Here is a 57,671-nt window from a genome sequence, read left to right as displayed (position 1 = left end):
GCATTAGCCAATGAGGGATATGTCGTGGCAAATATAAACTATGCGATTGCACCAGGACAAAAATATCCCGGTCCAATTCTGCAAGCCAACCAAGCCCTCAATTTTTTACAGGAGAATATCGCAAAATACGGTGGTGATATGAATAAACTATTTATCGGGGGGGACTCAGCTGGTGCGCAAATCGCTAGTCAAACCGTTGCGTTAATAACGAATGAAGCACTCGCAAGGTCAATGGATATTCAACCTTCAATTGATAAAGAACAGTTAAAAGGTGCACTTTTATATTGTGGGATTTATAACATGGACGAAATGGGTACTCAGTCTTCGCCGGTGATAAAGAAGGGGATCGACTCGGTGTTTTGGGCATATACAGGGAAAAAGGATTATAAAGCTTTCTCTAGACTGAATGAGATGTCTACAGTTAAACATATAACACCATATTACCCTCCTACCTTTTTGACAGTTGGAGATGCGGATCCACTAGCACCACAATCAGCAGAACTTATAGACGTTCTTGAAAAACAAGGAGTGGAAATAGAAAGTGTTCTATTTGATGGAACAAATACGGACTTAGGTCATGAATACCAATTTGATTTTACCATCCCGCATGCTGAACAAACTTTTGAGCAAACCATTCAATTCTTAAAGGAACATAGTGAATGATTTTTTTGCAATATGATATTCAATTCGGTGTATTTCAGCATTATCAGTCTAATATGTTTGTGTAACTGATTATACCCTATACATTTAGGGGGTATTGTCCGATAATCCTTATGCCACCTAAAAAACGAAATCCCCTGTTTCACTAATGGAGGGGATTTCGTTTTTTTTATAAACAAGCGAGGTTATGAAAGCAATCAGCAATAGAAAGATGGGGAGAACATTGCTTATAAACTGAAAATATTTGATTCCTTTACAACTGTTAGAGTAGGTTGATACGTCTTCGATAGATGCAGTTGCATATTTAGAGCATTAGCTCTCACGCTTATCAACTCTATTTTAAGCTTAACATGGGGGATGAGATTCAAGTAAGATATCGTAATTTATCGATAATCATCCGCTATGTCGATCGATTTAGGATTATTTAAAATCAATCTACCCTGTTTAGGAACACAGGAGTACATTAAGCTAAATGATAATCATCGCGACTATTGTAGTGACTACTAAACCAATTGTTACCGGCAGCAGGTTCCGGCGTGCAAGTTCAAAAGGACTGACGTTACAAATTGCAGCGGCTGGGATTAATGCCCATGGAATCAGGGTACCTCCGCCAACCCAAATCGCGGTTATTTGCCCAAGGGCGGTCAATGTGGCGGTTCCGCTTCCGATTGCCGTTCCAAATAGTTTGGCAACCGATCCCGCTAAAGAAATGCCTGAGAAGCCCGATCCATCCAAGCCAGTGATGGCACCAATTCCCGTTAAGGTGACGGCGGCTATTTCTTTCGTTAAAGGAACGGAAGCCGCTAAGGCGGCACCGAGATCATTGACGATGCCGAGAGAAGTTTTTGGTAGATAGGCACCGATGATCTGATTGAAGCCAGAATCACCTAAATAGAAGAATGCAGCGATTGGAATGACGGGTCCGAATACTTTGAAGCCAAATTGAAAACCCTGAATCAAATAGGCCGTTGATTTTTCAAGTCCTTGTTGTTTATGAGCGACAAGGGATAAAATCAGCAAAATGAAAACGGCTGTACCGCCAACCAACGCCGTGGCATCCCCGCCTTGCAGTTTCAAAATCGACAATGCCACAACATCTAACAGAAATGCGATTGGAATGAAGACGGCAAAAAACTTCTTTTGTGCCAGTGTGAGCAGATCCTCACTGAATGTTTGATCTTGGACGCCCCCTTCATTATCTGCCGCCTTGATTCTGCCAAGTTTCATATCCCGCTTTAAAAGGATAAAGGCGGAGAGGGTGGTGACGACCCCCATTGTAATGACAAGGGGAATGCTCGCAGCGATGACATCACCGACTGGGATGGAAGCGGCATCCGCCGTTAGTTTAGGTGCAGCTTGAATGATGAAATCCCCTGATAATGCAATTCCATGACCAAAAAGGTTCATCGCCATCGCCACGCCTAACGCAGGTAAACCAGCACGTAATGCAACGGGAAGCAGGACCGCCCCAAGTAAGGCAACGGCCGGTGATGGCCAGAAAAACCAGGATATGATCATCATGACGATCCCGATAATCCAAAAGGCAAGTGTAGGATTTTTAATGAAATTCGCAAATGGTGCGATCATGACATCGTTAATGCCGGAATTCGTTAAAACCGTGCTCATGGCGACTATGATTGAAATGATTAATATCGTGGGCATTAGTTCCGTGATTGCAAAAATGAAGCTGTTGAATATCCCGCTTATGGATGAGGCTAAACTGCCTGTAGCCACTAAAGCCAAAATAAAAATTCCAATTATGCAGATGAGGGTAGTATCACGACGTTTTACCATAAACCCGATTATCAATGCAATAAATACAACATAAATCCAATGGAGTGCCGTTAATTCCAACTCCATGATCCGTCCCCCCCTCATAATATGCCTAGTTACAGATTATGAGGGAGGTATGGGGGGGTGAGTTGTTTCATAAATTTAAAGGCTTATTTACTTTATTTTCAAAGTGCCTAGTTCAGGAAGCAACAACCTGATTATTTGGCCAGAGTATTTTTTCTTGTGTAATCTGATTATAAAGAGGATACCAAACCTTCGAACAGGGAAATGAAAAAGTCAGGTCCACCTCAAAAAACGTAAAAATCGTTATAAATAATGTCTTGTTACGAATGGGTTTTATGGTATTGAAACAAAATCAGTACTTATTAAAGCTCTAAAAAAGAACTTAATAAGGAGTCCAAAAAAAAACCTTGATATGTGTATGGAAAATGGGGCTAAGACTAAGGCTGCAATTGTCACTGTCAAAAAAGGTCCAATAGGCAATCTCACTTGGATTCTACAGGAACTATATTCGAAGGATATAATCCGGGTCGGGATGATATAAATTCAAGAAGTCTAAAAAGACTAATTTGTTTGCTGCATAAAAAAGAGGATGAATTATAAATGGATTTGATTGGCGACACATATATTATTGTTCTCCCACAAAAGTGGTAACCCTCCCCATTGTAAAAGTCTTCTCTTAATTGAGAGGCCTTTTTTTATTTGTAATGCAATTATACTGAAATAGTGAATTGGTATTAGCCTTCGATAAGGTTTTTAAATCTTTATGGATATTTACCACATGTATTGAACAATTTAATAAAGGGCCTTTTTTTAAAGGTTAATTTTCAATGCGGAGGGATTTCTTATGGATAATAATACTAAAAAAAAGATTGAATCAGAAGTTAAAAAAACGGTGGATGTTGAAATTGCTCAAGAGTTAAGTGATTTTAGAACTCAATTGAATCATCTTCAAAATTCACTATCAAATAGCGGGCAAAATTCAGGGCAACAAAATCAACAGCAAAATCAACAACAAAATCAATTAATGGAACAAATCCAGCAATTTGCTAGCCAAGCACAAAACCAACTGCAACAAACTGATCAACAATTACAACAGTCCATTCAACAAGCAATCCAATCTTTAAACCAATGTCTTCAATATGCACAAACAACTCAAGCGCTTAACCAGATCAATCAAGTAGTAGGTCAAGCACAACAGCAATTTAACCAATTGGGTCAACAGCAAGGTCAACAGCAAATGAGCAATCAGCAATATGGCCAAATGGGACAACAACAAAACCATTTACAATAATTTTACCTAATTCAATCTATTTGAGAATCCAGTACTATATTGGATTCTCTTTATTTATGTATTTAATTTTAAACCGGGTATTCCTTGTCTTATACCCTAATATCAATGCAATAAATACAACATAAATCCAATGGAGTGCCGGTAATTTCATCCCCATGATCCGTCCCCCCTTATAAATAAGTCTAGTTACAGAGGGAGGTATGGGGTGGTGAGTTGATTCATAAATTTAAGGCTTATCTTCTTTATTTTCAACAATACTTCAAGTATCCTTAATTTGAATAGCAACTATTGTAAATGAGGGATAAGCCGTGAAGCAAATATATAGTGATGTCATACAATTTCGGGGTACACATTATGGGTTTGGGTACATGCAAGGGAAGGAATTAAAAGATTCACTTACGGTGAAAAATCGTGAAGATCAGTGGAAGATTAGGCAGCCGCGGTTTACGGTTGAGGAAGAAGAGGTCAAGACAGCAATTACACAATTCGCCCCTGGAGTTTGGGAAGAATTACTGGGGTTGCAAGAAGCGTTGAAATGGCCAATTGACCGCGTGCTGCAAGAGTTCGGTGGATATCGGTTGGATTATGTCCGGTCGGGCTGCTCCATCATGACTGGCGATGATTATCTGATTCGCAATTATGATTACCACCCAAAGACATATGAAGGACGCTATGTTTTATTCCAGCCAACCGATCAAGGGTATTCAAGCATCGGCCCGAGTCAGCGAGGGACTGGCCGAATGGATGGAATGAATGAAAAAGGTTTGGTGATAGGCTATAATTTCATGAATCGCAAGAACCCTGGTGATGGATTCATTTGCTGCATGATTGGCAGACTGATTGTTGAATCGTGTGCGAACGTACAGGAAGCGGTCGAGATGTTGAAGGAAATCCCGCATCGTCATTCCTTCACTTACGTCGTCTATGATAAAAGCGGAAGTACCTATATCGTGGAAACCTCTCCAAGAAATGTAGAGGTGCGCACGTCAAATGCCTGTACCAATCACTTTGAAATCATGAAAAATGAGAACCGTAACCATCTTATCGATTCGAAACGCCGATTGGAGATCATCCAAGATCATGAAGGGAGACTTTCATCTGCCTACGATGCTTACAGGTTGTTTAATGATACCAATCGAGGCGTCTTCTCGGATTTATATAGCAGCTGGGCTGGAACGATTCATACATCCGCTTATTTACCTAAGGAGATGAAAGCTTGGATTGCCTTGGGAGGGGACCAGGAGCCGACTTCAATAGATTTTGCGAAATGGCTTGAAGGGGAAGATGTTGAGTTAGAACGAATCAAAGGTGTAATTGATACGGATATCCCCTTCGTGCATATGGATGAGGGAGCGAATTGGTTTCGGAATTGAACGTTCTTGAACCCTTTAAGTAAATTTCAATTACGTTGAATAAGTAAATTATTTAAAAGGCCCAATCCTTGGATTGGGCTTTTGCTGTTCTATTTTTAGGCAAACGGATCCTGGAACTTTTTATTAGGGGATCTGCCAGTAATATAATATGATAGAGGAACATATTTTGGATGGGGCACAAGTTGCTGGAAGTCTGTTTGTGACTTGTACAATGAATAAGGGGATGTGCGAATGTTTTCTACAGCTATTGGATGGTTTCGGTTTATTACAATAATTGAGGGAATCTCATATGTTCTATTGCTTGCTATTGGTATGCCCATTAAGTACTTATTGGATATTGGGGAAGCAACACTCATTTTAGGAAGCATCCATGGTTTCTTATTTGTCGTGTTTGGGCTATTACTGCTCTATGTGAGCATCAAATCAAAATGGTCCTTTTTTAAAATGGCGATGATCTTCATCGTTTCATTCATCCCATTTGGGAATTTCGTAATCGACCGCAGGATATTGAAGCAAAGTTAAATGATAAAGAACCTGATTTCGTATTTACTCAGTACTTTTACTTTTGACAAATCCATAAAAAAACGTCTTCCTATTTAATTGGAAGGCGTTTTTTTTTATAGATTTAAGCTTGCTGTAAGGTTGGCATAATTATGCTGTAAGGATGAGCATGTAAAGTATAAGTATCAACAATATTGAAGAGGTGAAATACATGGAACCATTATTAAAAGTAGAAAATATAAAAAAAACTTATGGTAAATCAAGCGCTTCCTACACAGCGTTAGAAAATATATCTTTTGACATTCATGAAGGAGAGTTTGTAGGTATCATGGGACCTTCTGGAGCGGGGAAATCAACTTTGCTTAATATGTTAGCAACTATTGACTCGCCAACAGAAGGGAAAATATATATGAATGATACGAGCATTCACGATATGTCGGGAGCCGAATTAACGGATTTCAGGCGTGATAACCTTGGTTTTATCTTCCAAGACTACAATTTGCTCGATTCATTGACTGTGAAGGAAAATATATTATTACCACTGGCGATTGCGAAAATTCCAGCGAAAGAAATTACTATCTTAGTGAATCGGATTGCTAAAGTATTTGGAATTGAAGGTTTACTAGCTAAATATCCATACCAAATCTCCGGTGGTCAAAAGCAAAGAACAGCTGCAGCCAGGGCGCTTGTGACAGAGCCAGCATTGATCCTTGCAGATGAGCCAACGGGTGCGCTTGACTCAAAATCGGCGACAGGCCTGCTGGAAAGCTTAAGTGAATTGAATGAAAATAATAATTCCACCATCATGTTGGTGACACATGATGCATATGCCGCAAGCTTCTGCCGGCGGATTATTTTCATCAAGGATGGTACGCTTTCAACAGAAATTTATCGTCGTGGCCGAACACGTAAAGCTTTCTTCCAAGAGATTTTGGATGTCCTTGCAACAATTGGAGGTGAGGTAGATGACGTTATTTAGTCTAGCGAGAAAAAATATTGCACGAAACCTCTCCCAATATTTTTTATATATCGCATCCATGGTTTTTAGCATTATCATATACTTCACATTTGTAACATTAAAATATAGCGACACGATTGCAGAACAAACGGCTTCATCACAAAAATTAGGTTCATTGATGAGTGGTGCGGCAGTCATCCTGATTTTCTTCGTTGCCATTTTTATTGCCTATTCAAATTCATTCTTTATGAAAAAACGTAAAAAAGAAGTGGCATTATATGCATTGCTTGGCGTACGTAATCGTCAAATAGGGTTTATGCTCTTCTTTGAAAATTTATTACTAGGTTTGGTTTCATTAGTTGTGGGGATTTTACTTGGATTCCTTTGTTCAAAAGGATTCATGACGATTTTGATTTATTTAATGGGTTATGATGTCATAGCACCATTTACATTTTCGGGATCTGCAGCTTGGAACACCTCTATCGTATTTCTTATTATTTTCTTGGTGACATCATTCCAGGGCTATCGTTTAATATATCAATTTAAACTAATTGATCTCTTCCATGCATCTAAAAAAGGGGAAGCGGCTCCGAAGCCATCAATGATTGTAGCCATTTTGGGAGTTTCCCTGATGGTCATTGGTTATTGGTTGGCGATGCAAGACCTTTTTACTTCTAAAGTGTGGGAAAAAGCCGGCTTTTTAATGACGGCACTCACTATTTTGACAACAGTAATTGCCGGTACATTTTTATTGTTTCATAGCGTGACAGGCTTTGTGTTGGCCATGATTAAGAAAAATGAAAAATGGCTATGGAAAGGCCTTCATTTAATGACGATTTCGCAACTGCTATATCGGATTCGGGGCAATGCACGTACATTGACCGTAATTGCAGTGTTAAGTGCTACAACGGTAACGGCTGGCGGTGCGGTTTATGGTCTTTATTACAACGCAAATGACCAAGTTATGACCGCTGATCCGAATACCTTCATGTATCAGCAAACGGATGAAAAAATCGATCAACAAGTCAGCGCTGTATTGCCAGATACCTTGTACGATAAAAATATCGTAGCACTATCTGTCCCATTTAATACGAAAGAATTAAACACGGCATCAGCATTCGATAGCTCGGAAAAAAGAATTTATACAGTTATCGACGAAAAAACATATAACGAATTAGCAGAAGTACAAGGCAAGGAAGCACTGCTTGTGAATGATGACAATGCAGTTATTCTAGATATTGGATATGACAAAAGATTCTCACCAAAATACAAGGACAAGACCATTAAGACAGAAAACAGCAAGGCAATCACATTCCAAAGCTATAAAACACAAACAGTTTTAAATGCCGGAACAGCAGGCATTACAGTGGTTGTATCAAATGATCAATTTAAAGCATTGCAAACAGAAGGCGAACACCTAAATTATCGTGTTATTGGAATGGATCAAGCTTCCACGGATTTATCTGAAAAAATTGCAAAACAAATACCTGAAGAAGCGCTATTTTCTAGTGCACCTAAAGATTTCCAAACAAGCATCGAAGGTGTAGGCTCATTGCTCTTTATCGGAAGTTTTCTGGGTTTGGTTTTTTTAGCTGCTACAGGCAGTATCATTTACTTTAAAGTTCTAACTGAAGCTGAGGAAGATAAATCACAATATAATATGCTTCATAAAATGGGCGTTAACGCAAAAGAAATGAGGAAATCCATTGCCTCACAAGTTTTCGTAATCTTTTTCGTTCCACTGGCAGTGGGGTTATTACACAGCGCAATCGCTTTAAAAGCCTTCTCGGGCTTATTGATGATGGACCTAGCAAAACCTGTGTTGATCTGGATGATTGCTTATACGGTTATCTACGGGCTGTATTATATCTTAACGGTAGCTTCCTATAATCGTATTATCACACAAAATAATAAAACAGAAGGATGATCGGAATGAAGAAATTTTTTATGGTAATTGGTATTTTGTTAATATTGGGAGCGGCGGGAGTCTTCGCGCTTACTAAAATAGACTTTAACCGCATGAATGCCGACAATTATTATTTGCAGGTTACAGAGGATGGAGTACAGCATGAAACCAAACTGGATGATGGTTCAGTCATGACTTATTATTCTTATAAACTGGACGCCAAAAATGCAGATGGTGAAACGATACCACTTGAATTCACGGCAACAAAAAATCTTCGAAAAGATGCTTACTTAAAGATGTACGTGAAAAATGGTGATGAAGTTTCGTCATATGATGAAGTGAAATTTGAGGAAATTCCAAAAAAGGCACAAACAAAATAAAATATGAAAGAAGGGCTGTCTGTAAGTGAAGGACAGCCCTTTCTCCGTAAGAAAAATAATTATAAAAGTATAGTAATGGTGGTTCCTTCATTTTCAACGCTAGTCAAATTAAGTTTCCCATTATGAGCAAGAATAATATCTCTTGCAATAGCCATTCCTAAACCAGTCCCATGTGCACTGGCTGTATTCGTACCTCGATAGTATCGTTCAAAAACCTGTTCTATATCTTTAGGGGGAATACCCCGGCCATTATCGGCAATGGTAATTTGGGTATGAAGTTCTGATCGTAGATGAATATCATCAATTTGTATTTTAACAACGACATTTTCTTCGTTATGCACGAGTGCATTGTAGATAAAGTTAAATATAGCCCGTTTCAGTAATTTTTTATCCACTTGATGTGTTGCCTTATCCACATTTGCCTCGAATTCAACCTGGCGATCACCAAATTGTGAATCATTTAAAAGCTCGATCGTCATTTCTCGTATAAACCCAACGATATCTACATCTTCAAATTGAAAAGGGAGTCGTTGATTGCGTAAACGCATCGTTAAATTTAGGTCATCCAACAAATCTTTCATATAAATGGACTGTCTATTAATAATGGATGTATACTCATACAGTTCCTGTGATGTTAAATCAGTGGCGTTATCCTTCATCAATTCTGTATAACCATGGATTGAAGCGAGTGGTGTCTTCATGTCATGAGAAACATTGCTAATCCATTCCTCACGCATTTGGTCGAGTTGATCACGTTCTTTCTCATATTGATCTAACTTTACCGATAGTTCATTCATATTGCGAAACACATCTTCATAAACACCTTTTGGTATGCTCATCCTTTTAAAGCGCTTCTCCCGGAGCTGCTGAATTCCCTCTATTAATATGTTAAGCGGATTCGTTAACCTTTTACCAAATAAGAATCCAATGACTATTGCAATAATGATATCCACAATTAAAAACAGTAAAAGGAAGACTTTAAAGTTTTTAAAAACTTTTTCATAATCATAGGTCAGGACATAGCGACCTATTTTCTGATCCTTAACGCCTACAAAATAGCTGAAATCATGGGCCGTACCTGCAAAAACAGTCGTCTCTGCATCAACTTCTTTATACTTATACATTTGGACGATTTCAACAGGTGAATACATGGTTTGCAATTTTGGAGGAGTATAAAAGGCAGCCACTTGCTCACCCTTATTATTCAAAAATTGTATCCAGGCGTTATTCTCCTGCAGTTTTTCTAGTCCTTCTTCATTTACAATTGGTTTGTTATCTTTTAGTTCTACATATTGTGAAAATGTTCTGCTAAAGTTTTCTGCAGATGCTTCTTCAGTCCCGAAATCATGCATGGCCCGATAAAAGAGTAAGCTTAAAAGTAAAATTGTATTTACAATCCCTACGATTACAACTATTGCCACAACGGATACTAAAAAGCGCCGTGTCAATTTCCACTTCATCTTGTTTCACCCCTTGGTTTGTAATTTATAACCAAGCCCTTTAACGGTTATTAAAAACGAAGGTTTTGAAGGATCTGCCTCGATTTTTTCGCGTAAACGGCGAATATGTACCATCACTGTATTATCAGAGCCAAAGAAATCATCGCCCCACACATGTTCAAATAAAGTTTCCTTGCTTAAGATCTGATTCGGGTGATGCATAAAACAGCTCATCAGACCGATTTCTTTGGCTGTGAGCTCAATCGTATTGCCATCCTTTTTCACTTCATTTTCATTTGCACTAAGCTCAAAAGGACCAACTTGCAAATTTTTCGGAACAGCTTTTGCATCCGAAAAGCCAGCACGCCTCAAATGTGCCTTTATTCGATAAGCAACCTCTTTCGGACTGAATGGTTTGGTGATATAATCATCCCCGCCAATTGCCAACCCTAAAAGCTTATCAATTTCCTCATCCTTTGCTGACAAAAATAAAACGGGAACATTCGACACTTCACGAATTTGCTTGCATAAATCATAGCCTTCACCATCTGGCAGCATAATATCTAGCAGCACAAGTGCAGGATTGATCTCCTGAAACTTTGACCAGCCATCCGCAACCGTTCCAGCCGTAACAATATTCGGGATACCTTCTTTATGTAAAACCGTCTCCATGAGACGTGCCAAATCATCTTCATCGTCAATAATTAAAATCCACTGATCATTAGACATTCTTCTACCTCCCATACTTCAATCATACCCTACAGTATAGTGTACCCCATAGGAAAAAATAAGGGGGAAGGGATAGATATTTCTCGAATAATTGGTGACATTGGCAACCGTCATAATTTTTTCAAAACGCTATGGATAAGAGCACGTAAGTTTCGCTAAAAAATGAAAATGTACTTTCAAGATCAGGACTCGTATGCCTGATTTTTAGGGGGTTTCCTTTCATTTGGGGAGAAAGAAGATCGTGCTTCATACTGATTTGGTAAAGGTTGTGTGATAAACTGTTTAAAGTATTGCTAGGAAGATTATGCTAAGTAATATGATTCGCTGCTGTTCTTTTGACCCAAATCATTCTATAAAAGTTATTAGCGAATGTGGAAGAATAAAAGGAGAAAAAATAATGGAAACAAAAAAGGTGTTACCCGTTCTTTTTTTAGTGATGTTTTTAGTCATGGTCGGATTTGGGATCATCATTCCCGTCATTCCGTTCCTTGCTGAAAAGGTTGGCGGCAGTCCTACTGAGCTTGGTCTTTTAATGGCTGTTTATTCATTAATGCAATTATTTTTTGCTCCGATGTGGGGACGTATATCTGACCGGATAGGACGTAAGCCTGTCATGATAATCGGGATTGCTGGATTGGCCCTTTCGTTTTTCATCACGGCTTCGGCAGATTCCTTATCGGTATTATTTGTAGCCAGGATCATTGGCGGGATTTTGTCTTCGGCAAACATGCCAACCGCAATGGCGTATGTGGCTGATATCACGACGCCGGAAGATCGAGGAAAAGGGATGGGAATCATCGGTGCGGCTACAGGGCTTGGATTCATCTTTGGTCCGGCGATTGGCGGGGTATTCTCCAAATCAAGTTTGAATTTACCGTTTTACATTGCTGGAATTTCTTCTTTGATTACTTTATTTTTAGTAATTGCGATTCTGAAGGAATCACATCCAGTTGAAAAGAGGGCCCAACAGTCTAAAAATGAAGAGTCCATGTGGAAAGCCTTTAAAGGGCCTCTTACAACCATGTTCTTTCTGCAATTGATCGTCACCCTTTCAATGGCAGGACTCGAAACGACTTTTGCCTATTTTGCAGCCAAAAAGGCTGATATAAGTCTTGTCCAATTAGGCTATATCTTCATGATCATGGGGTTTGGCAGTGCAATCGTTCAAGGTGGATTAGTAGGTAGGTTGACAAAGAAATATGGGGAAGGCGCGGTCATACGAATGGGAATCATCGTATCGGCAGTTGGTTTCATTCTGATCCTGTTTTCTTCAGGTTTTTGGACATCGGCGGTTTTCCTGACAATTTTCGGAGTGGGTAATGGGTTCATCCGGCCGGCAATTTCGGCACTGCTGACTAAAAGTTCCATGACGGGCCATGGCAGTGTCACTGGACTGCTATCTTCCTTCGACTCGTTCGGCAGGATTGCAGGTCCTCCGATAGGCGGTTGGTTATTTTCGATTTCGATAGATTTACCATTTATATCGGGCGCGATCCTTTCCGTTTTTGCTTTAATTCTTTTTCAGGTATATCATGCAAGGACACAGACTAAACAGGTCCAAGTATCTCATTAATTTGATGATGGGCAAAAACCCCCCATTTCTAAAAATGGGGGGTGGCTGCGAGCGGTGCTTGAAAAAGCACCGTTTTTTATTGAATCATATTAAGGAATTTACGTGTACGCGCTTCTTTAGGGTTTGTGAAAATCTGTTCGGGTGTTCCCCGTTCCATTATTTTTCCTTCATCCATGAAAATGACCTCGTCGGCGACCTCACGGGCAAAACGCATTTCATGGGTTACAACGATCATTGTCATGCCTTCTTCTTTTGCCAGGTCTTTCATGACCTGTAACACGTCTCCAACTAGTTCGGGGTCAAGAGCGGAGGTGGGTTCATCGAATAGCATGACCTTCGGCTCCATGGCCAGGGCCCTTGCAATTCCGACTCGTTGCTGCTGTCCGCCGGACAATTGAAAAGGATAAAAATCGATTTTTTCACCTAAGCCCACTTTTGTAAGCAGGGCAGCAGCCGTTTCTTTCGCTTGATGTTTGGCTATGTTTTTTACAATGATGGGGCCTTCCATAACATTTTCCACTGCTGTTTTGTGGGGGAAGAGGTTATAACTTTGGAAAACCATCCCAGTCAAACTTCGAAAAGATGTAATCGATTTTTTTCTAACGGTTTTTTTGAAGTCCATTACGCTTTGATCGATTTCAATCGTCCCGTCCGTTGGCACCTCAAGGAGATTCAAACACCGAAGAAAGGTTGTTTTACCTGAACCCGAAGGACCGATCAATACAATGACTTTACCCTGCTCCACTTCCAAATCAATGCCCTTTAATACTTCAAGGTCACCAAACGATTTATGAAGATTCTTAATGTTGATCATTTTAAAATCTCCTTTAACTACTGCGGTTCTTATTTTGCTACATAACGATTAAGTCTGTCCTCTAAACTTCCTTGAATGAAAGATAAAATAGTACACAAAATCCAATATAAAGCAGCTGCTTCCATGTATAATAGTAAAAATTCATAGTTTTTTGCAGCAATTTCTTGAGCTTTACGGAATAATTCCGTTACAAGAATGAGTGATGCGAGCGATGTATCTTTTAAAAGGCTAATGAACGTGTTGGATAATGGGGGAATGGATACACGTGCTGCTTGCGGCAAAATGATGCGCTTTAAAGCTTGGGTATATGTCATCCCGATTGAATAGCCTGCTTCCCATTGTCCTTTTGGTATGGATAAAATGGCTGCTCGTATAATTTCCGAAGCGTATGCTCCCACATTTAAAGAGAATCCTATAATAGCCGATATGAAAGGATTAATTGTTACACCTAAATTTGGAAGTCCATAGAAAATGATAAATAATTGCACAAGTAAAGGTGTCCCGCGGATGATTGACACATATACACGCGCAATTATTTGAAAGATTTTAATGGAAGATAGTCTAGCCAATGCTGTGAGTACAGCGAGAATAAGTCCGAGAACGAATGTGATCAATGTTAGTGGAATCGTATATTTAATAGCTCCCTCTATCATCGGATAGAGGGAGGTTTGAGCGATGGAAACAAGCTGGTTCATACGCTCAGGGTCACTGAAAATATTACTTAGGAGAAACATCTTCACCAAACCATTTATCTGAGATTTTTGCGTACGTGCCGTCGTCTTTCATGGCTTTAAGTGCTTTGTTTACTTCTTCCACTAATTTGTCGCTGTCTTTTCTGAACATTAAACCACTGGCAACTCCGCTTTTTTCCTCATCAGCCACTTTGATAGGTGCATCCGGGTGTTGCTTTTTATAATCAAGGTACGACAATTTGTCATTGATCGTTGCATCTACACGTTTAGAACCGATAAGCTGTACAGACTGGGAAAATCCTTCTATACCGGTAACCTTTGCACCATGTGATTCGGCTATTTTATTGTAGTTACTCGTTAAAGATTGAGCAGAAGTCTTACCTTTCAAGTCATCGAATGATTTAATATCCGAATTATCTTTGTGAACAAGTAAAACGGCTCCTGATTGAATATATGGGTCAGAGAAATCATATTTCTTTTGACGGTCTTTATCGATGCCCACTTGGTTTGCGATCATATCAAAACGTTTGGCATCCAATCCTGCAAACATGCCGTCCCATTGTGTTTCCTTGAAATCAGCTTTCACTCCAAGGCGTTTTGCGACTTCTTTAGAGATTTCAACATCAAACCCCGTTAATTTGCCTGAATCATCGTGGAATGTGAAAGGAGGGTATGTACCTTCTGTTCCGACGGTTAATACGCCATCTTTTTTGACTTTATCATATAGACTTTCTTGTGAAGAAGACTTATTGCCGTTATCGTTCGCCTCATTTTTTGTATTTGAACCACATGCAGTAAGTACAAAAGTGAAAGCTAACAATAGCGATAAAAGCGGAACCATTTTTTTCATTTCGGTAAACCTCCTAGTAATCTGATAGGGATTGATACAATGTGATACTAAACAAGAAAAGGAAAAAAGTCAATGAAAATAACTTATATGATTAGTGTTAATGAATCTTGGTGAATTATACGGATTTTGATGGATCGGAGTGAAATAATACTAAAAGAAAGAAGTATAATTACCGCTTAATTAATTCGAGGAAGGAACTTAAAGGAAATGAACGGTTCGTTAAGATTTCATATCCTTTCTGTGGGGCCAAAAAGACCCTCATCCACGTCTATTATTAGCTAAGTGGAAGAGGGCCTTTTTGGACTGTCCGGAACTATTTAATGGATCTTTTTAACTTAGTGCTTATCATCATGCTTTCTTTCCTCTACGCTGATGAAAATTGGGTTCGAATAGAACCAAAGGTCTTTATAGTTACGTTTGTTGATTTCTGAAAAACGTGTTTCGTTATCCTCGTTCTCCGTCTTCGTATCGATTAGCGGTTCACCGTCAATCGTTTCTCCAGAGACATTTGCCCCTAGATTCGTGCCTCGCAAACGGAAATATTGATTCTTATTTGCTTTGACCTTGTAAGTGATGGTATGAAAACCGTCGCCATCGGTTTTCCAGTCTTTACTTGTAGAGCGTTTAGCCACTTTTGCCGTATCATTGGTAGCTTTATTATAAGCAGGTGTTCCAGGCACTGCTTTCCCGGTTACTTCCCCCGAAATTAGGTCTACGTGATCCACCTTAACGGGGTCCCCGTTGTTGTTCTTTTCGGGGCTCTTAAATCGGATGGTGATCTTGACCATCTGTCCTTCCTTCACTTTAAGTTCCCCGCCCATATCCACCTTGTTGTTTCCGTTTTTAGCTTGGAAATCAAGGGCATCGATCAAGTCACCGAAAACGGAGAAGGATTTCCCTGATCGCATGCCGTCAAGGACGGATTGCATCGTTGAACCTTTCACCCAAGTATAATTCTTGGAATATTCGCCAGGCCAGTAGCCGCTGGAGTAAAGTCGGTTTTGACTGATTTCGAAATGAGAGTCCGAATTGGAAAAGGTCCAGAACTGACGACCTTCACCAAGCAGCGCATCCCATGTACCACCTACCTTAGCAAGCATGTAATCGGAACCGCCATAGGTCCTGTTTTCGGGCGTTGTCAGGTTTAAGCCACCTCTGTCTGGCTCCATCTGGTTACCAGGCATCCCTTCAAATCCAAACATGACATCCGGCGCGATATTGTTAAAGTCGCGGAAATCAGATATGTTGTACACCTTTTTTCTTGATGGATGGTTCAAAATGGCATAACTTGTATGCTTATAATTCTTCTCAAGCCATGCCAAGGCTGTTCGAGCATCCTTGGGTGTCTTATTGGCCCTTTGATCTTGGGCTTTCCAGACGGCTACATCCTTAGAATCAAACATCTTTTCATCCTGGTTGGTGAAGAGATATTCGAACTGATTGCCAGCTTTCAGACTTATAGGTGATCCCGGCTGGTCTCCCAAAATTCCGATGCCGACATGCTCGTAAGTGGGCATGTCCCATTCGAAGCCTGAAAACATGACTTTATTTTTATATTTGCCCTCTTTTTGCAGTTGTTCCATTTTCGGGGCTTGATATTGAATGATCCCTTGGGATAGCGGTATCGGCCCGCCGGGAATCAAATGTCCCTCATCATCCCTTGAAGACATCCTCAAGTGGTCGGAAGTTCCCATCCAATCCATGCCATACTTATCAAATGCGTCATTCAGCAAGCTTTCAAGGCTCTGTGATCCCTCGGTATCATCGGACTGAGTGGTATGGGCATGATATTCACCTTTCATCCATCTGCCTCCAAGCTGATTGTCTTCTGCATCTTTTGCAGCAACCGCGACCGGAAGACCTTGAGAAAGAATGGCTATGCTTAGAACCGGTACTGTGAATGCCCTTAACTTATTAATCATCTTACCGACACCCTCCATATATGGAAATAATGTTGAACAAGCTAATTTTATTTTATATATATTAAGAACTCGTTTGGGGGGAGTATGGTTTTTGTAAATAGAATGATCGGTGCTGATTCCATTCTGTATTTTGGACGGTAACAGTGGATTGGAAGAGGAAAGTGAAGGAAGGGGCTTGAAACTAAAAAGGCTGAAGAGAAAATATTCTTTCTCTTCAGCCTGCAATGATTGCCGTAGATATTATTTAGTTTCGAGTAAATTGATATGGTCTACAGTTTGATCTTCACCGACAATGAATTGTAGTTCATAATTTCCTGTCCTGTAAATGTAGTTGGTTTCATTCGTACTGGAAATATGGCGTATTTCATCAGCACTGCCGAGTTGTTTTCCTAACACTTTAGGTGTGATGCTTCCTAGATTATGGTCCCGTTCTACATTTGTCCCAAAATATCGGATTTGTGAGATGGTCTTGTCATGGTTATAGGCAAATGCAAATCCTGGGTGACCCATTTCTGCATGGTAATAGTCAAAATTTTTATCGGTTTTACCTGGTTCAGGGGGGGAACCAAATGTCTCATATACTTCTTTTTGGGTGTTTTCACTAATTTTCAAACCCTTGGCAGTATAAGGCATTTCTCCTGAAAAAGCTTTGTTGTAGATTTCATCTAAGGTGGTAAGAGCATGTTCCTTAGCTATGCCAGAAGTAGAACCCATTGTGGATGCAGCCCCAACCGGTTCTGTTGAAAACGATGCACCTGCCCCTAAAAGAGTACTTGTTAGAATAACTGCGCTAACCATTCTGGCCGCAGGTTTTTTAGATAACATTTCTTATCCCTCCTATATCAGTACTTTTCCACAATTTTCTTACATGAAACATTTTCTTGATGATTAATTTTTCCGTTTACATAGGTTACAGAATAATTTTTGAGATGAATTGTTTTTTTACAAAGATTATTACAGAAGTCCGTCGAACAAAGCCCTTTCCTCTCTTGGTTGTAAGTAAAAGTATTTATTGACGAATTTAACTAGTTTAAGTGAGTTTACAAATAAATCATACAAAACCTGTCAGAATAATTTTCTTTAAATTCGTTTGCCGATGTCGCATCAGTAATACATAGTGGCAGGGATTGTGAAAATACAAAAAAATGGGGGGTGGAGTATGAAAAGGGGAATCAGCAGTCTTATTCTCTTGATTGGTTTGCTGTTGCGTTTATCAGCATGTGCGATAAACAGTTCAGGGGATGGTGGATCGAAGGAAAGCGGGAGCGGATCATATTAAATGGCGACATTCCGAGTCCGGTGAACCCGCCATCGGGATGTAAGTTCAGGACTCGCTGTCCGATGGCAACGGAGCTTTGCGCCGAAAAGGTTCCGGAGTTCCGGGATATGGGGAATGGACATTTCACAGCCTGTCATCATGTGTGAAAATTATTGAACTGTGAGACTTATACATTTAAAGAATATTTTACGATGATTATAGATTTGATTAGGATAATCATTATTTTTCACTAATGGGTGGCTAGAATAGAGCGGAGTTATCTTGAAGTCAGGTTATAGATATCTTAAGGGTTTTTCATGCCGTATATGACACGCCTGCAAAATAAAAAGGGTGTTCACCATGATGAATCACCCTTTGAAAGCGATGCAGTTAATCCCAAACGCTAATTCTAGGAACTCCGGCAGTTCTTAAGTAGTCCAATAATTGACCAGTATGTACTGACTCATGATAAGCGATTCTAAGTAACATGTCTCCTAAATCTCTAATATATCCTATATTAGAGCGATCAATTTTAATATTTGATAAGTCGTTTTCGTTGAAGGATTTTATTGTTTCCAAAAAATCACGCCTGTAGGGTTCGGCAAAGTTTAATTCTGCTTCGACAGAGATAAGTGGCTGTTTTTCGAATGGTGATTCATAAACTGATAAGCTACCTTGATTTTTAATAGATAAATGATAGTAATGCTCACTATCAAGGACATGTCTAACCATTTCTAAACAACTCATTGCCTTGTCATCTGGTTTCCAATGGAGAGTGTCATTAGGTATTGAAATCCATAGTTTAATGTTTCTTCTTCTGACCTCTTCCAGATTTAAGATGATTAGTTCAATTGATTTCATAATTTCCTCCTCATTAAGCAGTGTATATCATTACTATACACGGTTTGATGCATGATTTATTGAATTATTTTGAAAATAAGGAAAAATTAATGATTGTTCGAAGTTGTATATTAATGCGTATTCCTTCTAATATATATTGTACCGTTCCTGTTTAATTCAATTAGGATATCATATAAGGTTAACCGGTTTCTACTTGTTGGCCTTTTTAAAGGAATCTCTAATACGATGCCAAGGGAGGACATATGGGCGGAGGTTTTCGTTCAATTAGATTGTCCGTGATTAAATGTAGAACAGATTATAAAGAGGCAACCTAGAGAGGAATTAGATCATGTTTAGGCTTAATAAAAGGTTGAATAGACTACAGGGAAAATGCCTATGAATCCATGTAGAATTTACAGGCGATTTCATTTTCCTTGTTGTTCATTGCATGGAAACACAAGATTCATATATCCGAGTAATCCTAATATTCCTTATTGAGAGTCCAATTAATGAAGGATAAAACAGAATGTATTTTAATCGATTTCTTCGTATTTATGGTGATAGGGGGCAGGAGGGCCCTTTTAAATCAGTGATTGAATTAGAATGTCATCATGATAAATTAAAATCGGTTTAAATCCAAATTCTTTAAATTTTTGCAATGCTTCAGGGTTATATTTGTTCACAAAACCGGATACTACAAGGATCCCTTTTTTTCTTGCATAAGCTACTAATCCTGGTAAAAGGGATTGCAGATTTCCCTTTCCTCTATACTTCTTCTCAAGCACTATATAATTAATATGAGCCACTTTAGATAAATAAAGATTATAACAAAGAAATCCCACTACTTTACCTTTATCATTACAAATCACAAGTACCTTATGTGACTTTTGCAAAATTTCATTCACTGTATCAGACGAAACCCGAAAATTACTTACCGTAATTTCCGTTAATTTCTTGATGTCTTTTTTAGGTTTCCAGTCTCGAAAGTACATCGTAATTTCTCCTTTATCCCTATTGGATATAACAGTTATTTACCAGAAATATATAGCTAGGACTTGTATATACATAACCAAAACTTAGCAATCAGTATTAATCTGCTATTAATATGGAATCCCTTTAGAATATTCCAAAGGGATTCCATGTTAATCTTTAAAAAAGAAACCTCTTAAAAATCCCGTTTAAATTCCTTGATTGAATTACCGTTATTGCTTTTTAATAAATTTTCCAAGACTCTTATCAAGCCAGCCCTGCGGCTGCTATTTCCAATTTTGGAAGTGCCGCTTCTAAAATTACCAGTTATAAAATTACTAGTTCTAGAACTACTTGTTCTTAGTTTTTTATTTGACACTGTAATCATCCTTTGGTTTTATAATTTTCCACATTACTAATTTATGTGTAATTTCCCCTTTTGCTTGGACAAGTTCCTTAATTATTGCCACCGTGGTAGATACCATCTAATGTAATAATATGGTATAATTTTTGTGAAGTAATTCACAAAAAGGATGTTACTAGTACTCGAACTATTAACACATAACAGAAAGCGGGTTGGTTATATGCTGAAGAAAGTGGTTTTAGCTGGCGGGACTGGTTTTGTCGGTCAATACTTTGAAAATCATTTCAGGAATTTGGGATATGAGGTAAGAATCATCTCCAGGCAAACCCCGCATATCGGATGGGAAGATAAAGAAGGAATAAGGGAAACAATCGATAATTCGGATATGTTAATCAACCTCGCCGGAAAAACAGTCAATTGCCGCTACAATGTCAAGAATAAGAAAGAAATCTTAGATTCACGAACAAATACGACTGAAGTGCTCGGACAGGCGATTGAACAATGTGAAAATCCTCCTTCATTATGGATAAACTCAAGCACGGCAACCATATACAGGCATGCGGAAGATAAACCAATGACAGAAGAGGATGGTGTAATCGGTTCAGGCTTTTCCGTTGATGTAGCAAAAGCATGGGAGCGCTCATTTTTCGATTTCCGCTTACCCAAGACGAGACAAATTGCTTTACGGATCGCCATTGTATTGGGCGATGGGGGAGTGATGACCCCTTATAGGAATTTGGTTAAATTCGGCCTGGGAGGACATCAAGGATCAGGAAATCAGAAATTCAGTTGGATACATATAGAAGACTTATTTAACATTGTCCTTTTTCTGAGAAAGAATGAGGAGTTGAGCGGGGTGTTCAATTGTTCATCGCCGCACCCAGTTACAAATCGTGAACTGATGGCCTATTTGAGAAAAAACATGAATAAAAGGATAGGAATGCCTTGCCCGACACCCATGCTTGAAATAGGGGCTTTCTTTATGGGGACCGAAACGGAATTGATATTAAAAAGCCGCTGGGTCATACCTGAGAGGTTGGAAAAGGAAGGATATGCATTTAAATTCCATCATCTTGATGAAGCTCTTCATCAGATACTGATGAACTCTAATTAAGGGTATAAAATATTGTAGATTGATTGCTATAATGATAGATATAAGATCATTAATGAAGGGGAATCGCAGAATGAATATGGGGCCATCAGAAAAAGTCGGAAGATTCAAAACAGGGATATTTTCAGAGTTGGCGACCCGCAAGCGGGCAGCGATGAAACGAGGGATGGATGTTATTGATTTGAGTGTCGGAAGTCCGGATTTACCACCGCCTGATTTTGTTGTGGATACGCTTGTGAAGTATGCACAGGATCCTAATTCCTATGGATATACGTTAAAAGGTACGCCTGAATTCCATGAGGCAGTCCGTTACTTTTATCGGCAGCGTTACGGAGTGGAACTGGATGCAGAAAAGGAAGTCCTGCAACTGATGGGATCCCAGGATGGCCTTGCACACTTGGCAACGGCGATGATAAATCCGGGAGATTATGTGCTGGTGCCAGATCCGGGATATCCAATTTATGAAGCGAGTGTTGAGCTTGCCGGCGGAATCATTCATCCGATGGCGCTTACTGCGGAGAATGGATTCCTGCCGCAGCTCAACGGCATTCCGGATGAAATAGTGAAAAAAACGAAAATGATGATCATCAGTTATCCGGGAAATCCAGTCACCGCCCTTGCTGATGAAGCTTTCTTTTCAGAAGTCATATCGTTTGCCGAAAAGAATGAGATCCTGGTGGTTCACGATTTTGCTTATTCTGAGTTGATTTTTGATAATCATCCACAAATTAGTTTTATGTCCATTCCTGGTGCCAAGGAAGTGGGGATTGAATTTAATTCACTTTCCAAAACATTTAATATGGCCGGCTGCCGGATTGGGTATGTGGTCGGCAATCGCGATGTGCTGAACATCTTGGGAACATTGAAATCACATATTGATTATGGGGTTTTTTATCCCATCCAAAAAGCTGCCGAAATGGCGCTTACTTCCAACCTTTCGCTGCTATCCGATCAGGTTAAGGAATACGAGTCCCGGCGTGATGCCTTGATATCAGGCCTTGCCGAAGGGGGATGGAAAGTGCCGAGGACCTCAGCGACCATGTTTATTTGGGCCAAAGTTCCAGCTGGTTGGAAATCACGAGATTTTTCCTATGCACTGATTGAAAAAGCAGGAGTTACAACCGTTCCTGGAGATGCTTTTGGGAAACAGGGTGAAGGGTATGTCCGGATGGCTTTGGTTCAACCGGCTGAGAGGTTGACGGAAGCTGCTGAACGGATTCGATTGTTTTTGGAGGAATATCGAGTGTAAAAGTTGTCATTTAGTAAGGGAAGTAAGGCATATCACTCCAGGATTTCACCGTCATGCAAATATGGGGAAAATTGAAGCGAAAAGCAAGTATAATGCCTATCGTTTGATTTATGTTCATTACATTGGGATATAAGAACGCTCGATCATGGGATCGAACGTTCTTTATTTTTGTTTCTACTGCTTAATTATTTTTCGCGGCTTTATTTAAAATGAAATAAGCTGATACAGCAGAGATTGCAGCAATTATCATTAAAGGCATTTCCGAACGTTGCACAAAAACGACCTCATTGGATAATGTACCGCCGATATGTCCTGAAAAATCCGGGGCATATGCAGCAGTTAGAATAAGTCCGGATAAAACTTGTAATATCATGAATATCAATAAGAAACTAATCGTGAAAAAAAGATACTTTTTCATTTTACACCTCCTCATTCATGTACGTATGTCCTGTGTAAAAGTTACAAATTTTTACACTTTTCGTAAAGGGAATTGGTTTCTCTCACTCTAGTTTTCTAAAACTATTTTGATGTTTAAGAGAAGGTCCATCCTCGGATGGACCTTTTTAAAGGTGAATTTCATGGAGTTTTCGAACGTAAAATGGACAAGCAGCATAATATATAGCAAGTCCGTAACTATTTTTCAATAAAGTTGACTTAATATGATAGATAGGGGGAAAAGCAATGATCAACTGGAAAGTGCGCCTTAAGAATCCGACGTTTATATTCACTGTACTCCTTCCAGGGCTTTTATTTTTGGCGCAGATGGTTGCTGCGTTCATAAACAATTTCATTACCCCAATAGGCTTTAGCATAACTGATGATGCAATTAACGGGGCATTAGGCATCATTAACTTCATAGCGCTTACTTTCTTTGGGGTCGGCGGTGTGGTCGATCATACCACAAAAGGTCTAAGTGACAGTGAAAATGCTCGACAATACGAGGAGCCCAAGTAACGGGCCCTGACTCCGTAATCTACTAAAAGAAGAATATACCAGATAACACCGTACTGGTTACACAACGGGTATCTGGTTTTTTGTTTTTGTAGGGATAATGGTGGACCAATGAAATCTTTTTTGGTCTGAAAACTGAAATGCAACATACATTTAAAATTGTGGTTCATTTTCAGTTTAGGGAGGAAAAGGAATGAGTTATCGTTTACCAGTTTCAAAATGGCTTGCTGCCATAGTTTTATTCGGGGCATTGTTGACGGCATTCATATTCAGTCCGGCTAATGCTTCAGCTTCTATTAATTATGGTGATGAAGTTGCTGCTTTGGCAAAGAAGCAGGTGGGAAGCTCCTATAAATATGGAGGGACGACACCAATAGGGTTCGATGCAAGTGGTCTTACCCAATATGTATATAAAAATGCCGTGACGGAAATGAAGATTCCAAGAACGAGTGCCGAACAGTATAAAATCGGAAAGGCCGTGAAACAAAAAGACTTAATGGCGGGCGATTTGGTCTTCTATGCTACAGGTAAGAAAGGGCAGGTCTCCTTTGTTGGAATCTATTATGGAAATGGCACATTTGTCGGGACCACGACCAAAGGAGTCAAGGTGGTCAAAATGAGTGATAAGTATTGGAAAGAAAAATATATAGGGGCAAAACGGGTCATTAAGTAACAATTTGACGTTCATATAAAAAGTACAGCAAATAAAAGAGCATCGATTCAGATGCTCTTTTTGCTAGTTATATCCGGGATCGGGTCATTCATTCAATGATAATATCCGTTAAGACAACATTGCCATTACGAACCTTTACCACGGCCACTGAAGGATTGGCCAATGCGTCCTTCTCCATTTCCTTAGCCTTTTCTTCGGATGCGAAATAATTGTCCAGACCGTATCTGATCTGAATGGTTTTAGCATTTTGCAGGTCATAAGGGATTTCCAATTCCCCTTTTAGGTAAATGCCATTGCTGGGTTTTTCTTTCGATACGGAATCGACATCATATAGTCCATCGGTGTTTTGTTTTAAACGTACATATACCTTTTTATAATCACCCATATTTCTAGTATTGAAATCGGATTTAATCGAGCTATCGAGTTGTGATGGCTTAACGGATTCAATTTCGTATTGCAATGCCACATAGCTGCCCCTAAACAAGTCAGTCGGATCGACCGGGGCAGTTTTGATTTTGATTACATCGCCTGTCATTGTTGTCCAGACTGGAGGAAGAGCCAAGACTAACAGAATCAAGACTGGAATGGAAAATACGATGAGTGGCCGGAATGATGGTTTATTCATTGAGTTCTCCTCCTTTTTTTCGTCGATTTTCAAAGAAGAAGCCAAAACCGATAAGCATGATGCCGCCGATGATGAATGTAAGTGATTTTGGCAGGAAGTCAAAGGAATCGATGTAATATCTGAAAATCAGTGCACAGATGATCACGATGCTGGTCAAACTGCCTTTTAGAATGAGATATAGCAGAAAAACGAAATAAGCTAAAGGGAACCAGATTGAAAAATCAAAGGTAAGGAAGAGTGCAGTAATACCATGTAACATATGCCCTTGTATGTGGGTGATGTTTTGTAATTTAGCTCTTACCGGAATATAGGCCAGTACGATTCCCAGCACAAACAGAATGGAAAGGACAATCGTATTCGAATTTTCAAGCTCCAGCTTAGGTACGAATTCCATAAGAAATAAGGCAATTGTATTGATGGCTAAAGCGTTAATGAAAAAGGTCAGATATTTAGGGTAATCGAATTTCTTTAACATAATGTATAAAGCCGGTAAAAATACAAGAATGGCAAGCGGATAAGCTGTTTCATCAACGAAAATACTTCCGTTAATATAAATGAAAAGCAGGAAAGATGTAAAAAGGAGAACGAAGACATCATTCAAATAGTAACCGATGAATACCGTTCCGATGGCCCATAATAAAAAGGAACTGTTGAAATTGATGCTTATGTTAAACATCTGCTCAATTAGAAAAATCCCTGCACCAAATATTAGAATCCCTGCATAATGCAGACTTCGTGACGTTTTGGGAAAGCGTGCCTGCCACTTCACACCAGCAAAGTTCACTCCGATGAGGCATGCAATGATAAGTAGGAATTTAACCGCTTTACTTAAATAGATCCAGTTACTGGCGACAAAGGTCAATACCCCCAGACCTAAAAGAAGTGCCCCAATGGATAATAGAATAGTGATGAAACTCAAATTACCTTTTACATCATAGGAACCTAACATCCTCACTTTTTCTTGCTGGGAGATGACGCCTTCCTTTTCAAGGTAATTAAATTCATGTTCAAGAAACTCGAATTTCTTTTTGGTTATTTCTTTTTTGACCAAAACACTTCCCCCTTCCATATTTTACTATTATACAATGTATTCTCTTACAGCTATGAATATATGTTAATTTTCTTCTACCCTCATTGGATTGCATGTAAGAAAAAAATATTTTCAGTATCTTGCAATAAATAGTACCATATGGTAAATTATTTACATAAGATGTACTGTTCGGTGTTCAGTACTGTTTATTAAACTATACTAAAGAACTCTTGGAAGGAGTGATGGTGCTATGAATGTACAATTTAAGAAAGGTGTCTTGGAACTGTGCGTCCTGGTCTTATTGGATAAGCAGGACCGCTATGGCTACGAACTTGTACAGAAGATTTCAGATCAGATCGAGATATCGGAAGGTTCGGTATATCCACTTTTACGACGATTGACGAAGGAAGAGTATTTTACGACTTATTTGCAAGAATCAACAGAAGGGCCACCGCGCAAGTATTATAAGTTAACCGATAAAGGCCGGAGATACCTTCAAGAGTTGCTGACGGAATGGAATGAATTTTCCAATGGGGTCAACCAATTAATCAAGGAGGGTGTGAACTAATGAATAAAGAACAGTTTTTAAAGCAGTTGAATGAATCTTTAACAGGGCTTTCCTTAGAGGAACAGGAAGATATCCTCCAAGATTACGAAGAGTATTTCGCAATTGGAATGGAAAAAGGGAAGACAGAGCAGGAAATTTCCACTTCCCTTGGGAATCCTAAACAGATTTCAAAGGAGCTGTTGGCATCCTACCATCTTGGTCAGGTCCAACAATCGACTTCTGCCGGTAATGTAATGCGGGCCGTTTGGGCAGTCATTGGTTTGGGATTCTTTAATTTAGTGATTGTTTTGGGGCCATTTATTGCATTGGTTGGAGTTGTCATTGCAGGATGGGCATCGGCGATAGCGTTCATTCTTGCTCCGTTGGGCGTTATTTTCAACCTTGCAGTGGGCAACTTTCAATTATTCAATCTGTTCTTCGCATTGGGGCTAAGCGGGATTGGCATTTTTATTGCCATGGGAATGTTTGTCGCTACGAGCGCTTTAACTAAAGGTTTCATTCGTTATTTAAAATTTAACGCTTCCCTTGTGAAAGGCGGTTTGAAAAAATGATTAATGTTAAAAAGTTATCGATCCTTGCACTTGTATTGTTATTGGTCGGAGTAATAGGAAGTCTGTTTACTTTTTTCCAAGTGACGGATAAGAAAAAAACTACAGAGGAAAAAACGGTTTCAGAGATCGTGACGGACGTTCAGGTCGACGCTGACAATGCAGCTGTAGAGATTATTCCAACGAAGGGTAAGGATACCAGGATAGAGTTGGTTTCAAAAGGTGTGGATGTTTCCAAGCTGGATTTCTCTGCAGATGTGGAAGGCAAGAAACTTTCGGTTACATTAAAAGACAAACATTCCTTTAGCTTTGGGTTTCAAATTCAATCATTACATTTAAAAGTGTATGTGCCTGATAAATCCTATAAATCTTTTGTAGTCGAATCCGATAATGGAAAATTGCAAATATCTGAATTGAAAAGTGAAATTCTAAATGTGGAATCTCAAAATGGCCGTGTTGAATTAAATGATATAATAACCGAAAAAGTCAAAGTGAAATCTGCTAATGGAAGAGTGGGTCTTAATAATGTAGAGGGAAATCTGGTTGGGTCATCGAATAACGGTAAAATCTCTCTTGTCACAAAAGACTTGGATCGGAATATTCAATTGGAAAGTGACAATGGGAAAATCATGATTAAAACAGATAAGGAGCCGACCAATACAACCTTTGATGTTCATGTTGACAATGGGAAAATCGATATTCTCAATAAATATGATAGGAATGTTGTCATTGGCAAAGGTGAAAACTTAGTGAAATTGGAAACGAATAATGGGAAAATCGAAGTAACGAAATAGTCGTGAAGCGTGAAAATTTGAAAGAGGCCCAGTGTCATACTGGGCTTTTCTTTTGATATATATTTAGGTACACGAAATAAATCATTCGCTTATTTTAACCATTTTTAGTAAACTGGCAGTGACTATTTTAATTAGAAGGTGAAGGAATATGAGGGAAACCTTAGTGGATGAACGGGTAAGAGGGAATGACAAAATCTGGACACGTGACTTTATCATGATCTGTTTGGCAAATCTGTGCATCTTCATGGGATTTCAAATGACGATGCCGACCCTCCCGCTGTTTGTTGAGCAGCTTGGTGGTGATGACCGCCTGGTGGGGGCTGTCCTTGGAATTTTTACTTTTTCGGCCTTGCTTGTTCGGCCAATTGCCGGCAGATTATTGGAAACGAAGGGAAGGCGAATCGTTTTTATTATCGGGTTAGCCATTTTCGCATTGTCCGTGGGTTCCTTCGGTTTTATGGGCAGCATCGGCTTGTTATTCATGATGCGGATTGTACAGGGCGTCGGCTGGGGATTTTCTTCAACGGCTTCAGGAACAATAGCTTCCGATATAATCCCCGCGAAACGGCGTGGTGAGGGGATGGGTTACTACGGTTTGTCGGGTAACTTAGCATTGGCATTCGGTCCATCATTGGGTCTATTTCTAGTTACGGTCCTCCCGTTTCAAGAGTTGTTCTTGATCTGTTCATTATTAGGATTGTTTGCCATCATTTCAGCATCACTTATTCGATATCAAAAAGTGGATAGTGATCCTTCGACGGCAGTGTCAGCCAAAAGGTTCGATATATATGAAAAAAGTGCCCTTCAGCCATCTTTGCTCATTTTCTTCATTTCCGTCACATTTGGTGGAATTGCAACCTTCCTTCCTCTTTATACAGCGGAAAAAGGGGTAGGTGGAATTCAGTGGTACTTTTTAGTATATGCAATGGCCCTCATGGTCACGAGATTATTCTCGGGTCGATTATATGACCGAAGGGGACATCGGGCAATATTCATTCCTTCAACAGTGCTCATCATGGCTGGGATGCTGCTACTTGCGTGGATGCCGGGTGAAGCGGTCCTTTACATCGCGGCAGTGCTTTATGGATTTGGGTTCGGCTCCGTTCAGCCGGCACTTCAGGCATGGTCGATTGAAAAGACGGCAGCCAATCGAAAAGCGATGGCGAATGCAACATACTTTTCCTTTTTCGATCTTGGAGTGGGCATAGGTGCTATTGTGTTCGGACAGATAGGCTATCTCTTAGGTTATAGAAGCATCTATATCACGGCAGCAGTCTCGATTTTCATATCAATGATCGTTTATTTATGCATTATCAGGAGCGAGGAAAAGTAAAAATCAATTTGAGGACTTTGGATGACTTCAAATGAAGTCATTCTTTTTTTGAGTTGGGAGGAAGACACTGGTTTCCGTTGTTTTATCAGGGTATCATCCTTAATATTTAAAAAATGGAAAAACTTTGTTATTATCGAAAAGAGAATATACATACGATGATATAAGGCCTAATAGAAGGAAGGGGAATCTGGGGATGAATGATTCTTCAAACGAAGAAATGACATTAGAAAGAAGGAAGCGCATTTTCCAAGAAGAGCTGGGTATTTTATGGGAAAGGCGGCTCATCCCTAAATCAGAATATATCCGGATTAGCAAGGCCTACGAAAGGCATTTCCAATTAGCCCTCTATAAACAAAAGTGCTTAGAGCATGAAAAAAGGAAATCCATTCAAGGACCTGAGACGATTATCGGTGAAAGTCCCGAGAAGAAGGTTCAAGATAGCCAGATTGAAGAAGCTTCATTGGAATTACTGGAATCTGGTGGATTGAAAGAATCGATATTGAAAGATGAGAAGACAGGATATGAACCTAATGAATCAGTTTTGGAGGATAGTCTTGAACCTATCAAGGGAATCCCTGAAAGGATACCGGTTATTCAACAGCAGGCAATCAAGCGGGAGAAACCAGCAAAACCAGCAAAACCGAAGAAAACACCTGAGCAGATCAGGGAACGGAATATCTCTGTTATCCTGCTCACGGGGGTCATATTGCTTCTGTTCGGCGGGGTGATTTTGGCAACCTCTTCATGGGGAGATTTGAATGCGGTCCTGAAGGTTTTATTCATTGGAATGGTATCCGGCATTTTTGCGGGAATGGCCTTCATCGCTTCAAAGCTGAAAATTAAACAGACCGCTTTTGCATTCCTGACGCTAGCGGGTTTATTTATTCCGATTACGATTTTATCAGCTTCATATTATCGGATTTTTGGAGAGTACCTTTCACTTAATGGTGGGGGGCGGGGGCTTCTGGGGTTTCTTGGAGGACTACTCTGCTTAGCCATTTATTTTAAGATCGCTAACTACTTTAAGTCGAAAATATTCATATTCATTTCCATATTGACGTTCGGCATTACCTGCTATTTCGGTTTGGCTTTTGTGACGCCGACTATCGAGTGGATGTTTTTGACGATTGGCATTCTTAACTTAATACTTTTATGGAATATTGAACAATTGAAAAGTCAAAAAGCCTTAAAGATATTCAAACCATTCATTTTTCAATTCATCCAGTTTAAGATCATCGTGGAAGCCTTTGCGATCTTGACGTTATTTTCAAGTAACTTTGTGTATTCGCTAACGTTGATGGTCTTTTCTGTTTTGTTTTTAGTTTTTTCCGTTAAATTCCAAAAGAAACATTATGAAATGGCTTTTAGTGCCGTTTTCACTTATGGATATATCCATTTTGTTTTTAATTCATTTTTAAGTGAGTACGTGGTCATTGCTTTTGCACTTGTACCAATCATTTTTACAGCTCTTTCCAAATATCTGGCCAAATTCAAAATGAATAAGCTTTCCAAGAATTTCATGTTTACCAGTTTGATTGAGAGCGGGATTGTCTTCCTATATATAAACGCAATGGTGTACCAGGAAAACTATGCGCAAATATTCATCGCGCTCATGATAGTATCCGCACAGCTTGTCTATGTTTCCCTTCAATCGAGAAATTCAAGCTTCACGTACCCGGCGGTTGTTGTTTTCAACTTAGCGTTCGTATATCTTTTCTTTGCCTTGCCAGTCTCTTTTTCTACCGTTTTAAATCTGATTTTTATCCTTCAGGTCATTCAATACCTTGGATTATATTTATATAACCACCCAAGGTACAGCCTGTTTAAGAGGAGTATCTTACTTATCTCCCCAATGATCATGTTAATGATACTGACCAGTAAATTCAGCGAGATGGATTGGCTTGCAGTTAGCGCCGCCCTCGCCATGATCTCTGGACTTTTCTTCATCACATATATAAAAGACGATACAAAGCATATGAAGGAAAACGCCATTTACGGATTTCCAATCACTTTCGTTCTGGCTTTGGTTGCTTTCTATCCATATTTGTTGGAAAGTTTAGAGTGGGCCCGTTCAAATATCCCGGTCAGCCTCTATTTAATGGGGGTTTCCCTGATTTCCATCGGTGGGGCTTACACATTAAAAAAGGGATATCATAAATTCTTTCCTGTTTTTGCATATAGTGGTCAGATTCTTTCCTTCCTTTCATTTTTATGGATTCCATTCAATTCAATGAATCCTTTAGAGGCAAGCGGAGTGATTGCCGTAGCTGCTGCAATAAATGGTTGGTCCGTCCATATACATCGGAAGCACATATTCTGGGTGCCTGTCGTGATTTCAAGTGCCGGCCTATATGCTTCGCTCTACGATGTTTTTGATTTTGGTTCAATGGTGTTGAAGATTGCGTTCGTGCTGACCGGCCCTGTTATCTTTTTCCTTTTAGGGGAATGGCTTGGGAAATATTCGAAAAATGGGAAGCAGTACTTCATTTACGCAAGTCACCTTGCCAATATACTGGCGATTCCTGTTGGATATTTGCTCATTGTCAATACGGAAAGTTCACCGTTCCTATATACTGCACAGCTGTTGATCTATATTTTGAGTGTCTGGCGGGCACATGTGAAATGGGAAAAATACGTTTTTACGTACCTAGGGTTTTCAGTTCTTTTCCTACAGGTCCACTTATTTTTGGCAAACATGGGGCAGATGGTATTCATTACATCAATATGCTTGATGATAACAACAGGAATCATAACCATTCTGTGGGCGGTTTCCAATAAGAATTGGAAAGGCATCATGGAGTATTACCTTATTCCATTCATTCATTTAGGCATAAGCATATCCATATTGGAAACGGCAATCCGGGATTTTCCGCTTGACTGGGAATTGGTCTGGGTCGGGGTGATGACAGTACAGTTCTTGTTTACCTGGTATCTGCTCATGAAAAGGAATTGGCGGAACTATGTAGTGGTTCTTCTAAGCCTGGCGTTCATTTTCTACAATATGTATGTAAATACATTACCCCTGATCATGACGATTATCGTATTATTTTTATGCACGGCTGTGATGGTGTTTGCCAGCAGTCGCCATTTCAAAGGATTGGTCAACAAAGAGGAATCGAAGAGATCCATTGATTATTATAGGATTTATGGCTTGTTATATCTGTGTACTCTAAATCTGGAAGTGTTTACGAGTGATACAGGTACTGCGATTTTGGGGATTTTTGTTTCCCTGCTGTTGCCTAGCTACTTCATCCTGATGAGAAGGCTCACGATCTATAAGGATGAAAGAAGCATTTACTCAGGGATAGCGGCCATCATCGGAATTTTTCCGTTTATCATTATCAAAGACTATGCACATACACTCCCAATCTTCACAAGTTTGGCTGTTCTTATTGGCTGTATGGCAGGAATGTTGTTGTTGAGCAGGCTGTATTCCAGCGGGTTACTTAAGAAAAACGGATCAGGCATCACCAGCTTTGATCCCTTCAGAATCTATGGTTTATTCTTTATGATCGATTTGAATGTAGAGGTTTTTAATAAAACTGATCAACTGTTACTCAAAGTCTTTGTTTCGCTCTTGTTAACCGCTTATTTCATTTTCCTGAGAAGCTTCACAAAGGAAAAGCAAGAACGGAAAATCTATTCCAATATTGCTGCTATAGTCAGTCTGTATCCTTTCCTAATCATCGTCATCTATGCCGACAGCCTCTCGGTTGTAATGGGATTGATGGTCCTTTTCAGCTGTATGTTAGGAATGCTGTTTTTAAGCCGACGTTATTTCACTGGATTAATCAAAAGGGAAGAAACAGGTATAACCATCGATGCATACAGAGTATATGGCCTGCTATTTTTACTTGCCATGAATAGGGGAGTTGCAGTAACTGAAACACCAAGCCAGTTACTCCAGGTTTTTGCATCACTCTTGATCACGGTTTACTTCATCCTGATTGGCAGTTTCACAAAGGATGTAAAAGAAAAGGGCATCTATGTTTGGCTGACGGGAATTCTCAGTTTGTATCCGTATTGGACCATCATCATGTATGCGGACACGTTACGGCCTTTCGTTGAAACGACAATCCTTTTTGGGTGTACCGCCATGATGGTACTATTAAGCAGGAAATTCTTTAAAGGCTTGCTGAATAAAGGCGGGGCAGGACTTCAATTGGATTTTTACAGAGTCTATGGTCTGCTGTCCCTTCTTGCCATGAACATGGATGTTTTGACTGGGGAACCACAATTCATTCTCGAAATCATCGTGGCACTTCTGATTCCGGCCTATTTCATTTTAATGAGAAGCACAACGACAGGAACGATGGAAAGAAAAATCCAATTGGCTGCAGCGATATTGTTCAGTCTATATCCCTATTGGGTCATCACCGATCAATTTACGATACCAGCGGTACTTGAGGTGGAGGTAAATATTTTGCCGCTTTTCATTATCAGCACCATTCTGCTGAGGAAAATCTTTGTTAAAGGAAAAATCACACAATATATTGAGATTGGTATTGTTTTCCTCCTGTTTTCAGTTTTGATCATTGATGCAATGGCGGGCAACACCTTATATGATGCGCTCATTATCGGAACAGTGTCATTGGCTGCTATGCTCTTTGGATTCATGATGAAATACAAATCCTATTTCATCGCTGGAACTGGCACCATTTTATTCAATGTCTATATGAATACCAACTCGATGTGGGGCGAGATGCCCTGGTGGCTGTATTTAATCATCGGCGGAGGGCTCCTTATCGGAATTGCATCTCTCTTTGAATGGAAAAAACAAAAAGACAACCGGACATCGAAGGAGGTTCTTGAGAAAAATAAACAAAGGATCAAGAATTGGTTCAATCGTTGGAATTAATTAATTGTATCGTTAAACCACTGTAAGGTTAATGAAGAAGAAGCGCTGAGCGGCGTTACGAATAATAGAGCATCAAAAAAACGCTTGGATTTTCCAAGCGTTTTTTTGATGCTCAAGAACGAAAGAGAAAAACGCGAGCTTGGTGCACAATATACATCAGAGATTTATATTTTAAAGGTAATCAAGCCTTTATTTTTGGATGATCTTTATGAGGAATTTGAACGAGTTAAAAGTAATGAAAGGTAACTTGATTATTTCCAAAAAAAGTTAGCTGAGTTAAAATTTCTAGAAGAGTTTTTAAAGGATTTTATAAAAGTAAGCGTAAGCCAATTCTACGGGATGGAATACGAAGAATTTCCAGGGCAGATCGCCCAGGTTGGAATGTGGCTTATGGACCATCAAATGAATATATTCATTATGGAAAGGAAGATGGAAATGCATTAACGATTGATTGGGAAGATGTGATCTCAGAAGAAGAATTGTCCTACATCATTGGGAATCCCCAATTACTAAACACTTTTGGTAACAAAACAAAAGGTATTGGAAAATTAGACTATGTAACTGCTTGGTATTATAAAGCTGCACAATATATGTAAGATACATTTGTTAGGACAGCATTTGTATCCACAAATAGTATAGTTCAAGGTGAATAAACACCTATTTTGTGGAAAAAATCATTGAAGAATATGGCATAGTGATAGATTTTGCTTACCGGTCTTTTGTCTGGACCAATGAGGCAAAAGGAAAGGCTGATGTCCATTGTGTAATAATAGGTTTTTCAAAAGGTACCCTCAAGAAAAAGAAAATTTTTGACGGTGACGAAGTAATACTTACCCAAAATATCAATCCTTATCTAGTAGATGCTCCTACTGTGTTTATTGAAAGCAGGAAAAATCCTCTCGTGAATGTTGCTAAAATAAATTATGGAAGTATGCCCTTAGATAATGGATTTTTGATACTATCGAATGATGAAAAAAAACAGTGTGTAGATGAGAATCCCGACACAGAAATCTTATTAAAAAGATATGTTGGCGGTGACGAACTAATAAATAATAAAATTCGTTGGTGTTTATGGCTCAAAGATACTCCAGACCCCAGATTAATTCGGAAATCAAGATTTATTATGGACCGGATTAGAAACACAAAACAATTTAGAGAAACCAGTAAAAGAATAGCTACTAATAAATTAGCTGATTATCCTATGCTATTCGGTGAAATAAGACAGCCTGACAGTCAATATATAGCTATCCCAAAAGTATCATCCGAAAGAAGACGTTACATCCCTATATCAATTGTTGAATCTAACGTAATTGCAAATGGGAGTTTACTAATTATTTCTGAAGCCAATTTGTATAATTTCGGAATATTAACATCAGATGTACACATGGCCTGGATGAGGACGACTTGTGGTCGTATGAAAAGCGATTATCAATATTCTGCCAGTGCTGCCAACAGAAACATGAAAAGACCGCAATGCTTTCTTGAAGAAGAACATTGCAGCCTTTTGTTTCTTTGTTTCAGAGGTGAAAATAAATAGTGTTTTCTTAGAAATCTATAACGTGATATTATGACTCCTACGAAAAATCTGCTAAAAATGGTCACTGAAAGAATAGGGTCTTCTAAAATGGCCAACACACCCAAATACTCTAAAGCCAAATGGCTGCCATAAATCCATATTACTAATCATCAATTAAGGGTTCACGAAAAGACTCTTTTCTATCTTCGACTATCATGCGCAATCCACGCTTTGGTCTGAGTGTAATAGACGGAAGTGGTTTTACTTCATGATGGTCCGGCGCAAGCTTTATCCGATATCGTTGAGCAATGCACGCTAAGACAAGCACAGCTTCCATCATTGCGAAATGATTACCGATACAAACTCTCGCCCCTCCGCCAAACGGAAAGTAAGCGAACGGAGGTAGAGTTTTCACAAAGTTGTTTTCAAATCGCTCAGGATTAAAAGACTCTGGATTATCAAAATACTCTGGCTTGTGGTGCATCACATACTGACTTAACAAGAGCATATCGCCTTTTTTTAAATGATATCCTCCTATTACCACATCCTCCTCCACTTTCCGTGATACTATATAGCCAGGCGGGTATATGCGCATTGATTCATTGATAATATTTTGTGTGTACGTTAATTTCATATAATCGCCAGGAGTAGGGTTACGATTGCCGATTACGCTATCTATTTCATTGAAAAGTTTAGTTTCCACTTCAGGGTGTTGTGAAAGCAAGTATAAGGTCCAGGAAAGCACGTTTGCAGTTGTTTCGTGACCGGCAAGGAAAATGGTCATTAGCTCATCACGTACCTGCTGGTTTGTCATAGCTAAGCCATCCTCATCATCTCGAGCATCCATTAGAATCCCAAGCATGTCCTCATGTCTCTCTGCATCTGCCCTACGTTTTTCAATAAAGTTATAAATCACTGTATCAAGTCTTTGTATCGAATTTTTAAATTCACGGTTATTTTTAGTCGGAACCCATAGTGGCAATTGAAGAAGTGTTCTCATCCTTTTAACAGCAATTCTCATAGATGCTTCTATAGGTTCCCCGAGCTCGTCATATCCTTCTTTGAGGTTCATACTGAACATGGTCTTGCTGATAATACCGAGAGCAAGGCTCATCATATCCTCCGTAATAATCCGTTCTTCCCTGTTTTTCCAATCGGAAATATAGTTCATTGTTATATCAATCATATCCTGTGCATAATTGCTAATATGAGACCTTTTGAAAGAAGGTTGAATAAGCCTTCTTTGGCGCATGTGAATTTCTTTTTCACTTGTAAGAAGGCCTTCTCCAAGTAATGGTTTTAAAGCATGGAAGTCCTTAGATTTCAAGAAGGATTTTTGTTTTGTTACAAGTACCTGCTTAATTAAATCTGGATTTGAAATGAAGTAAACATTTTGGAAAGGTCCAAAACGAATTTTAGCAACATCTCCATATTCTTTTGCTAAGTGGGTAAGAAAGCCAAGTGTATCTGAAATAAACTCCTTTGAATGGCCAGTAATTAGTTTTCCTTTTGGGCCCTTGGGAGAATCATGTGAAAAATCTGTGTCACTCATTGGTTTGTTCCTCCATTTCGATATAATTACTTGTAATCATTCTATGAGGAAAGTATAAATTGGTTTGGACAGGTTGTTAAAAAGAAGACTAACGATTACCAAACAGCTAAATTAGCGATATTCCAATTTATTGAAGGGTGGTATAACCGAAAAAGAATTCACAGCAGCTTAGGATATAAAACTCCACAAGCCATTGAAGACCAAATTAGAAATGCAGCTTAAGATTTTAAAAAATTTCCTTTTGAAAAATGTTATCCTTATCCTTAGTAGCTGCTCCAAAATATTTTTTATTGGATTTGAGAACTAAGTTTGATTGTTTATAAAAGACTGATCATTAGTAATATGTTTCTGGCAGAGATTGGCGATTCGATCAGGAGCTGTCTCGTGATGAACGGGTAGAGGGAGGCTACATCTAATAGGTTAACTTTCACCAAAATTGGCAGCCCTTAAGAGTTGCCCTTTTATGTACTATCAATAAAAGTGACATCAATAGGTAATTACATACCTGAGACAAAATAAGTCTGTACGTAATTAATCACCGACATTGTAGTCGCAAGTCTCATTTTGCAACAAAAAATGTTTAGTCTTAGTGAATCGTATTGAAGGAGTTTTACTGGCATATAAACATTTTTATGTAGTTGCTATCGAGCAAAAGAAAGATGTCTATGTTAGCTATGAAGGAGTGACGAATTAATTGTATATAACAGTAGAGGAAACGGCTGATTACTTATCGGTGTCTGTACCATATGTGGAGAAATTAATTTTACAAGGGAAAATAAGAGTTTTGCATGACGGTGAGGGTGAAGTATTGGTCTACAAGGAACAGTTCAAGACCCATTTTGAACAGCTTGAGAAATATAAAAAGTTAGTGGAGGAGTTGGAGAATGAACCAATTCCAGAAGATAAAGATATTAAAGATGAAGACTAATAAAGGCTAATACCTACGTTTAATAACCTTAATGTCAGATCTTCAGCTCGTTACAGGGATAGAAAATTATATTTATATAAATTAAAATTACATTGAGAATACAAAGGGGAAACTGGATAAAAACAATTCAGATTATGATAATATAGTTTTATCTAAATGTTATTATATTTTTGCCCGTATATTATTAGGGTGTTGTCTTTCTTTTAGTTTTATCCCAATTAAAAATACAGTGATATCAAAGATTAATTAGTTTTATCTCATAGTAATATGCATCTTGAACAGATGGAGAAGTATAAGAAGCAATTAGCGGATTATTATAACGAGCCCATCCCCGAAGATATCGATGTGAAGGATGAGGATTAGCATCTGCCCATTCGGCAGATGTTTTTTCATGCATGAATGGCAGTGGAATTAAGGAACCGGATGTTCTAAAAAGGTCTTATCTAACGTCCGCAAAATGGGGCTTACTGATGATTCAAATAATTTTGTTGTCAATGTAAGGTATTTGTAGTAGAATCCTTCAATTCCGTGTAAAATAGGAATTATCACAGCAGAATGGTAGTTAGGAGATAGGTAAGTGGTAAAAGAGTATTTGCAAAGCGAAGGTTTTTCAAGGTTAATTACATTAATTGTGTTAGTCCTCTTTTTAATAAGCATCGGAAGTATGGTTAATATCGTGTTATTCACATTTGTTTTCACTTTCTTGATGGGAAGGCTGGAGCAATTTATCATGATTCGGCTAAATAAAGTGATGCATATCAACTCTAAGGTTGTTATTAGCTTTTTATATGCAGTCGTTATTTCTTGTTTAGCCATCGTTCTTTATAAATATCTACCGGTCATAACGTTGCAATTTACGGAATTAGTTACACAGATCGTTTTCTTCTTTCAACATCCTCCCGATAGTCGGGTCATTCAATACGCCATTAGTTTAATGAACGAGAACGGATCGCCGCTCGATCTTCAAAAACAGATGAATACGCTTTATCTTTATGTATCTGATTTCGGCAAACTGGCATTACAGATTTTCCTTTCTATACTGCTTAGTCTATTTTTCTTATTGGAAAAAGATAAAATTATTCGTTTTACTTCTAAATTTAAGCGTGGTAAATTCAAATCCTTCTTTATAAATCTTGGTCACTTTGGAGTTAAATTCATCAATTCTTTCGGAAAGGTAATTGAGGTCCAGTTCTTAATAGCCATTACGAATGCAGTCCTTTCAGTATTTTTCTTATGGATTCTTGGATTTCCACAGTTGATCGGTCTAGGAATTATGATTTTCTTCCTAGGGTTGATTCCAGTTGCAGGAGTTATTATCTCCTTAGTTCCACTTAGCATGATTGCCTACAGTATCGGCGGTATGCCAAAAGTGATTGCTGTGTTTATCATGATTGTTGTGATCCATTCACTTGAAAGCTATATTTTAAATCCGAAATTCATGTCGGCAAAAACAAATCTTCCAACATTTTTCACCTTTATCATCCTATTGTTTTCCGAGCATTTCCTTGGGATATGGGGATTGATCATCGGGATCCCGATCTTCATCTTCCTGTTGGATATGTTAGATATTGAAGAGGGGACTAAGGAAGTCCCCTGAAAATCATTTAAGCAGCGGCCACGCTAATTTGGCCGCTGCTTATTTTTGTTCGATTAAACCTTTTGAAAATTTGCACTATCTGTTTCCAATATAATGACCATTAATTGGAATGGAGGTGATAAAAGTCTGTGTGTTACCCATTAAAGCATAATTACGTTTCTAATTTACTGAGTTAATTGATTAAAAATTTATTTTACTAAAGTTATTTGTCCGACTTTTTATTGCATAAAAAAACAAATAAACGTATAATATTCTTGAAGGAATAAACTGAATCTTCTATAAAATTAGATTTATCTGTTTTTTTAAAAAAATAGAGTTTATGAGAGAGAAGAGGGGATTATTTTGAAAAAGGTTTCTTTTTTAGTTTTTGCCATGGTAATTTCTTTGTTATTAGTCATGACAGGATGCGGGAAGGATAAGGAAGTCTCGACAACCAGTAAAGAAGAAGAGTCCAGTGGAAAAACACTCAGGATCGTGACGGACGCCAATTATGCTCCATTTGAATTTCTTGAAGGTGATAAGATTGTAGGATTCGATGTGGATTTCATCAATGCTGTCGCTAAAGAAGCGGGTTATGAAGTTAAATTGGAAACCGTTGGTTGGGATCCAATTTTTGTTGAAATTGAATCTAAGAGAGCGGATGTCGCAATTTCTGCGATTACAGTGAATGACGAAAGAAAACAATCTTATGATTTTTCGGTTCCGTACTTTTTATCAACAAACAAGATTCTCGTTCCAGAGAAAAGTGATATAAAATCAGGAAATGAATTGAAAGGAAAGGTCATTGCCGTTCAGACTGGTACAACCGGACAGGAAGCGGTAGAGAAACTCCTTGGAAAAAATCACAAGGACATCAAGAAATTCGAAAATAATAACCTGGCCATTCAGGAATTACTAAAAGGGGGAGCTTCGGCTGTCGTAGCTGATAATACGGTTGTTGAAGAATATGTGAAAAATAACCCGGATCAAAAACTGAAAGTCGTTGAAGATAGCAATAGTTTCAATAAGGAATTCTATGGTCTTATGTTCCCAAAAGGCAGTGAATTGAAATCGGAGTTCGATAAAGCAGTGAATGCCATTTATGAAAATGGTAAATACGCAGAAATTTATAAAGAGTGGTTTGGTACTGATCCAGATATCGAAACATTGAAAGCACAACAATAAAAACAAGTGGATAGTAGAAGATTGCGTAACTTTACGTGTGAAGTTACGCAGTTTTTTTGGTCTTTAGGAGGGGAACGGAATGAGTTTTCGCTGGGATATTATTTTTGAATATGCTCCTTTCTTATTAAAAGGAACATTACTTACTATAGGGCTGTCGGTTTCCTCCATCCTCATCGGAACCTTTTTGGGGTTATTGATCGGTTTAGGGAAAATCATGAGAAACAAAGTGCTTGCCTTTCCATTTTACTGTTATGTCACGGTTTTTCGCGGAACACCCCTATTAGTTCAAATCTTTTTAATCCATTTTGGCATTGTGCCCTTTTTTACCGGGGAAACGAATGCAGTAACTGCTGGGGTCATTGCTTTATCTTTAAATGCAGCCGCATATATTGCGGAAATTTTCCGTGCGGGCATTCAATCCATCGATAAAGGGCAAATGGAAGGGGCACGTTCATTGGGAATGACCCATACCCAAACAATGATTCATGTTGTATTACCTCAAGCTTTTAAACGAATGATCCCTCCGTTGGGAAATGAATTCATCGTATTATTGAAGGATTCATCCCTGCTTTGTGTCATTGCAGCACCAGAATTAATGTATTGGGGGAAAGCGATGGGGAGTCAGTATTTTAAAGTTTGGGAGCCATATTTGGCATGTGCCTTCATTTATTTATTCCTGACCCTCATTTTAAGTTTCGTATTAAATAGACTCGAAAGAAGGTTGAAAACAGAATGATCAAGGTCGAGAATCTAAAGAAGTCATTTGGGGAAAATGAAGTATTGAAAAATATCAATGCAATCGTTGCACCTCAGGAAGTAGTGGTGGTAATTGGGCCTTCTGGATCGGGTAAATCCACTTTCCTCAGGTGTATCAATCAACTTGAAACGATAACGGGAGGCCATATTTTCATCGAGGGACTTGATACGACAGACAAGAAGGTCAATATCAATAAAGTTCGAACGGAAGTTGGCATGGTATTTCAGCATTTTAACTTATTCCCTCATAAGACGGTTCTTGAGAATATTATGCTCGCGCCTTTAAAGGTCCGCAAGATTTCCAAAGAACAGGCTTCCCAAAGAGGCATTGAACTGCTTAAGAAAGTGGGGCTTGCCGAGAAAGCAAACGCATACCCGGATTCATTATCGGGGGGACAAAAGCAACGTGTGGCAATCGCCAGGGCGTTGGCGATGGAACCCAAAATCATGTTATTCGATGAGCCGACTTCCGCTCTTGATCCGGAAATGGTCGGTGAAGTCCTTGAGGTCATGAAGCAACTGGCCAAGGAGGGCATGACCATGGTGGTGGTGACCCATGAGATGGGGTTCGCAAAAGAAGTTGGCGATCGCGTGATTTTCATGGATGAAGGTTATATTATCGAAGAAAATATCCCCAGTGAAATTTTTGATAATCCCCAGCAGGGAAGAACCAGAGCCTTTTTGAGTAAAGTGCTATAATTAAGCTTTTAAGAAAAAAACCTTCCGTTAATGGAGGTTTTTTTTAGGAACATATCATTGGCTTCATTTGATGCATGAAGCGCCTAAAAGCGATTCAGGGCTTTTACCGAGCACAAGCATACTGATTTTGGCATATCCAATACTTTTATATTGGGAGAAGGTCTGATGTAATACCTGGAAATTCGGATCATTCTTTAACTTTTGAACTTCCTCTAGATATAATCTAATAACGGAGGGCATAACGAATTCAGGGGTACATTCGTTAGGGGTTACATCCATGATTAACGTCCCCATAAATTGATATTTAAATTGAAACGCCCGTGTTAAGGCAACGACATGGAGCAGTTTATTAAATAGTTCGGGGTGTGAACTCTTAATTTTCTCCAGAGTTGCTTCTGCTGCATGTAACTCATCGACATTAGATAAAGTGATCATGAATATCTCCTTTCCGAAACTATGGAATCCATCGGCATTTAACGTGCTTACCAAGTCTAACCCCGCCCTTACGTATTGTAAAATGGTTAGATGTTATCATGTGCATAACCAAAATCTATGATAGTGCTTACATCGATCATGCCTTTTAATTCACTCTTTATGTGACAACGCTTCCCTCGTATATTTCAGCCATTCTTTTGCAGCGCATGAAAGGTAATGGTCCTTACTCCAAATGAATCCCAAATTCCAACTAATGGAGGGGTTTTTAACCTTGATGGACTTTACGCGTTCATCATTACGACATAAACTTTCAGGCAATAGAGAAACGCCAAGTCTACAGTAAACCATTTCCTCAATAAAATCCCAGCGTGAGCTTTCCATGACGATATGTGGAGAGAAGCCGGCTTCATTACAGGATGAAATGACGAGATCACGAAGGACGTAATCTTTATTGAATAAGATGAAAGACTCGTTTTCCAGGTCGGCCAAATCGATTTCTTCCCGACAAGCATATTGATGGGAGGGATGAACAATCAAGGTGATGTCTTCTTCTAAAAAAGCAAAATGATGAAAAAGTGCGGTGTTGGTTGGCAGGACTATTACGCCTATATCAATTAAGTCATTTTGGACTGATTCTTCAATTTTCTTTGAACCATCCTCTACTAATTGAAAGGTAATATTGGGATAGTTCTCATGGAAACGGCTAAGAATTCGCGGGAAGAAAGAGGCGTCGATGATCGGCGGCAAACCGATGCGTATATGCCCCTTTTTTAAACCTAATAAATTGTCCATTTCCGTTTCTAAATTGTGAAAGGCCTTATCAATCAATTTTGCCTGCTCTAAGACGACCCTGCCAGCATCGGTCAAGATCATTTGCTTACGGGAACGATCAAAAAGTTCAACGCCTAGCTCGGTTTCCAGGTTTTTAATCATCTTGCTTATAGTCGGCTGGGTAATGAATAAATGATCGGCAGCCCGAGTAAAGCTATTGAAATTGGTTACCTCTATAAAGTATTGCAAATGTTTAATATCCATTGCTTCACCTGTTATCCTCATTAAAATTACTTTCATTTTACCTGTAAACGGAAGTGTTTGTAAAACATGATAAGGATTGAGTTACCTAATGTTCATGTTCGCATAAAGAAGCTGGATTCCAAAGGGAACCCAGCTTCTTTAGGACAGGCCATAAGAAAAGTTTGCAGCACATTTTATTTGACCAATAAGACAGGCACAGGGGAATGCTGGACGATGTAGTGACTCACGCTGCCCAGGAATTCCTTGAAACCACTCAATCCGCGGCTGCCCATGATGATAAGGTCACAATTCTGGGATTGTGCATGTTCCAATAAAGCCGTGATGGCTGAACCTTCTACGACAAATGTTTGGGATGGATTCGGGATTTCGGATAATAGCGCTTCCGCTTTTTTTATTACTTCATTGCCATACTTGAGCATGGATTCTTCAATTTCCTGAAAAGCATTGCCATATATATATGGTTTGATTGGAAGTGTAACAGCGTGAAGAACCTGGATTTCGATAGAGGGATCCAGCTTCGTTAATTCAATCGCTTTCTCTAAAGATTTAAGCGCCAATTCAGATTCATCATAAGCAACTAATATTTTTGAACATAGCATGATCTTGTCCTTCCCTTCTTTTGAGGAATATACTAATAGTATATCAGTCTAAATCTTTCGCACAGTTTCATATATTGTAAATTTTGTGAATATTTATTGAAGTTTACGTTAACGTCAATGTTAAAATAAGGGTAAACAATCCCTTTGCAAAGCGTGGTTTTAACATGTACACCATTTCTGAGTTAGCAAAAGAATTCGAATTGACGACAAGGACTCTCCGATATTATGAGGAACTGGGTATGCTCAGGCCAAAGCGTACTGAAACGGGAAGAAGAGTTTATGGAAAGAAAGAATACGCACAACTCAAAATCATAATGCGCGGTAAGAAGTATGGGTTTTCGTTAGTGGAAATTAAGGATATAGTCCTTTTATTCGATAAGGATGGGACGGGTATTAAGCAATTGGAAAAAACGATAGAAACGGCAGGACAGAAATTAAGCGAAATTAATGAACGCATTAAAGAGCTGGATGGATTGAAGCAGGATTTTGAACAGGTAATCAAAGGCTTTACCGAAACCCTTTGTGAATTGAAGGTGAAACAGGCAAGCGGTGAAATTAATATTGAAAATAGGTTTTATGATCGTGAAAGATGAATATATATTCTAGACGAAACAAATGGGGTGAGAAATTGGAAATTCAAGAAAGCATTGCAGTGGTGACTGGCGGGGCATCAGGTCTGGGAGCGGCGACAGTAAGAAACATCATTAAAAAAGGAGGAAAAGCGGTCATATGTGACCTCTCTGAAGAAAATGGCGTTAAACTGGTGCAAGAATTGGGAGATTCAGTCCTTTTTGTTAAAACGGATGTAACAAGTGAAGAAAGCGTATTGGGAGCGTTGGAAAAAGGAATTGAAAAATTCCAGAGTATCAACACGGTCGTCAACTGTGCTGGTATTGCAATTGCTGAGAAGGTCATAGGCAGGAAAGGTGCACATGAATTGAAAGCGTTCTCAAATGTGGTGACAATCAATTTGGTCGGTACATTTAACGTGATCCGGCTTGCAGCTGAAAAAATGGCCGAAAATGAGCCGAACCAAGAGGGGGAGCGCGGGGTCATTATCAATACTGCTTCGGTAGCTGCCTTTGAAGGACAAATCGGACAAGCTGCATATAGTGCCTCCAAGGGAGGGATTGTTGGGATGACCCTGCCGGTTGCAAGGGAGCTTGCAGCCAAGGGGATACGTGTTGTATCGATTGCACCGGGTCTATTCCAAACTCCGATGTTCGATTCATTGCCTGATGAAGCAAGGACGTCATTAGGTAAAACCGTGCCATTCCCTTCAAGGCTCGGGTATCCCGAAGAGTACGCTAAACTAACGGAAAGCATCATAACGAATCCAATGCTGAATGGGGAAACCATCAGACTGGATGGGGCCATACGAATGTCACCCAGGTAAGTGTGAATTCCCTTCAGAAAAGACAATGCCATTTATTGTGATTATTTGAAAAAGGACCTTCCTAAATGGAAAGGCCTTGGACAACGCCGTACATGAGGAGATAAAACAGATGAAACATCCATATCTAAGTGAAGATCATGAGATTTTCCGCAAATCATTCCGAAAATTTTTGGAGAAAGAAGCAGTTCCCCACTATGAACGATGGGAAGAAGAGAAAATCATTCCCAGATCATTTTGGGTGAAAATGGGGAAACAGGGTTTTTTATGTCCGGATCTTGGTGAAGAGTATGGGGGTTCCGGGGTAGATTGGGGCTTTGCGGTCATTATTAATGAGGAATTGGAAAGGGTGGGTTCTGGTTTCATTGGTTTCGGACTACACAGTGACATCACTGTTCCTTATATTGCCGCATACGGAAATGGGTCGCAGAAACAGCGCTGGCTTCCAAAATGCACGACAGGGGAAATCATTACAGCCATCGCGATGACAGAGCCTGGAACAGGTTCGGATTTAGCCAATATTAAAACGACTGCGATTTTGGATGGAGATCATTACATATTAAATGGCCAAAAGACATTCATCACAAATGGCATTCATTCGGATTTGGTCATCGTTGCTTGTAAAACGGAACCAAATGCCGTTCCGAAGCATAAAGGGCTTAGCTTAGTTGTGGTCGAAAGGGACACACCTGGATTTTCCAGGGGACGCAAACTGAAGAAACTTGGTTTGCACAGTCAGGATACAGCAGAACTCATCTTCGAGGATTGCCGTGTTCCAAAGGAAAACCTGCTTGGTGAAGAAGGTAAAGGTTTTACTTACTTAATGGAGAAATTACAGCAGGAACGTCTTGTTGTTGCCATTTGTTCCCAAACGGCGTCTGAGGATATGCTGGCCGATACGATCGAGTACGTGAAAAGCAGGGAAGCTTTCGGAAAATCCGTGAGCCAGTTTCAAAATACTCAATTCAAAATCGCTGAAATGGCAACCGAAATCAAAATGGGGCGTGTTTTCCTGGATCAATTGATCGCCAATCATATGGCGGGTGAACAGGTGGTCACGGAAGTGTCGATGGCAAAATGGCGCTTGACGGAGACTGCGAGAAAAATATCGATTGAATGCATGCAGCTCCATGGCGGCTATGGATATATGGAAGAATACAAGATTGCCAGAAGGTATCGGGATGTCCCGGTAGCAAGCATCTATGCCGGGACAAATGAAATCATGAAGAAAATCATCGCTAAGAATCTTGGCCTTTAATAAAGACAGGATGAGAAGGGAAGAGAGTATATGCGGGAAGTGGTTATCGTCGAAGGGATTCGCACGCCAGTCGGCAGAAGGAACGGTGTTTTGAAAGACATTCGCCCAGATGATTTGGCAGGGGAAGTATTGAGGAAGCTGATTGAAAAGGCAGGCATTGATCCGTCTATTGTCGATGATGTCATTTTAGGTTGTGTTTCACAGGCTGGCGAACAGGCCGGTGATATAGCACGCGTTGCTGCACTGATTGCCGGTTTTCCGATTGAAGTTCCGGGAACGACGATTGATCGTCAATGCGGATCAAGTCAGCAGGCTGTCCATTTCGCTTCCCAAGCCATTTTGTCGGGAGATATGGATGTGGTAGTGGCGGGAGGAGTGGAAAACATGTCCCGAGTCCCTATGGGGTCTAATTATCAAGGAGCCTTAACGAGTCCAAAGTATTTAGAGAGCTATGAGGTGATCAATCAAGGTTTATCGGCTGAAAGAATTGCCGATAAGTGGGGAATAACACGTGAAGAATGTGATCAGTTTTCCGTTGAGAGTCATGACAAAGCAATACGCGCTCAAAAAGAAGGCTATTTTGACCGTGAAATGATATCAGTAATTGGTACTGATAAGGAAGGGAATTATATGGAGGTTAAGGAAGATCAAGGTCCAAGGGCCGAAACTACGCTGGAAGTACTTGCGGGATTAAAAACGGTTTTTCAAGAAGATGGTTTAATCCATGCCGGTAATTCAAGCCAGATCAGTGACGGTGCTGCCGCTTTATTATTGATGGAACGCAGTAAAGCGGAAGAACTTGGATTGAAACCGCGCTTTAAAGTGCATACACGGGTTGTTGTCGGGTCAGATCCAACCCTGATGCTTACGGGCCCGATACCTGCCACTCAAAAGGCTTTGGAAAAAGCATGCCTTTCCATTGATGATATCGATGTCTTTGAAGTGAATGAGGCTTTCGCTCCTGTCCCGATTGCCTGGCTAAAAGAAACGGGGGCAGACCCCATGAAGCTGAATCCAAATGGCGGGGCGATCGCCTTAGGTCATCCTCTTGGCGGAAGCGGTGCCCGATTGATGGTGTCGATGATCCATGAGTTAGAAAGAACAGGCGGCCGTTATGGGCTGCAAACAATGTGTGAGGGCCACGGCATGGCGAATGCCACCATAATTGAAAGATTGGACTGAAACGGGACCAACCGGTTATGAACATTGTAATTCGCACGAAAGTAAAGCTGAAATAGGGATGAAACCGACCTTCGGCAGGATGGCCTGAACTCTTCCTGTTGATGGTGGGTTTACTTGAGGAGGAAAATGATATGTCAGTAACGATTAAAAATATCTTTGATCAGACGGTTCAGAATTTCCCCATAAAAGAGGCTATCTACGACGTGAGAAGAAATATCCGTTATACGTACATTCAGTGGAATGAGCAGGTGAATAGATTGGCGGCGGTCCTTCAAGCGGAAGGAGTGCGAAAAGGGGACAGGGTCTCTACATACCTTTACAACAATGAAGAGCTTGCCACCGCATTCTTTGCCTGTGCAAAAATCGGTGCAATCTTTAATCCAATCAACTTCCGCTTAATGCCAGAGGAGCTGGCCTTCATTTTAAGTGACGCTTCTCCAAAGGTCGTTATATTCGAACAAGAATTGGAATCGACCGTTGCCGCCGTTGAGAAGCGATTTCCGGAAACGGCTTTCTGGTTTATTGATGATGAAGTGCCTGGATATGCCAAAGGTTACCGCCAAAAAATGGCCAGTATCTCATCAAAGCCAGACGAAGTGGACGTTCACGAGGATGATGTTTATGCCATCATGTATACGAGCGGGACAACCGGATGTCCAAAAGGGGTCATTCACCTTCATAAAGATATGATCAAACAAGCAGCAATTTTAATAGAGGCCATGAAGTATGAACGCTCTGATATCGGTTTGATTACTGCACCGATGTTTCATTGTGCTGAATTGCATTGTTCCTTTTTACCTCGCGTACAGGTTGGTGCCACAAATGTCATATTACATCAGTTTAATCCCAAAAAGGTTATGGAAATGATTGAATCCGAGGGGATCACCAAGTTATTTGCTGCACCAACGATGTGGAACATGCTCATTCAGGAAAACTTGGATGAGTATAAATTCCAGAGCTTGAAGCTGGGGCTTTATGGAGCAGCCCCAATGGCCCCATCACTTGTACGTGCCTGTCAGGAGAAACTTGGCATCCAGTTCATCCAAGCTTATGGAATGACTGAAATGGGTCCGGCCATCACTCTCCTATTGGAAGATGATCAAATTAGGAAAGCGGGTTCTGCCGGCAAAGCATGTTTAGATCATGAAATCATCATTGCCCGTCCGAATGACGAAGGGCCATCAGATCCCGATGATATTTTGGAACCTGGGGAAACAGGTGAAATCCTTGTGAAAGGTCCATGTATTATGCAGGGGTACTTTCAAAAAGGTGGAGAGACAGAAAAAGCGCTATACAAAGGTTGGTACCATTCCGGTGACATCGGTTTCCTAGATGAAGATGGATACCTGTGGGTCAAGGACAGAGTGGACGACATGATTATCTCTGGTGGGGAAAATATATATCCACGTGAAGTGGAAGACACACTTTATGAGCATCATGGAGTCCTCGACTGTGCAGTACTTGGTCAGCCTGATGATAAATGGGGGGGAATTGTAACGGCCTTCATTGTAGCCAAAGACCCAACGCTTGCGGAAACCGATTTAGAAACGTGGTGTAGGAACAGTGATACACTTGCGAACTATAAACGTCCAAGAAGATATATATTCTGTAATGATCTGCCTCGAAACGCAAGTGGGAAGATACAAAAATTCTTGCTTCGTAAACAGTTGGAAGAAAATGTTGATGGAAAAAGTTTGGGGAACCTTCTTTAATGCCGGGGGCAGTAGCCAAAAGGCCAAGACATATAAATTTAACCCATGAAAATCAGCTTAGGCAGCAGCTGGTATGAATTGATTCTTTAGTTGAATTAGTAAATGCATAATAATCCTGTGGAACAAATCAAAGAGAGAGAATAGTTATCCACAACAAAAATGCAGAGTACTTAGTATAACATTCCCTTTATCCACATAATCCACAGGGTTATCCAGAAATAACATTATTTTCATGTTGATAAGGTGAGTTATTGCACTTAAAGATTGTCGGTATTTTCAGAATATATCCACAATATACACAAGGTTGTGGATAAGTTATGTAAATAAAGAAAATATAAGGGGCTGATTTACAGCCCCTTGATTAGTTTCTCCTGCTTATGAGCGGCGATTATGTGCACGACGGTCAGCCGCATTTGCCCGGGCTTGTGCCTTGACGTCTTCTTGGTCAGCCAGTTCGGAAGAATATTCAACGTCAAGTCCGTCACTTTTCAGGTTTTTAGGAACCTGAGGAAGTTTTTGTTTGTTCTTATCTCGATTATGGTGTATGTTATTTCGTCCCATGTTAGCGCCCCCTAGAGTAAAAAAGCTGGAGATGAATTCACAATTATCATCTCCAGCTTATTTTGTGTTGAGTGGCTGTTCAAAATGTAAGGGAAAAAACTCCAAACTTAACGACGGGATTTCTTCTCGGTATATCCACCAGCTCGATCTGCTTTTTTAAATTCGCGAGCATAAAGAATTGCTTGGGTACTAGTTAAGTTACTTTTCTCTTTATCGTGTTTTTTGAGCAATTAGATCATCTCCATTTCACTTAATATCCCTATTTTTTCCTAAAATGACCCTTTCATACGTGAGAATCTTCTTTTAAGATATTTTGTAAAGCTTCTTTAAGGGTTGGAAAGGAGAAAATGAATCCTTCCTCTTTAAGTTTGATGGGAAGAACATTTTGGCCTTCAAGCACAAGTATGCTCATTTCCCCCAGCAGTTTCTTGAGGAAAAAGGGAGGTACAGGTAACCAATGGGGCCTGTGAAGGACAGCTCCTATCGTTTCCCCGAATGTATCCATCTGAACGGGGTTCGGTGCCGTAAAATTGACTGGACCTTCTATCCTTGAATCGTTCATGCAGAAGATGATTGCACGGACAGCGTCATGAATATGAATCCAGGAAAGCCACTGATTCCCTTTACCCATCTTTCCTCCGCCGAAAAGTTTATAAGGTAGGACCATCATTGGCAATGCGCCTTCTTTTTCTCCCAGGATCACACCGAATCTTGTTAGGACGAACCTTTTACAGTAAGAGCGGGATTTAGCGGCTTCCTTTTCCCAAAGCTTAACAGTACGGACCAAGAAATCATCACCGATGGATTCAGAGGTTTCGGTAAATGTGTCATGGTCCGAAATACCATAATATCCGATTGCACTTGCGTTGATGATGACAGACACTTTTTCGGGCAGTATGGAAAGGATCCGGTTCATCTCTTTGGAAGCTTCGACCCTGCTTTCGACTATCCGGCGTTTTCTTTCAGGATTCCAACGCCCGCTGTTTAAAGATTCACCAGCAAGGTTAATGAAAACATCGAGCCCCTCCAAATGCTTTTCCGGCTTTGCGTCCTTGGTCAACCAGCCGATATATGTAGAATTTGTCCGTTTTTTGAACTTTTCGGGATGCCTGGTCAAAATATATATATCATGATTTTCTTTTGATAATTCATCAATAAGGGCTGTGCCGACAAAACCGCTTCCACCAGCAATGGCTATTTTCATGAAAACCACTTCCTTTCCCTATTCTTTTCTTCACTTTAACATGCCCATGTGCTTTTTTCATTTTTAGACATGCTATATCTAGAAATGGTACACGTAAACGGGTAAAGTAGGAATGGGGGTGGATTTTATGCCAAACATAACAAAAATAACAACCCAAAAAAAACGTAAAGATCGTTATAACATTTTCGTTGATGAAAAATATGCTTTCAGTGTGGACGAAGAAGTGCTATTGAAATTTCATTTGAAAAAGGGTATGGCACTCGATGGCCTGCTCCTGGCTGAAATACAATTTCATGATGAAATCCAAAAAGCATTTACTGATGCACTGAATTATTTATCATACCGGATGCGTTCGGAATCGGAAATTCGCCTTTATTTGAAAAAGAAGGAAACAGAAGAGCCGATTATAAAGGAAGCGATACATAAGCTATACAGCTTTAACTATTTAGACGACCTTGAATTTGCCAAGGCTTACGTACGGACCCATGTAAACGGAGGCAATAAAGGGCCCACTACCCTTAAGCTCGAGCTTAAGGAAAAAGGGGTACAAGAAAAGTTGGTTGTCGAGGCATTGAAGGAATACCCCTATGATATTCAGATTGAGCATGCAAGGAAACTTGCTGGAAAATCGGTCAAAAAGGAAAAAAACATTTCGGAACGGGCATTAAAGCTAAAAGTTGAACAAACCTTGTTACGGAAAGGTTTCCCGAGAGATGTCATCCTTGAAGCACTTGAAGATGTGGCGGTTGAAAAGGATGAAGATGAACAATGGGATTCTCTATGCCACCATGCCGAAAAAATGAAACGCAGATATAAAAACCATGAAGGCTTCGAATATGAACAAAAAATGAAGCAGGCATTATACCGAAAAGGTTTTCCAATAGAATTGATTGAGCGTTATCTTTCCAATCCTGAAATGGATTAAGTGCATCGATAGCCAAATCACAAAATTTTGTTTAATATAGAAGTAAATTAATATTTCATTTAAGGAGCCATATATATGAGCGACGTAAGATACAGCAAGTTGTCGGTCTATGAACTGCAGCAGGAAATTGCAGCATTGACTGAAAAAGCGAGAAAAGCAGAGCAATTGGGAATGGTTAATGAATTTTCTGTATTGGAACGGAAAGTGACGATGGCCAAGGCCTATTTATTAAATCCCGATGATTTCAAAAAAGGTGAAATATATCAAATTGAAGGCGATCCCGGTGTCTATTTCAAAATTGATTATATGAACGGTGTATTCGCCTGGGGTTACCGCTTGGGTGGAAGCGGTAAGGAAGAGGCACTGCCAATTTCAATGTTGAAATAAAAAAGGAACCGGGAAGACCCCGATTCCTTTTGAATTGCCTTAATTCGATCGCTCGTTTGATGCTTTCATTCGTTCTTGAGGGTGTGTATTAATACTTCCATCTGCACGCTTTGAAGCATATCTTGCCTTTGCACGAGGCTCGCCTTGGAATTTATTATTGTTTTGGTTGGGGAATCCTTTTTGTTTATTTCGCAAGTTTTTCTCCTCCAGGCATCAGATTTATGAAAGAAGCGTTTCCGCTTACCACTAGTATGGGTAAGGGACTGTATAGTTCATTCTGTAAAAATATTGGCAATGAGGTGGTTCTAATGAATGATTACCATGAAAGATTAACCAAGAAACTGCTTGAGAAAAATGATCACATCACGTATGAGCAAGCTTTGACTTGGGTGGAATTATTATGGGAAGATTTCGAAGCGACCTATGCAAAGGCTGGACATGAATATGCCGGAGAAGAAATGACATCACGTGTTGTTAGGACCTGGATCGATAACTACGGTGAGCATTTCCACGAATTCATTGCAAAAAATCCTAAATATCAACATTTATTAAATCAACAGAATCGATTGCATTAAAAAAGCTGATTCCAGAGGGATTCTCTGGAACCAGCCTTTTTTCAGGTAGGCAGCGACTACAAAATAATATTCAATTTCTTCTGCAACTTCGCTTCGCTAAAGATCCAACCGGTATACGAATTCAAGATATTCAAATCGCGGTCTAAATGGACTACTGCCACAAACGGGTAATAACCATTGCTGCGGTATCTTAAATCGATAAAACGGACTTCATAATATTCTTTTTTCTGCTCGATTTCAAAGCGGTAAACCGGAGAAAAGGACAGAAAGGCAGCCAAGTTGATATCCTTCTTGGCGACTTCAAGAATTTCACTTTCAGGTAATGGCACTCGATCAAACGTATCAAGAATCTTCACATACCCATTATCGGCTCGTGCCACATAATAATTCTTTTCGGTAATTACCGCTATTTTCCAGCGGTGAAAACGCATGGTCGGTGATAAAAGAATTTTCCTTGCTCCAGGAATTTGTTGCTTTACGGCTCTTTTAATGAAAGCCTGCTCCCTGAATCTGGAAATGTAATAAAGAACAAGTATTCCGTAAATCGAGAGAAATAAATAGCCTGGAGGAAATCCAAAGCCCCATAATATCAGGCCGGCAACATGTATTCCAAAAATGAACGGGTCGAATGTATTGATGACCCCTAAAGCTACCCATTTTGAAGAAATTGGCCTAAGAGCCTGGGTCCCATAAGCATTGAATATATCCACGAATACATGAAGGAATACGGCTAAAAAGGTCCAAAGCCAAAGGTGAAGGTAATTTGCTTCAGGTATGATGGCGAAAAGTGCTCCGCTGATAATCAAGGGCCAAAGTAAAACAGCGGGAATGGAATGCGTGATTCCACGGTGATTTCGTATATATACAGCGTTATTCCTTAATTTTAAAACAGTGTCAATGTCTGGAGCTTGTGATCCCAATATCGTACCTGCAATGACTGCACTTGCAGTTACTGGGCTCTGCGCAATGACAGGATCTAATGTGGCAAGACCTCCAAGAGCAATTCCCATGACAAAGTGAGTACCTGTATCCAAAAAACTAACCTCCCTGCCACAATTTGAAAAAAATGGTCTTCTCTCATCATACCGTATTTATATATTAACCATCAAATGAATATAATTATCTTATTTTCGTGCCCCAATACAAATAAATGGATATGAACATGATATTAAAAAAAGAATGACCTACTATTGGTATTCCCATTTTTGATAAGAGTGTAACATCTTTGGAGGAACTGATGTGAAAGAAATAACGATCCCGACAATAGAAAAAATAAAAATTGATGATTTTCAGAAAGATTTAGTTAGCTGGTTTCTTGAAGAACAAAGAGAATTGCCATGGAGGGAAAATAAGGACCCTTACCGTGTTTGGGTTTCTGAAATAATGCTGCAGCAAACGAGAGTGGACACGGTGATTCCATATTTCAACCGGTTTGTTGAATGGTTTCCCACACTAGAGGATTTTGCCATTGCAGATGAAGAGAAAGTCTTAAAAGCTTGGGAGGGTCTCGGATATTACTCACGGGTGAGGAATCTGCATAGTGCCGTTCAGGAAGTGAAGTCTTCCTATAATGGGATTGTACCGGACGATCCCGAGGAAATTTCCAAATTGAAAGGTGTCGGCCCTTATACAGCTGGTGCGATTCTGAGTATCGCCTATGGCAAACCGGAGCCAGCCGTCGATGGAAACGTTATGCGTGTTTTATCAAGGATATTGATGATATATGAAGATATAGCAAAGCCAAAGACTAGAAAAACCTTCGAGGCTGCCGTCAGAAAGCTGATCGATCATGATCATACTTCTGCCTTCAATCAAGCATTGATGGAACTGGGGGCATTAATCTGCACACCAGGTAAGCCTGCCTGTCTATTATGTCCCGTTCAAAGTCATTGTCTTGCATTTGAAGCAGGGGTTCAGTCGGAACTGCCGGTAAAAATCCAAAAGAAAAAAACGCGGGATGTACCAATTGTGGCTGCCGTATTGACGAATGAAAAAGGTGAATTTTTGATTCACAAGCGGGATTCTGAAGGATTGCTAGCGAATCTTTGGGAATATCTGAATTTCGAGAACCATTCATCCCTACAGCATAAAAGGGAATTCTTCGAGAATCGGTTTCAGGAAATGTATGGTGTCAAACCGGAAATTACAGAATCACTTGTGAGAATTGAACATGTTTTCTCGCATCTTGTTTGGAAAGTGGACACGTATACGGGAATGATCAAAGAAGCCATCAGTGAAGAGACATTAAAAGAACACCAACTCAAGTGGGTGAGTGAAGCTGAGATGGAGGAGTTCGCATTTCCGGTTTCCCACCAAAAAATGATAAAGGCCTATAAAGAAAAAGAGCGTATTGAACTTTAAATAAAGGTGCTAGTGAAATTTGGTATAATCAAAGAGGATATCCGCTAAGATATCCTCTTCTTTTGTTGATTTGCAATGTCATATCCGTATAAAATCAATCGTAAATGGTTTTCGTTCCATGAGTATAATCGGCTTCCTGCCTATTAAGTCCGCCCCTATTTTCAATTTCTTTGACGATTTCGCTATGGATACTCTGTCCTTCTTGGTTTAAATAAGGTACCATTTGTTGAAGGGAGTGATGAAAGTAGGCTAGTTCACTATTTTCCCAATCCGATTTTTTCATCATCGACAACTCTGTCATATCACGTCCAACATACATAACAGTAACACTCCTTTTAAAAATGATTTTTATTACTCTGTGTTTACTCAGAAAGGATGAATAAACGAATGGAACAAAAAGTGGCACTCGTTACAGGTAGCAGTAAAGGTTTAGGTAGAAGCACGGCAATAAGGCTTGCAGAGGAAGGTTACGACCTCGTTATTAATTATGCCCGGAGCAAGTCGAAAGCATTAGAAGTGGCAGCTGAAATTGAAGCGTTGGGGCGTAAAGCTCTTGTAGTCAAGGCAAATGTAGGCGACGTTGCGAAAGTGAAGAGCATGTTCGAGGAAATCGATGCTTATTATGGACGTTTGGACATCTTCATTAATAATGCGGCATCAGGAGTACAGAGGCCATTGATGGAGCTTGAAGAATCACATTGGAACTGGACCATGGACATCAATACAAAAGCCCTCCTTTTCTGTGCACAGGAAGCGGCGAAATTAATGGAGAGGAACGGCGGAGGGAAAATCGTCAGCATAAGTTCACTAGGGTCCATTCGCTATTTGAAAAATTATACAGCCGTCGGAGTATCGAAAGCGGCGCTTGAAGCATTGACAAGATATTTAGCTGTTGAACTGGCTTCAATGAACATTTGTGTCAATGCCGTTTCTGGCGGTGTAATCGATACGGATGCCCTGAAATCCTTTCCGAATCGGGATGAAATGCTTGCTGAGGCGGCAGAGCAGACTCCTGCTGGACGGATGGTCGAGGTTGAAGATATGGTGAATACCATCTTGTTTTTAATTTCGGATGGAGCGAGTATGATTCGTGGACAAACCGTTATAGTTGATGGAGGCATTTCGTTGCTTGTTTAAAATAATTGGAAAAATTTAAATGTTTTTAGTTGGATAACACTCCATCTTAATGGTTATCTTATTATCGTGGAGGTGATTATCAATGGCTAATAACAATAATAAATCACAAGCTGGTACTGATGTTCAACAAGTGAGAAAGCAAAACGCGCAATCTCAGCAAGGTCAAGGCCAATTCGGTACTGAGTTTGCAAGTGAAACAAACGTTCAACAAGTAAGACAACAAAACGCGCAATCTCAGCAAAAAAAAGGTCAAGGTCAAGCTCAAGGTCAATTTGGTACGGAGTTTGCTTCTGAAACTAACGTTCAAGAAGTGAAACAACAAAACCAAAAATCTCAAAGCAATAAAAACCAAGGCTAATTGCGGTTTTAAAAAAGAAAGGCATCCTTCTTTGAACTATACCCCGAATAATGGACACAGTAAAAAAAGTCCCTTATTCGGGGTTTTCTATGCCCTTTTTCTAGAACCCCGTTTATAATCATTTCAGATATAGGGCGGAGGAAATCAAAATGAGTAAGATTTATTTTAATGAATTTCAAATAAAGGAATTAGAGAATAATCCACATGTGAAACAGGTTTCAGATCGTTCGATTGCTTATCATCCAGACTTTAAGGTAAAGGCTATTAAAGAGAATCAAGCT

58 protein-coding genes and 2 pseudogenes (1 of these 60 running past the window's edge) are annotated in these 57,671 nt (G+C 39.7%); 37 read left to right on the top strand and 23 right to left on the bottom strand.

What is annotated here, in order from left to right; translation table 11 throughout:
• A protein-coding gene (locus tag AC1DVK_RS03480; protein WP_477625837.1) for an alpha/beta hydrolase crosses the window boundary here: on the top strand, positions 1-663 show its 3' portion. It extends 363 nt beyond the left edge of the window; 663 of the gene's 1,026 nt are visible here — the last part of the coding sequence; the start codon falls outside the window, past its left edge; the stop codon is at positions 661-663.
• A 465-nt stretch (positions 664-1,128) separates the two neighbouring features.
• Here the strand turns inward: AC1DVK_RS03480 and AC1DVK_RS03475 are convergent, their stop codons facing one another.
• Positions 1,129-2,520, bottom strand: a complete 1,392-nt coding sequence (locus AC1DVK_RS03475; RefSeq protein WP_477625836.1) for a hypothetical protein — start codon at positions 2,518-2,520, stop codon at positions 1,129-1,131.
• 781 nt (positions 2,521-3,301) lie between these two features.
• Between AC1DVK_RS03475 and AC1DVK_RS03470 the strand changes: the two genes are divergently transcribed.
• From AC1DVK_RS03470 to AC1DVK_RS03445, 6 genes are all read left to right on the top strand, one after another.
• A complete protein-coding gene (locus tag AC1DVK_RS03470) occupies positions 3,302-3,748 on the top strand; it encodes a hypothetical protein (RefSeq protein ID WP_477625835.1) in 447 nt (148 codons plus the stop codon).
• A gap of 308 nt (positions 3,749-4,056) precedes the next feature.
• Entirely contained in the window at positions 4,057-5,121 is a 1,065-nt protein-coding gene (locus AC1DVK_RS03465) for a C45 family autoproteolytic acyltransferase/hydolase (RefSeq protein ID WP_477625834.1), read from the top strand.
• Between the two features lie 231 nt (positions 5,122-5,352).
• On the top strand, positions 5,353-5,643 hold the full coding sequence (locus AC1DVK_RS03460; RefSeq protein ID WP_061461686.1) for a DUF3817 domain-containing protein: 291 nt from the start codon (positions 5,353-5,355) through the stop codon (positions 5,641-5,643).
• A gap of 190 nt (positions 5,644-5,833) precedes the next feature.
• A complete protein-coding gene (locus tag AC1DVK_RS03455; RefSeq protein WP_061461687.1) occupies positions 5,834-6,601 on the top strand; it encodes an ABC transporter ATP-binding protein in 768 nt (255 codons plus the stop codon).
• Entirely contained in the window at positions 6,588-8,507 is a 1,920-nt protein-coding gene (locus AC1DVK_RS03450) for an ABC transporter permease (protein ID WP_477625833.1), read from the top strand. Before AC1DVK_RS03455 ends, AC1DVK_RS03450 begins: the two co-directional genes overlap by 14 nt.
• A gap of 5 nt (positions 8,508-8,512) precedes the next feature.
• Positions 8,513-8,866: a YxeA family protein gene (locus AC1DVK_RS03445; protein ID WP_284471765.1), complete on the top strand. Its 354-nt coding sequence runs from the start codon at positions 8,513-8,515 to the stop codon at positions 8,864-8,866.
• 59 nt (positions 8,867-8,925) lie between these two features.
• On the opposite strand, the gene AC1DVK_RS03440 is transcribed toward AC1DVK_RS03445, so the two are convergent.
• Both AC1DVK_RS03440 and AC1DVK_RS03435 read right to left on the bottom strand, forming a co-directional pair.
• Positions 8,926-10,326: a sensor histidine kinase gene (locus tag AC1DVK_RS03440; RefSeq protein ID WP_410861693.1), complete on the bottom strand. Its 1,401-nt coding sequence runs from the start codon at positions 10,324-10,326 to the stop codon at positions 8,926-8,928.
• 6 nt (positions 10,327-10,332) lie between these two features.
• Positions 10,333-11,034, bottom strand: a complete 702-nt coding sequence (locus AC1DVK_RS03435; RefSeq protein ID WP_410861694.1) for a response regulator transcription factor — start codon at positions 11,032-11,034, stop codon at positions 10,333-10,335.
• A 397-nt stretch (positions 11,035-11,431) separates the two neighbouring features.
• On the opposite strand from AC1DVK_RS03435, the gene AC1DVK_RS03430 reads away from it, so the two are divergent.
• Positions 11,432-12,607, top strand: a complete 1,176-nt coding sequence (locus tag AC1DVK_RS03430) for an MFS transporter (RefSeq protein WP_410861695.1) — start codon at positions 11,432-11,434, stop codon at positions 12,605-12,607.
• Positions 12,608-12,683: 76 nt separating this feature from the next.
• Here AC1DVK_RS03430 and AC1DVK_RS03425 read toward each other — a convergent pair whose 3' ends face one another.
• From AC1DVK_RS03425 to AC1DVK_RS03405, 5 genes are all read right to left on the bottom strand, one after another.
• Positions 12,684-13,421, bottom strand: coding sequence for an amino acid ABC transporter ATP-binding protein (locus AC1DVK_RS03425; RefSeq protein ID WP_089362859.1), 738 nt, complete (start codon positions 13,419-13,421; stop codon positions 12,684-12,686).
• Between the two features lie 29 nt (positions 13,422-13,450).
• Entirely contained in the window at positions 13,451-14,155 is a 705-nt protein-coding gene (locus AC1DVK_RS03420) for an amino acid ABC transporter permease (protein WP_061461694.1), read from the bottom strand.
• Complete coding sequence (locus AC1DVK_RS03415; protein ID WP_089362860.1) at positions 14,139-14,963, bottom strand: amino acid ABC transporter substrate-binding protein; 825 nt, start codon at positions 14,961-14,963, stop codon at positions 14,139-14,141. Before AC1DVK_RS03415 ends, AC1DVK_RS03420 begins: the two co-directional genes overlap by 17 nt.
• Before the next feature lie 335 nt (positions 14,964-15,298).
• Positions 15,299-16,885, bottom strand: coding sequence for an S-layer protein (locus tag AC1DVK_RS03410; RefSeq protein WP_477625832.1), 1,587 nt, complete (start codon positions 16,883-16,885; stop codon positions 15,299-15,301).
• A 240-nt stretch (positions 16,886-17,125) separates the two neighbouring features.
• Complete coding sequence (locus tag AC1DVK_RS03405; protein WP_477625831.1) at positions 17,126-17,710, bottom strand: YjgB family protein; 585 nt, start codon at positions 17,708-17,710, stop codon at positions 17,126-17,128.
• A gap of 432 nt (positions 17,711-18,142) precedes the next feature.
• On the opposite strand from AC1DVK_RS03405, the pseudogene AC1DVK_RS03400 reads away from it, so the two are divergent.
• A pseudogene (locus AC1DVK_RS03400) lies at positions 18,143-18,310 on the top strand (oligopeptide/dipeptide ABC transporter ATP-binding protein); the annotation flags it as partial.
• 223 nt (positions 18,311-18,533) lie between these two features.
• On the opposite strand, the gene AC1DVK_RS03395 reads toward AC1DVK_RS03400, so the two are convergent.
• Positions 18,534-19,004 (bottom strand): DinB family protein, encoded by a 471-nt coding sequence (locus tag AC1DVK_RS03395; RefSeq protein ID WP_477625830.1) that lies wholly within the window; start codon positions 19,002-19,004, stop codon positions 18,534-18,536.
• Between the two features lie 560 nt (positions 19,005-19,564).
• The gene (locus AC1DVK_RS03390; RefSeq protein WP_089362864.1) at positions 19,565-19,975 is read right to left on the bottom strand and encodes a GNAT family N-acetyltransferase; all 411 of its coding nucleotides are present in this window, start codon (positions 19,973-19,975) and stop codon (positions 19,565-19,567) included.
• Positions 19,976-20,536: 561 nt separating this feature from the next.
• Between AC1DVK_RS03390 and AC1DVK_RS03385 the strand changes: the two genes are divergently transcribed.
• Both AC1DVK_RS03385 and AC1DVK_RS03380 read left to right on the top strand, forming a co-directional pair.
• On the top strand, positions 20,537-21,430 hold the full coding sequence (locus tag AC1DVK_RS03385; protein ID WP_477625829.1) for a TIGR01777 family oxidoreductase: 894 nt from the start codon (positions 20,537-20,539) through the stop codon (positions 21,428-21,430).
• A 70-nt stretch (positions 21,431-21,500) separates the two neighbouring features.
• Positions 21,501-22,676, top strand: coding sequence for an LL-diaminopimelate aminotransferase (locus AC1DVK_RS03380; RefSeq protein WP_477625828.1), 1,176 nt, complete (start codon positions 21,501-21,503; stop codon positions 22,674-22,676).
• A gap of 181 nt (positions 22,677-22,857) precedes the next feature.
• On the opposite strand, the gene AC1DVK_RS03375 is transcribed toward AC1DVK_RS03380, so the two are convergent.
• Complete coding sequence (locus AC1DVK_RS03375) at positions 22,858-23,094, bottom strand: hypothetical protein (RefSeq protein ID WP_477625827.1); 237 nt, start codon at positions 23,092-23,094, stop codon at positions 22,858-22,860.
• A 263-nt stretch (positions 23,095-23,357) separates the two neighbouring features.
• On the opposite strand from AC1DVK_RS03375, the gene AC1DVK_RS03370 reads away from it, so the two are divergent.
• Together AC1DVK_RS03370 and AC1DVK_RS03365 are read left to right on the top strand one after the other, a co-directional pair.
• A complete protein-coding gene (locus AC1DVK_RS03370; protein ID WP_061461701.1) occupies positions 23,358-23,630 on the top strand; it encodes a phage holin in 273 nt (90 codons plus the stop codon).
• 190 nt (positions 23,631-23,820) lie between these two features.
• Positions 23,821-24,300 (top strand): C40 family peptidase, encoded by a 480-nt coding sequence (locus AC1DVK_RS03365; RefSeq protein ID WP_089362870.1) that lies wholly within the window; start codon positions 23,821-23,823, stop codon positions 24,298-24,300.
• Positions 24,301-24,388: 88 nt separating this feature from the next.
• On the opposite strand, the gene AC1DVK_RS03360 is transcribed toward AC1DVK_RS03365, so the two are convergent.
• Positions 24,389-24,925 (bottom strand): GDYXXLXY domain-containing protein, encoded by a 537-nt coding sequence (locus AC1DVK_RS03360; RefSeq protein WP_477625826.1) that lies wholly within the window; start codon positions 24,923-24,925, stop codon positions 24,389-24,391.
• Complete coding sequence (locus AC1DVK_RS03355) at positions 24,918-25,976, bottom strand: DUF2157 domain-containing protein (RefSeq protein ID WP_477625825.1); 1,059 nt, start codon at positions 25,974-25,976, stop codon at positions 24,918-24,920. Before AC1DVK_RS03355 ends, AC1DVK_RS03360 begins: the two co-directional genes overlap by 8 nt.
• Before the next feature lie 229 nt (positions 25,977-26,205).
• On the opposite strand from AC1DVK_RS03355, the gene AC1DVK_RS03350 reads away from it, so the two are divergent.
• The 8 genes and pseudogenes from AC1DVK_RS03350 to AC1DVK_RS03315 all read left to right on the top strand — a co-directional run bounded on the left by AC1DVK_RS03350 (position 26,206) and on the right by AC1DVK_RS03315 (position 35,593).
• Entirely contained in the window at positions 26,206-26,523 is a 318-nt protein-coding gene (locus AC1DVK_RS03350; protein ID WP_089362873.1) for a PadR family transcriptional regulator, read from the top strand.
• A complete protein-coding gene (locus AC1DVK_RS03345) occupies positions 26,523-27,074 on the top strand; it encodes a DUF1700 domain-containing protein (RefSeq protein ID WP_477625824.1) in 552 nt (183 codons plus the stop codon). Before AC1DVK_RS03350 ends, AC1DVK_RS03345 begins: the two co-directional genes overlap by 1 nt.
• Positions 27,071-27,865 (top strand): DUF4097 family beta strand repeat-containing protein, encoded by a 795-nt coding sequence (locus AC1DVK_RS03340; RefSeq protein WP_477625823.1) that lies wholly within the window; start codon positions 27,071-27,073, stop codon positions 27,863-27,865. Before AC1DVK_RS03345 ends, AC1DVK_RS03340 begins: the two co-directional genes overlap by 4 nt.
• Before the next feature lie 148 nt (positions 27,866-28,013).
• Positions 28,014-29,198: an MFS transporter gene (locus AC1DVK_RS03335; RefSeq protein ID WP_477625822.1), complete on the top strand. Its 1,185-nt coding sequence runs from the start codon at positions 28,014-28,016 to the stop codon at positions 29,196-29,198.
• A gap of 193 nt (positions 29,199-29,391) precedes the next feature.
• A complete protein-coding gene (locus tag AC1DVK_RS03330; protein WP_477625821.1) occupies positions 29,392-34,056 on the top strand; it encodes a hypothetical protein in 4,665 nt (1,554 codons plus the stop codon).
• Between the two features lie 108 nt (positions 34,057-34,164).
• The gene (locus AC1DVK_RS03325; RefSeq protein ID WP_477625820.1) at positions 34,165-34,302 is read left to right on the top strand and encodes a hypothetical protein; all 138 of its coding nucleotides are present in this window, start codon (positions 34,165-34,167) and stop codon (positions 34,300-34,302) included.
• Positions 34,303-34,395: 93 nt separating this feature from the next.
• Positions 34,396-34,652: pseudogene (locus AC1DVK_RS03320) on the top strand (hypothetical protein).
• A gap of 68 nt (positions 34,653-34,720) precedes the next feature.
• Positions 34,721-35,593, top strand: coding sequence for a type IIL restriction-modification enzyme MmeI (locus AC1DVK_RS03315; protein WP_477625819.1), 873 nt, complete (start codon positions 34,721-34,723; stop codon positions 35,591-35,593).
• A gap of 142 nt (positions 35,594-35,735) precedes the next feature.
• Here the strand turns inward: AC1DVK_RS03315 and AC1DVK_RS03310 are convergent, their stop codons facing one another.
• Positions 35,736-37,124, bottom strand: coding sequence for a cytochrome P450 (locus tag AC1DVK_RS03310; protein WP_477625818.1), 1,389 nt, complete (start codon positions 37,122-37,124; stop codon positions 35,736-35,738).
• A 694-nt stretch (positions 37,125-37,818) separates the two neighbouring features.
• On the opposite strand from AC1DVK_RS03310, the gene AC1DVK_RS03305 reads away from it, so the two are divergent.
• The 5 genes from AC1DVK_RS03305 (at position 37,819) to AC1DVK_RS03285 (ending at position 42,268) form a co-directional block, all read left to right on the top strand.
• Positions 37,819-38,052 carry an excisionase family DNA-binding protein gene (locus tag AC1DVK_RS03305; protein WP_061461713.1) on the top strand — a complete coding sequence of 78 codons (234 nt, stop codon included), beginning with the start codon at positions 37,819-37,821 and terminating at the stop codon, positions 38,050-38,052.
• Between the two features lie 577 nt (positions 38,053-38,629).
• On the top strand, positions 38,630-39,649 hold the full coding sequence (locus AC1DVK_RS03300) for an AI-2E family transporter (RefSeq protein ID WP_061461714.1): 1,020 nt from the start codon (positions 38,630-38,632) through the stop codon (positions 39,647-39,649).
• A gap of 342 nt (positions 39,650-39,991) precedes the next feature.
• The gene (locus AC1DVK_RS03295; protein ID WP_061461715.1) at positions 39,992-40,813 is read left to right on the top strand and encodes a basic amino acid ABC transporter substrate-binding protein; all 822 of its coding nucleotides are present in this window, start codon (positions 39,992-39,994) and stop codon (positions 40,811-40,813) included.
• Positions 40,814-40,892: 79 nt separating this feature from the next.
• Entirely contained in the window at positions 40,893-41,549 is a 657-nt protein-coding gene (locus tag AC1DVK_RS03290; protein WP_061461716.1) for an amino acid ABC transporter permease, read from the top strand.
• Positions 41,546-42,268 (top strand): amino acid ABC transporter ATP-binding protein, encoded by a 723-nt coding sequence (locus tag AC1DVK_RS03285; protein ID WP_317778133.1) that lies wholly within the window; start codon positions 41,546-41,548, stop codon positions 42,266-42,268. The genes AC1DVK_RS03290 and AC1DVK_RS03285 overlap by 4 nt, the downstream gene beginning before the upstream one ends.
• Before the next feature lie 63 nt (positions 42,269-42,331).
• On the opposite strand, the gene AC1DVK_RS03280 is transcribed toward AC1DVK_RS03285, so the two are convergent.
• The 3 genes from AC1DVK_RS03280 to AC1DVK_RS03270 all read right to left on the bottom strand — a co-directional run bounded on the left by AC1DVK_RS03280 (position 42,332) and on the right by AC1DVK_RS03270 (position 44,337).
• Positions 42,332-42,757 carry a hypothetical protein gene (locus tag AC1DVK_RS03280; RefSeq protein ID WP_477625817.1) on the bottom strand — a complete coding sequence of 142 codons (426 nt, stop codon included), beginning with the start codon at positions 42,755-42,757 and terminating at the stop codon, positions 42,332-42,334.
• A 96-nt stretch (positions 42,758-42,853) separates the two neighbouring features.
• Positions 42,854-43,738, bottom strand: coding sequence for a cidABC operon transcriptional activator CidR (gene cidR / locus AC1DVK_RS03275; protein ID WP_410861708.1), 885 nt, complete (start codon positions 43,736-43,738; stop codon positions 42,854-42,856).
• A 173-nt stretch (positions 43,739-43,911) separates the two neighbouring features.
• Entirely contained in the window at positions 43,912-44,337 is a 426-nt protein-coding gene (locus AC1DVK_RS03270) for a universal stress protein (RefSeq protein ID WP_061461719.1), read from the bottom strand.
• A 164-nt stretch (positions 44,338-44,501) separates the two neighbouring features.
• Here AC1DVK_RS03270 and AC1DVK_RS03265 point away from each other — a divergent pair, with 164 nt between their 5' ends.
• The 5 genes from AC1DVK_RS03265 to AC1DVK_RS03245 all read left to right on the top strand — a co-directional run bounded on the left by AC1DVK_RS03265 (position 44,502) and on the right by AC1DVK_RS03245 (position 49,882).
• The gene (locus AC1DVK_RS03265) at positions 44,502-44,930 is read left to right on the top strand and encodes a MerR family transcriptional regulator (protein ID WP_089362888.1); all 429 of its coding nucleotides are present in this window, start codon (positions 44,502-44,504) and stop codon (positions 44,928-44,930) included.
• Positions 44,931-44,965: 35 nt separating this feature from the next.
• Positions 44,966-45,733, top strand: coding sequence for a 3-hydroxyacyl-CoA dehydrogenase (locus tag AC1DVK_RS03260; RefSeq protein ID WP_089362889.1), 768 nt, complete (start codon positions 44,966-44,968; stop codon positions 45,731-45,733).
• 109 nt (positions 45,734-45,842) lie between these two features.
• Positions 45,843-46,988: an acyl-CoA dehydrogenase family protein gene (locus AC1DVK_RS03255; RefSeq protein WP_410861709.1), complete on the top strand. Its 1,146-nt coding sequence runs from the start codon at positions 45,843-45,845 to the stop codon at positions 46,986-46,988.
• 30 nt (positions 46,989-47,018) lie between these two features.
• Entirely contained in the window at positions 47,019-48,170 is a 1,152-nt protein-coding gene (locus AC1DVK_RS03250) for a thiolase family protein (protein WP_410861710.1), read from the top strand.
• A 131-nt stretch (positions 48,171-48,301) separates the two neighbouring features.
• Positions 48,302-49,882: a fatty acid--CoA ligase gene (locus AC1DVK_RS03245; protein WP_410861711.1), complete on the top strand. Its 1,581-nt coding sequence runs from the start codon at positions 48,302-48,304 to the stop codon at positions 49,880-49,882.
• A 375-nt stretch (positions 49,883-50,257) separates the two neighbouring features.
• Here the strand turns inward: AC1DVK_RS03245 and AC1DVK_RS03240 are convergent, their stop codons facing one another.
• The 3 genes from AC1DVK_RS03240 to AC1DVK_RS03230 form a co-directional block, all read right to left on the bottom strand.
• The gene (locus AC1DVK_RS03240; RefSeq protein WP_061461725.1) at positions 50,258-50,443 is read right to left on the bottom strand and encodes a YfhD family protein; all 186 of its coding nucleotides are present in this window, start codon (positions 50,441-50,443) and stop codon (positions 50,258-50,260) included.
• Positions 50,444-50,550: 107 nt separating this feature from the next.
• A complete protein-coding gene (locus tag AC1DVK_RS03235) occupies positions 50,551-50,673 on the bottom strand; it encodes a YfhE family protein (protein WP_081088510.1) in 123 nt (40 codons plus the stop codon).
• Between the two features lie 53 nt (positions 50,674-50,726).
• Entirely contained in the window at positions 50,727-51,647 is a 921-nt protein-coding gene (locus AC1DVK_RS03230) for a TIGR01777 family oxidoreductase (protein ID WP_410861712.1), read from the bottom strand.
• A gap of 127 nt (positions 51,648-51,774) precedes the next feature.
• Here AC1DVK_RS03230 and recX point away from each other — a divergent pair, with 127 nt between their 5' ends.
• Together recX and AC1DVK_RS03220 are read left to right on the top strand one after the other, a co-directional pair.
• Positions 51,775-52,572: a recombination regulator RecX gene (gene recX / locus AC1DVK_RS03225; RefSeq protein WP_061461727.1), complete on the top strand. Its 798-nt coding sequence runs from the start codon at positions 51,775-51,777 to the stop codon at positions 52,570-52,572.
• A 75-nt stretch (positions 52,573-52,647) separates the two neighbouring features.
• Positions 52,648-52,959, top strand: a complete 312-nt coding sequence (locus tag AC1DVK_RS03220; RefSeq protein ID WP_061461728.1) for a YfhH family protein — start codon at positions 52,648-52,650, stop codon at positions 52,957-52,959.
• A 39-nt stretch (positions 52,960-52,998) separates the two neighbouring features.
• On the opposite strand, the gene AC1DVK_RS03215 is transcribed toward AC1DVK_RS03220, so the two are convergent.
• On the bottom strand, positions 52,999-53,154 hold the full coding sequence (locus AC1DVK_RS03215; RefSeq protein WP_034305387.1) for a small, acid-soluble spore protein K: 156 nt from the start codon (positions 53,152-53,154) through the stop codon (positions 52,999-53,001).
• 113 nt (positions 53,155-53,267) lie between these two features.
• Here AC1DVK_RS03215 and AC1DVK_RS03210 point away from each other — a divergent pair, with 113 nt between their 5' ends.
• The gene (locus tag AC1DVK_RS03210; protein ID WP_061461729.1) at positions 53,268-53,534 is read left to right on the top strand and encodes a YfhJ family protein; all 267 of its coding nucleotides are present in this window, start codon (positions 53,268-53,270) and stop codon (positions 53,532-53,534) included.
• A gap of 56 nt (positions 53,535-53,590) precedes the next feature.
• Here AC1DVK_RS03210 and AC1DVK_RS03205 read toward each other — a convergent pair whose 3' ends face one another.
• Positions 53,591-54,568 (bottom strand): metal-dependent hydrolase, encoded by a 978-nt coding sequence (locus AC1DVK_RS03205; protein WP_317778125.1) that lies wholly within the window; start codon positions 54,566-54,568, stop codon positions 53,591-53,593.
• A 205-nt stretch (positions 54,569-54,773) separates the two neighbouring features.
• On the opposite strand from AC1DVK_RS03205, the gene mutY reads away from it, so the two are divergent.
• Positions 54,774-55,895: an A/G-specific adenine glycosylase gene (gene mutY, locus AC1DVK_RS03200; RefSeq protein ID WP_477625816.1), complete on the top strand. Its 1,122-nt coding sequence runs from the start codon at positions 54,774-54,776 to the stop codon at positions 55,893-55,895.
• A 94-nt stretch (positions 55,896-55,989) separates the two neighbouring features.
• Here mutY and AC1DVK_RS03195 read toward each other — a convergent pair whose 3' ends face one another.
• Positions 55,990-56,214 (bottom strand): hypothetical protein, encoded by a 225-nt coding sequence (locus AC1DVK_RS03195; RefSeq protein ID WP_061461732.1) that lies wholly within the window; start codon positions 56,212-56,214, stop codon positions 55,990-55,992.
• 68 nt (positions 56,215-56,282) lie between these two features.
• Here AC1DVK_RS03195 and fabL point away from each other — a divergent pair, with 68 nt between their 5' ends.
• Positions 56,283-57,032 carry an enoyl-[acyl-carrier-protein] reductase FabL gene (gene fabL, locus AC1DVK_RS03190; RefSeq protein WP_061461733.1) on the top strand — a complete coding sequence of 250 codons (750 nt, stop codon included), beginning with the start codon at positions 56,283-56,285 and terminating at the stop codon, positions 57,030-57,032.
• 82 nt (positions 57,033-57,114) lie between these two features.
• A complete protein-coding gene (locus AC1DVK_RS03185) occupies positions 57,115-57,390 on the top strand; it encodes a gamma-type small acid-soluble spore protein (protein ID WP_061461734.1) in 276 nt (91 codons plus the stop codon).
• Positions 57,391-57,671 lie beyond the last annotated feature (281 nt).

It is taken from the genome of Peribacillus sp. P4_B1, assembly GCF_056402395.1.
Note: the sequence above shows the minus strand (reverse complement) of the source record. Positions and strands in the feature narration are given on the sequence as shown.

Excerpts from the sequence above, each read along its gene's own strand:
- AC1DVK_RS03475 (WP_477625836.1), bottom strand. The coding sequence starts at position 2,520 with ATGGAGTTGGAATTAACGGCACTCCATTGGATTTATGTTGTATTTATT.
- AC1DVK_RS03470 (WP_477625835.1), top strand. The coding sequence starts at position 3,302 with ATGGATAATAATACTAAAAAAAAGATTGAATCAGAAGTTAAAAAAACG.
- AC1DVK_RS03460 (WP_061461686.1), top strand. The coding sequence starts at position 5,353 with ATGTTTTCTACAGCTATTGGATGGTTTCGGTTTATTACAATAATTGAG.
- AC1DVK_RS03455 (WP_061461687.1), top strand. The coding sequence starts at position 5,834 with ATGGAACCATTATTAAAAGTAGAAAATATAAAAAAAACTTATGGTAAA.
- AC1DVK_RS03450 (WP_477625833.1), top strand. The coding sequence starts at position 6,588 with ATGACGTTATTTAGTCTAGCGAGAAAAAATATTGCACGAAACCTCTCC.
- AC1DVK_RS03445 (WP_284471765.1), top strand. The coding sequence starts at position 8,513 with ATGAAGAAATTTTTTATGGTAATTGGTATTTTGTTAATATTGGGAGCG.
- AC1DVK_RS03440 (WP_410861693.1), bottom strand. The coding sequence starts at position 10,326 with ATGAAGTGGAAATTGACACGGCGCTTTTTAGTATCCGTTGTGGCAATA.
- AC1DVK_RS03435 (WP_410861694.1), bottom strand. The coding sequence starts at position 11,034 with ATGTCTAATGATCAGTGGATTTTAATTATTGACGATGAAGATGATTTG.
- AC1DVK_RS03430 (WP_410861695.1), top strand. The coding sequence starts at position 11,432 with ATGGAAACAAAAAAGGTGTTACCCGTTCTTTTTTTAGTGATGTTTTTA.
- AC1DVK_RS03425 (WP_089362859.1), bottom strand. The coding sequence starts at position 13,421 with ATGATCAACATTAAGAATCTTCATAAATCGTTTGGTGACCTTGAAGTA.
- AC1DVK_RS03420 (WP_061461694.1), bottom strand. The coding sequence starts at position 14,155 with ATGTTTCTCCTAAGTAATATTTTCAGTGACCCTGAGCGTATGAACCAG.
- AC1DVK_RS03415 (WP_089362860.1), bottom strand. The coding sequence starts at position 14,963 with ATGAAAAAAATGGTTCCGCTTTTATCGCTATTGTTAGCTTTCACTTTT.
- AC1DVK_RS03410 (WP_477625832.1), bottom strand. The coding sequence starts at position 16,885 with ATGATTAATAAGTTAAGGGCATTCACAGTACCGGTTCTAAGCATAGCC.
- AC1DVK_RS03405 (WP_477625831.1), bottom strand. The coding sequence starts at position 17,710 with ATGTTATCTAAAAAACCTGCGGCCAGAATGGTTAGCGCAGTTATTCTA.
- AC1DVK_RS03395 (WP_477625830.1), bottom strand. The coding sequence starts at position 19,004 with ATGAAATCAATTGAACTAATCATCTTAAATCTGGAAGAGGTCAGAAGA.
- AC1DVK_RS03390 (WP_089362864.1), bottom strand. The coding sequence starts at position 19,975 with ATGTACTTTCGAGACTGGAAACCTAAAAAAGACATCAAGAAATTAACG.
- AC1DVK_RS03385 (WP_477625829.1), top strand. The coding sequence starts at position 20,537 with ATGCTGAAGAAAGTGGTTTTAGCTGGCGGGACTGGTTTTGTCGGTCAA.
- AC1DVK_RS03380 (WP_477625828.1), top strand. The coding sequence starts at position 21,501 with ATGAATATGGGGCCATCAGAAAAAGTCGGAAGATTCAAAACAGGGATA.
- AC1DVK_RS03375 (WP_477625827.1), bottom strand. The coding sequence starts at position 23,094 with ATGAAAAAGTATCTTTTTTTCACGATTAGTTTCTTATTGATATTCATG.
- AC1DVK_RS03370 (WP_061461701.1), top strand. The coding sequence starts at position 23,358 with ATGATCAACTGGAAAGTGCGCCTTAAGAATCCGACGTTTATATTCACT.
- AC1DVK_RS03365 (WP_089362870.1), top strand. The coding sequence starts at position 23,821 with ATGAGTTATCGTTTACCAGTTTCAAAATGGCTTGCTGCCATAGTTTTA.
- AC1DVK_RS03360 (WP_477625826.1), bottom strand. The coding sequence starts at position 24,925 with ATGAATAAACCATCATTCCGGCCACTCATCGTATTTTCCATTCCAGTC.
- AC1DVK_RS03350 (WP_089362873.1), top strand. The coding sequence starts at position 26,206 with ATGAATGTACAATTTAAGAAAGGTGTCTTGGAACTGTGCGTCCTGGTC.
- AC1DVK_RS03345 (WP_477625824.1), top strand. The coding sequence starts at position 26,523 with ATGAATAAAGAACAGTTTTTAAAGCAGTTGAATGAATCTTTAACAGGG.
- AC1DVK_RS03340 (WP_477625823.1), top strand. The coding sequence starts at position 27,071 with ATGATTAATGTTAAAAAGTTATCGATCCTTGCACTTGTATTGTTATTG.
- AC1DVK_RS03335 (WP_477625822.1), top strand. The coding sequence starts at position 28,014 with ATGAGGGAAACCTTAGTGGATGAACGGGTAAGAGGGAATGACAAAATC.
- AC1DVK_RS03330 (WP_477625821.1), top strand. The coding sequence starts at position 29,392 with ATGAATGATTCTTCAAACGAAGAAATGACATTAGAAAGAAGGAAGCGC.
- AC1DVK_RS03325 (WP_477625820.1), top strand. The coding sequence starts at position 34,165 with ATGCTCAAGAACGAAAGAGAAAAACGCGAGCTTGGTGCACAATATACA.
- AC1DVK_RS03310 (WP_477625818.1), bottom strand. The coding sequence starts at position 37,124 with ATGAGTGACACAGATTTTTCACATGATTCTCCCAAGGGCCCAAAAGGA.
- AC1DVK_RS03290 (WP_061461716.1), top strand. The coding sequence starts at position 40,893 with ATGAGTTTTCGCTGGGATATTATTTTTGAATATGCTCCTTTCTTATTA.
- AC1DVK_RS03285 (WP_317778133.1), top strand. The coding sequence starts at position 41,546 with ATGATCAAGGTCGAGAATCTAAAGAAGTCATTTGGGGAAAATGAAGTA.
- cidR (WP_410861708.1), bottom strand. The coding sequence starts at position 43,738 with ATGGATATTAAACATTTGCAATACTTTATAGAGGTAACCAATTTCAAT.
- AC1DVK_RS03270 (WP_061461719.1), bottom strand. The coding sequence starts at position 44,337 with ATGCTATGTTCAAAAATATTAGTTGCTTATGATGAATCTGAATTGGCG.
- AC1DVK_RS03265 (WP_089362888.1), top strand. The coding sequence starts at position 44,502 with ATGTACACCATTTCTGAGTTAGCAAAAGAATTCGAATTGACGACAAGG.
- AC1DVK_RS03255 (WP_410861709.1), top strand. The coding sequence starts at position 45,843 with ATGAAACATCCATATCTAAGTGAAGATCATGAGATTTTCCGCAAATCA.
- AC1DVK_RS03250 (WP_410861710.1), top strand. The coding sequence starts at position 47,019 with ATGCGGGAAGTGGTTATCGTCGAAGGGATTCGCACGCCAGTCGGCAGA.
- AC1DVK_RS03245 (WP_410861711.1), top strand. The coding sequence starts at position 48,302 with ATGTCAGTAACGATTAAAAATATCTTTGATCAGACGGTTCAGAATTTC.
- AC1DVK_RS03240 (WP_061461725.1), bottom strand. The coding sequence starts at position 50,443 with ATGGGACGAAATAACATACACCATAATCGAGATAAGAACAAACAAAAA.
- AC1DVK_RS03230 (WP_410861712.1), bottom strand. The coding sequence starts at position 51,647 with ATGAAAATAGCCATTGCTGGTGGAAGCGGTTTTGTCGGCACAGCCCTT.
- recX (WP_061461727.1), top strand. The coding sequence starts at position 51,775 with ATGCCAAACATAACAAAAATAACAACCCAAAAAAAACGTAAAGATCGT.
- AC1DVK_RS03220 (WP_061461728.1), top strand. The coding sequence starts at position 52,648 with ATGAGCGACGTAAGATACAGCAAGTTGTCGGTCTATGAACTGCAGCAG.
- AC1DVK_RS03210 (WP_061461729.1), top strand. The coding sequence starts at position 53,268 with ATGAATGATTACCATGAAAGATTAACCAAGAAACTGCTTGAGAAAAAT.
- AC1DVK_RS03195 (WP_061461732.1), bottom strand. The coding sequence starts at position 56,214 with ATGTATGTTGGACGTGATATGACAGAGTTGTCGATGATGAAAAAATCG.
- fabL (WP_061461733.1), top strand. The coding sequence starts at position 56,283 with ATGGAACAAAAAGTGGCACTCGTTACAGGTAGCAGTAAAGGTTTAGGT.
- AC1DVK_RS03185 (WP_061461734.1), top strand. The coding sequence starts at position 57,115 with ATGGCTAATAACAATAATAAATCACAAGCTGGTACTGATGTTCAACAA.